Origin of the sequence: Streptomyces xiamenensis, assembly GCF_000993785.3 — a bacterium.
GTDB classification, from domain to species: domain Bacteria; phylum Actinomycetota; class Actinomycetes; order Streptomycetales; family Streptomycetaceae; genus Streptomyces; species Streptomyces xiamenensis.
In genome coordinates this window covers 1-57,671 of the sequence record NZ_CP009922.3, presented here as the reverse complement: position 1 = coordinate 57,671, position 57,671 = coordinate 1, and the positions used below count along the sequence as shown (strand labels likewise).

Below are 57,671 nucleotides of genomic sequence, written 5' to 3'. Positions count from 1 at the left end.
GACTGCTGACCCCACGGATGGGCACTGGAGCAGAGAAACCCGCCAGTGACACCCCGTGGGCCTGACCGCCCGGGTGGCCTCGGGGAGAGGCCGGGGCCACCCGGCCAGGGCCTGTTGAGAAAGCGGATCGTCTGTCAGACCTGCCTGGGATGCTCCGGGCATGGAAATGACAGTGCAGCTGACGATCGACTGCTCCGATCCGCAGCGAATGGTGACGTTCTGGGCCGAGGCCCTGGGCTACGTGCCTGAGCCTGCGCCGGGCGGGCACGCCACGTGGCGTGCTTACTGGGCGGCGGTGGGGGTGCCCGAGGCAGAGTTGCCGGCTGGCGCCGGGGACATACCGGAGTCGATCATCGATCCCGCGGGACGTGGACCGAGGGTGTGGTTCCAACAGGTTCCGGAGCCGAAGGTCGCCAAGAACCGGTGGCACTTCGACCTGAAGCCTGGTGGGGGCCGTGACGTGCCACTGGACATCCGCACACAGCGGGTCAAGGCCACAGTGGAACGGCTGGTCAAAGCTGGTGCCACCGTGCTGCGGATCAAGGATGAGCCGGGCATGGGGCTCTACGCCGCCGCCATGCAGGACCCCGAGGGAAACGAATTCGACATCGTGTGAGAGCCGCTGTGACGCTGCTGGTCACACCCATGCGTTGATGGCTGCGACCAGCACCGTCGCTTCATAGCAGGGTGCCCACGGTGCCAATAGGTGTTGGCACCCCGGTTGTCGGCAGTGCCTGCTCCGCCTACTGCTGCCTACTCGTGCCTACCGCGGTTGGCGGTCTCGCCGGCTCGGAGTGCTCGGCACTGTGGCATCCGTGGCGATTCCCGGCACTCTATTGGCGGCCGGTGACCAGCAGCAGCGGCATCGGCAAGTCCTCCTGGTGCGCCGCCCGCACGTGGAAGCTGTGGGCGAGCAGGACGGTGGAGATGGCGCTGGTCAGCACGGCTCCGGATGTCCGCAGCTGCAGAGCGGCCTTCGAGGTCTCGTAGATGCGCTTCTCCGCATCGTCGCCAGGTAGCCAGCCGACGCTGACTCCGTCCTTCACCAGCCGGAGGCCGACACCTCCTCGTCCGCCGTCTTCTTTCGTGGAGACGCTGTCGAACGGGCGTAGTCCGCAGCTTTCCAGGACGTCCCAGACCTCGACGGCGAGCTGGTGGAAGGCGTGACCAAGGGTAGCGGCGCGGTGCTTGTTCTCCAGCATGCCCGGAAGCGTAAGGGCCCCGGGGCACGAGTGTGTCTCGTTGGGGGTGTTCCTGGTCAGGGGATGATCCGGGATGTCAGGTGGTGGTCAAGGGGTGGGCCGCGACGATGACGCGGCTCTGCCACCGCCGGTGCTGTGCCAACGGGACGTCTTTCGGGTTCTTGGCCGGTGCCGGTCACATAGGGGGTCTATGCGGCCCTTTGGTGGGGTGAAAGGTCGTTGGTCCAGCAGAAGGAGGCGCATGTGTTCGTGATGATGACCGGGGTGGACCGGTGTGGTGGTCGGGTGTGGGGGGAGCCGGCCGGCCCCGTGCCGCAGCGGGCTCCGTCCTCGTCCTGCGGTTCGGCTCGTGTGCCGGCTGGTGGCGGTGGTCAAGCCTTCGGGGGTTCCTTCCGTTGTGGCTTCCGGTCCTCCCTCCGATCCCGCTTCCGTGCCCTTCCGTCTAGCTCTGCGCATCGGTGCAGGTCAGGGCCCTTGACCGGCCTGGTGAGCCGTTGTCACACCCCTCTTGTCTCTTTTGTAGAGACAGCCGGGGTGTCGCTCCGCCGCATCGGCCTTGACCTGCAACTTCTTCAGAACGCGGGCCCAGGTCCCGTCGATCTGCCAGCGCCGGAAGAGCGTGTACGCGGTCTCCCACGGCCCGTATCGCTCGGGCACATCCCGCCACGGAGAACCCGTGCGAGCCCGCCACCAGATCCCGTCGAAGCACTGCCTCCGATCCCGCGGCTTCCGCCCCATCCTCGGCAGCGGCGGCAATACCGCCTCCAGCCGAGCCCACTGTTCGTCCGTCAGATCTCCACGAGCCACTCCCTGATCGTTCCACACCCTTGATCAACATCTCAAACACGCCTTAGAGGCACTACAACGTTGTGGAACGTTGCTTCAACCGTTTGGAGCAGTGGCGCGGGCGGTGTGCCGGGTCAGTGCCAGGCGTTCAGGAGGTCTTCGGGGGTGAGGGAGCGGATGCCTTCGGCGGTGCAGCCGTTGCGGGTGACGGCGAGGAGTGGGGTGGTGTCGTCGGCTCCTGGGAGTTGGGCTCGGTGGGCGATGAGGCGGGCGAGGTCGCGGGCGTCGAAGGGCTTGCTTTCCAGCCACTTGACCGATCCGGCGAAGGTGACCTTTTTGGCGATGGGGGAGCGGTCGGCGCCGATGAGGTCGATCTCCGGGTCGTTGGTTCGGGTCCAGTAGCCGCCGACGGTGTTGGTCCCGGCCGGGAGTACGTCGTCGGCCAGCCGCCAGAGCGCTTCGCGGATGACGGGCTCGACGGCGCGGCCGCGCCAGGAGGTCCAGCTCGTGCGGATGGCGTCGAGGACGCGGTCGCCGCGGCCGCGTTCGACGGCGGGGATACCGGGGCCGATGAAAGAGAGCCAGAAGCGCAGGTACGGGTCATCGATGCGGTAGCGGGTCTCGCGACTCGGTTTGGTGGACAGCGGTAGCTCGGCGGCGACCATGCGGCGGGATGTGAGGATGTCCAGGGAACGGGTGACGGAGCCGGGGTGCAGGCCGCCCGCGGCCCGCCCGATGAGGGTGAAGGTGCGTTCGCCTTGGCCGATGGCGCCCAGGACGGTGCGGGCTTGGGCTTCGGTGGGGAACTCGGCGGCCAGGGTGCGTTCGCCGCTGACGAGCAGGGCTGAGGTCGGCCTGCGCAGCGCGGTGGCGAGGTAGTCCCACAGGGTCGCGCCCTGGGGCCATTCTTCGAGGATCAGGGGGATCTCGGTGCTGGCCTGGGACACCAGCGCGGTGCAGGCTTCGAGGTGCGTGCCCCAAAAACCAGCGGACTCTGCCGACAGGGCCTTCAGCAGGGCATTGATGTGCTCGATGCCCGCGGCCAGGAGTGCGCGGCACTCGGTCACAGGATGGCCCCACCCCATGTGGGTGATGCCGTTGCGGGACTCCCGCAGTTCCTTGAGCTTGGCAGGCTCCTTGTGCTCAGGGCCCAGGAGCTGGGCTGCCCTGCGGATGGCACCCTCACCGCCGATGGTCTTGAGCCCGGCGCGGCCCCTCTCGTCCTGCCTTCGTTCCCACTCAGGACCAGGAGGACGTCCACGCTCGGCTGCTTCCCGGACGCGAGGAGCACAGGAGCGATGGACGCCAGGTACGCCTTGGACGCGTGCTCCACAGCGACCGCCATGTGGTGCACGGCGAAGTCCTGGTCGATGGGCTCCTCCAGGAACGCGTCGACAGCCGTACGCGCCCACCTCCGGGCCGATATCAGCAGGTGCTCGTGGATCAATTCGTGCGACATGCCATCAGGTAGAGCGGTGGTGTGGGAGTGCAATGCGAATTTGGCTGCTGGCCAAGGTAGGTGGACAGGTGGAATCGTGTCCGGGCGTCGTGAGATGGGAGACCAGAGAAGGACATGGCACGGTTCTCAGAAACTGATCGGCTGAGCTGGCCGTCGTGCCGGTCCTCGCAGACCCCCTGTGCGACGGGTACCACCCGTTCCTTCCCGCCGTCTGCTGCTGCCGCGTCTTGGAAACGCTTGTTTCAGGCGAGGTCGACCTGTTTCCGGCCGGTTGCTGGGGGAGGGGTGCTTGCTCGTGCCCGGTCTTGACCGGTAGCTAGCTTCCGCTCCCTGTTCCACGGGCAGGCTGCGTGGCTGCCCCGCCTATCATGGCTACTGCGCCCTCCCGGCCGCGCCCCGGTTCTCGGTCACATCCTGTCACCGACTGCGTCCCTGTTCGGCCCTCGGGCCCTGGCCGTCAACTTCGGCCCCGCTTCTCCCCGTCCTGATGGGCTCGGCAGTCCGGCCGCGCTGCGCCGCTACAACTCCCGGCCTTTCAGAAGTGGAGCCGTTGTTGTGCCGGATCGCCCGCAGGCAGGAGAACCTGAACAGGGGAAGCCCGGACGGCTCCCTTACCGGTGACGTGTCTGTACGGTGCGCGGGGGCAGCAGGAGATCCAAACCGTGCTCGCCGCACTCCCTGCCCGCTTGACAGGGGAAGTCTTGATCAGGGCCGTTGGCCCTACCGTTCGCCGGCAGGGCGGTCGCCATGCACGACGTCGGGGGGCTGCCGCGTGGCTCGCGGCAGCCCCCCGGGATCGGGTGCGGTTGGAGTTCGGCTGCGCTACTGGTCCGTTCCGGTAGCCAGTGGTGCTCGCCGAAGTCGCCTCCACAGATCCCAGCCGAAAGTCAGACTTCCGAGCCCGAACAGCGTGGCGATGGCGTGCCCTCCGAGAGCGAGTGAGACGCACATGCCGGCCAGAGTCAGGCAGGCGATGGCTTCCGCCACAGCCATCAGCCTACTGGTAGTTGACATCAGCAATTTGCCTTTCCGCGGTTCAGCAGCGAGTTCGCCAGACTGTGGGAGGGATGTACCAGCCGAAGAGACGGCCTCTCCACCTGGCGTAACCGCCCTTCACGCTCGCACAGTCTTTCGTATTGTAGTAAATGTAACCTGCGGAGACCGCGATGGTCCAGGCGTAGAAGCGCAATCCGTTTACCACATGCTTCCAGACCCCCGGCACGTAGTCTTTCACAATGGCGAGGAGCCCACCGGCCGAAGCAGCGCTCCAAGCCAGCTTCATCGTCTCGCTACGTGTGAACTTCACGCTCACCCAGTGATACTGAAGGGGTGACCACCAGGCGTTCTTCCAGTAGCTGTACTTGAAGGTCCCCAAAAGGTCGTAGCAGTTGATCGGGTCCGCGTTGCAGTATTCGTACGCGTTCGCGCTGCCTCCGAATACCGGGTCCACCGACAAGAATCGCCCACTGGCCGGGTTGTAGAGCCGGGATCCCATGAGGCTCAGTCCAGCGGTTGGCTCCGTGGTGCGCTGTTTGGAGCCCAGCCAGCTGTAACGGGGTCGTTCTTGGTTGGCGCGGTGGTTGCCGTACTCATCGTAGTCCAGCGCGGTAGGAGCGCTCTCCGCGGCCAGAGGCAATTCGAGGGCGACGTCGCCGTGAATGTTGCTGAACATGAGAGTTGTGCCGTTTGTCTTTCCTGTCACCGCAGCCAGATCTCCAGAGAGAGATGTGACATTCCGCGTCATCTCTCCTGTGGCTGTGTTCTCGATGGTCCAGCGCGGTATATCGTCATCGCCGCCGTAGTGGTTGATGCTCTTGACCGCGCCTGTCCAGGTGCTGCCGCTGGCCGACTCTGTTGTCGTCGCCCGCCGGCGCAGATTGGGATCCACGTCCCACGTCTGGCGCTGGCCGTCAGCGATTTGCCGGTACACGAGGTCGGAAGTGTAGTAGCCGAGGGTGACACCACCAGGCAAGGAAGTCGTACGACCGAATGCATCGTAGACGTAACCGGCGTCGACAATCCGGTCACCGCTGTCGTAAACGCTGGTGACTGTTGTGCCTCCACCGGTTGGGCAATCGGATCCAGGTGTCCCGCTTGCCGACACAAGGGACACCCGGTTCGCGCGAGCGTCGAAGGTGTAGGCACGATGGGCGCAGACGGTCGCATAAGTATCGTCTACGCCCACAAGTCGGCCCACCGCGTCGTAGCGGTACGACTGGTGGGACCACCCCGCGTGCGAGGTTGCCTGTCCGTGCGCCGAGCGAGTGATGCCATCGGAGTACACCGTGACCGCGTCGCGGCTGTAGATGCGATTAGTTTCCTCGCCCAACGAATTCCGGGTGATGTTCAGGCGGAACCCACCAGGAAGCTCTTCCGTGCTTATGGCTCCGTCCGGGTTGTAGGTCGCGCGGAAGGTGCCCGCCACTGAATCGGTTATCCCGATCGGCAGCCCTCGAGGCTCGGAGTCGGTGTCGTAGGAGTAGGTCACGGTTGACGGCGAGCTGTCCGAGATCCTCACCGGGCGGTCCAGGAGGTCGTACTCAGCCCTGGTGTTGCCTCCGTCGGCGTCCGTGTAGGAGATCTGACGGCCCAGTGCGTCGTACTCCCGGGTGATGGTGCCTGCATCCGCGGAGCTGGTCGTGATCTCGCGACCGGTACTGCTGGCATATTCCGTGGTGGTCGACGGGAGCGCCTGTCCGATGCCGCCCGTCACTGTGGTGGCTGTCGGACGGCCGGCGCTGTCATGAGTAGTACTGGAAGTGCGGGTGACCCCGTTTGCCTTGGTGATCTCCGCTGTGACATTGCCCCAGAAGTCGTACTCGTACGTGGTCGTCGGCATTTGAGCCGGGTGGCTGCCGGGATCACTCACCTCGCCTGCCGGGCCTGCGGAACAGATCAAGTCCGTCCATTCCGGGCGTCCTGCGCACGGTCCGGAGCCAGTCGCCGACCAGTAGGCATTCACCTGTGTGGAGGCTGCGGCGCTGCTGGAGCCGGGGAGCTGCTCCATGATGGTGCGACCCTTGGCGTCATATTCCTTCACTGAGGTAAGAGCAAGTCCGTTCGGATCCTGGATTGTTCTGACTGGCAGGCCCTTGACCCAGTCATAGACGAACTGGCTCTCGCGTATTTCGCCCTGGACCACCAGATGCTCGCGCACTTGGGAGCCCACCGTCACTTTGGTGACTTGGTCCCTTACAGTGGCTGACCCGTTGGTGGGGCGGTCACCGTCGTACTCGAGAACCGTCCATTTCCTCGCGGCTACCGAGGTGCCGGACGGAACCCGGACGGTCGTGCCCTCTGTGAGGTCCTTGGTCAGCTCGATCCGGTGGATCGGCCCGAGCTCCTCTATGAGACGGGTGCCCGATTCGTTGTAGATGCTGCGAGTGGACAGCAATTCGGCTCGTTCGGCGCTGGGGAGGTCCCTGATGCCGAGAGCGTTCAGTGCCGTTCGGTCCTGAGCGCCGGCGCCAAGAGCCACGGAGCGGTTGGCCGCGGTGAGGTTACGGACCGAGTTGCCGAACCGGTCGTACTCGGTGGTGGTGATGTGGTCCCCTGGTTCGGCGACATTGACCTGCCGTCCCGAGACGCCCAGGTAGGCGATGGTGGCGCGCTTGTAGTCGGTTCTGGAGAGATCACCACCGGTGTGGGAAGTGGCGGCGGCGTCGGCGGGGAAGACGGCTGTGGCGTCGGTGGGCTGGTCAGTCTGCCCCCAAGCCCTGACCTCTGTGGCACCCATGGCATGGGGCGCCCTCGACCCGGTCAGTGGCACGTCGTAGACAACGGTCGTGACGGCCTGGCCTTGGACCTCCTGAGTGGTCCCTGGCTTGAGGGCGGGGCGGGTGACCTTGAGGAGCATGCCCTCGCCCGTGGTGGCGGAGTTGCCCGCCTGTCCGTAGACCAGGTTCCACGGAAGCTCTCCCGGCGGCGTCACCTGAGTGACGCGCCCGTCCTCGTCATAGGTATAGCTTGTCTTGAGCAAAGGGATGATCAATGGATTCCAGGATTCCCGCAATCTGCCTTTGCTGTCGTACGCGTAAGCGGTCACGGTTTTCGCTGTGGCGTTCGCCGCACCGTGCTCGGTGGACCACAGCCGTATCTCTTTAAGCCGCCCGCGGTAGTCACCGAGTGTGCTGTCGGTGGCGGTGGTCGCCTCGCCGTAGATGAACTCCAGGGCACGGCAGCCCTTGGTGGAGGGGGTGGCGGCGCAGATAGCGGCGTTCGCCGCCGAGTTGGGCGCGATGACTCGCTTGGGACGGGCTTCCTGCTTACCGTCCACAGTGACAGCCTCGGACACCACGGTGGTGGTGGAGCCTGTCAGGCCATCGAGGAGGGTGCTCGATACGGGCCACGTGGTGGCGTCGGGGGCCGAACGGGTGAATTCTGTGACCGTTCCCTCGGAGTCGGTCAGTGTGAAGCTACCGGTCACCGAGCCGGAGAGTGTCAGATTCTCCGACCCTGGTTCAGGTTGCCAAGCGTTCTTCGCGGCGTTGGCGGTGAAGTGGATCTCGGTGGCGTCTGCGGTGACCACCGCGACCGCCGTATCAGAGATCTCCTTCAGATGAGAGAAGTCAGAGCCAGTCAGCTCCGCTACGGTCCCTGAGACCCACTCCGGGCCGAAGACCGCGGCCTGTCCCTCTTGTTTGCCACCCGCGTCAGGCGTACGCGAAGAAGCGGTCCGGCTGACTCCCATCCCGAAGTACGAGGCGTCCATCTCGTCTATGGAGTAGTCGCCGGTCAGCAGATTCACTGAACCGGGTCCGATCTCGCGAGACGCGGCACCAGAGGCGTTGCGGTCGACAACCACCGACAGAGGGGCAGTGCTTCCCTCAGCTCCCCCTGGACCGGCGAAGACGGCCTTGATCTGCAGGGAACCGTCAGGATCGACTGTATTCGCGGCGTTCCAGACGAGAAGTGCGTTGCGGCCGTCCACCAACGGCACGGGCCACGAGGTCAGCGGCGTGTCATCGGAGATGACATGCCCGGGCGGAATCTCGCTCCAGGAGTCGGCTTCGGCTCGCCGCCACGAAAAGGTGACCTTGTTGTAGGTGTCGGCGTCCGCATCTGCGACAAGAGCCAGACGCCGGGCGGTGCGTTCACCGTCGGATGGCCGGAGGAAGCCTCCGGGGCCGACATGGAAGGTGTACTCGACGGTATCGGAGCGGTGATTCGCCCTGTCGACAGCCCGGACCTGGAGCGTATGCGTTCCGTCGCGCTCTGGAGTCACCTTGAGGTGCTGCGCACCGGAGATACCGTTGGTCTCATGTTTGGTCCAGTTGACGCCGTCCAGGGACCACTCGAGCCAGTGGTGATCGGAGCCACTGGGCGGTGTGACACTGAAGGTGCCGGACTGGCCTTTACCTTTCACCCATTGACCGGTGGGGTAGTCCGTGGAGGTGATAGCCGATGGGGCGTTGGGGGATTGGGTGTCGACGGTGAAGTATTTCCACGCCGACCATCCAAGGTTGTAGTGGGTGCCGTCGTACGGGCTGGTGCGGAACTTGTACCGTATTCCGTGGGCGAGGACGTTCGCGGGAACGGTGACTTCGGCCGGGGTTCCGGAAGCCACCCACGGGGAGACCAGGTAGTCGCCGATCCGGGCATCGGTGGCGGCGTCGCGGATCTCGAAGGTGCCGTTCACCCTGTCACCGTCGGCGTCCACGAAGGTGTCACGCAGGACGGGGGTTGTGGAGTCGACGACGTACTCGCCGCCGTAGGAGAAGTACGGAGGCCCTGCTTCCTGCTGAGTACCGGTACGCGGGCGGTAGTTGTAGGTGACGGTGAGTCGGGGCGGATTGGAGGCGGCGTTCGCGGAGCGAACCTGCTTCCATTGTGCAGTGGAGGCGCTGGGGGTGCGCAGGCCCATGTGACCGCGGGTCCTTTGGGCCGAGGCCCAGGTCTGCACGAGATCACTGACGTTGGCGGTGATCCACCCGGGACCACCGCAGTTGGGCCGGCCGGCCGTCTGGTTGGAGAGGGCATGCTGTTGGATCCACTGCGGCTGGTTGGCCCAACGGGTAGAGGTGGATGCGGCACCGGTCTCCCAGACGGCCCACTGCTCTGGGGCACAGTTGGTGTTGCCGGAGTGAGTGTTGTAAAGGCGTAGCTCAGCGTTGGTGATGAGGGCGTCGCGGATGGGCGATGTGTCCCAGGTGATGAAGGAGCGGGACCAGCGTTCGGTTCCGTCGGGGTTGGTGGTTCCGGGGTTGCCGAAGTGCAGCTCGGTATTGGTGGACCAGTCGGTGGTCTCGCCCTGCTTGACCAGGGTGTCGAAGACGTTGGCGAGAGTGCTGGTGGAGGGGTCGACCGTTACGGGGTAGCTGGTGGTGGGGTCGGTCAGGAAGTCGGGGTCGGGGGTGAGAACGAGTTCAAGGTTTTCTCCCTGGCCGTTGATCTCCATCTCGACCGGGCGGACATTGGCGTGGTCGCCTGAGACGGTGTCGGTTGTCGCGTCCCACATCACAGGTGCCGGCATCACCGCTCTCTCATCCCCGGTGTCGGGGCTGGTGAAGACGAAGCCGCCGTCCTCCTGCCGTTCGATCTCCAGGCCCTGGGTCTTCAGTGGCAGGGTGTAGGAGAAGGCACCGTCGACGGGAGGACGGGTGATTTCGAGGTACTGCTCGAAGCCCGTGCGAGTGGATTCAACGATCAGGTCGGTGCCAGGCAGAGCCTCTGGGTAGCGTGCGACGGTTTTCTCGTCGCCTTCGATGATCGGCTCGGGTAGGCCACCTTTCCACTGCAGGATGACCTTCTCGTCGCCGTCGCCCAGGTGTACCAGGTCCCGTGCGGGTGCCGCGGCTGCTGACGCCAAGGTGGTGGCCACCGCGCCTTCTTCGCCGGCGAGAGTCAGGCCGGCGGGGTGTGACTTGGCGGCGAGGGAACCGTCGTCACGCCGGACGAGTGTGACGTCGACAGGTTCCCATTCGCCGGCTTCGTTCTCGAATCGGATGGGGCCGGCCGAGAGGTCGGTGGTCAGCGAGCCATCGGGATTCACCCAGGTTGTGGAGGTCTCAGTGCGCTCGGAAAGTGCCTCAACCTGCCGGTCATAGAGCTTGGCAGCTACCTTCGCAGACTGGATGTCTGCTGCCTCGCGTACCGGATCTTGTTCCATGGGGGTCTGCGGACCGTCTGTGGACGCAGGTCGGGAGAGAGCCACGGCTTGGCCGCCGGTGGCCGTAATCAGAGCCGCCTCGGTAGTGAGCAGGAGGGCTGTGGTCATTGCAGTCCACAGCAGCACCTTGGGCTGGCGCCCTAGGGGCAGACTGACGCCGCGACGGGAAGAGGGGCGCTTCGGACCGTGGCGCCGACTGAATCGTGCGCGGCCCGAGAGGGAAGTCATCTGTGCCAACACCTCCACCTTTGTGAAGTGTTTGTGCGCTGAATCTGACGACCTTGAAACTATCCAGACAGGCAAGATCAGATTCATTGACGAGATGTGCGAAAATATGACATGGCATCAAGGGAGAGAAGTGTGATCAACAACACGGATTAGCGGAGAAGACCCTCAACGCCGCACCACAGGTCACTCGCTTCACACAGGCCACACCACGAGAGCTGCAGAAGACCACCAGCTCTGGTGAGGCCGTACCCTCCATCTGCGGCCGACACTGCCCCTCCGCACACTCACCGGATGAGATGACCCCCCGAGCGCATCCGGCGCATGCGTAACGAGCACCTGGGGACGTCAACAGACCGCCTACCCGGGCGCACGGTTCAGATGGATAGCCCCCTGCCCAGCCACAGCCCTTCGATCAGTTCTTCGGTGACGGGCTCCTGGCCGGTGAGCAGGTTTGCTGCCGGGGTTCAGCTATGTGACGCTGCTGGAGAGCATGTTCTCTACGTAGGTGCACGGGCTGACCCTTAGTACTTCTGTCAGCAATCGTTGCCTGAGCTGGCGATGTAGCCGTCGCCCGGATCAAGGCGGATGCGCAGGCAGCGCAGCGGGTGTCCTGCGGCGACGTACCGGCGGATGTCCGGGCGGTTCACGCAACCGCTCGACCAGTTGGTATCGCATCTAACTGGTCCGGTCTTCACAGGCTAAGCACTGGGCTTGGCACAGCTCGGAATCGACTGCCCGGCGCCAAGGCGCGAGTGGTGCAGGGCAGCCTGAGCTCGTTGCCTGCTGCGGGTGGTGGGTACGCTTGGAGAGCAGCAGCCCGGGGTGAGGAGCCCGGGAGCGGGACCACACAGGCATCGTGTTGCTTCCTCCGTTAGGCGGTCGGGGTCAGAGGGTCCAGGGCAGTTGGAGGGCCTCGATGTCCGTGTCGTTCAGGAGGGCGTCGATGAGCGGGGCGGGGCCGGCCACCTTGGTGGCCCAGAGGTCGTAGTCCGTGCACAGGACCCAGGTCCGTTCTTGGGCCCAGAGGTTGGACGGGGTCCAACCGTCCTCCTCCGGGTGGTCGTACAGCACCTTGGCATGGGCGAGGGTGCCGGCCCGTACGTGCAGGTTGTCGAACTCCTTGGCCCCGTGCAGGAGCGGGTTGTAGTAGGCCAGGCAGCTGGTCTGCGCGCCCTGCGGGCTGTGTTCGGTGAGGATGTCGATCAGGCGGTTCCAGTCGGTGCGGTCCAGGCTGCCCTCGGACGGTCCGGCGATGCCGACCGGCCAGCCGTTCGGCATCCGGAGCGAGGGGAAGGAGCGGTAGCAGGGCAGCTGTCCCTCGGGCGCCACGGGATCACCGGTCTGCTGCGAGAGCTCGGCCCAGCGCAGTCGGCGCCAACGGGGGCCGGGGTGCTCGCCCGGCGTCCCGCCCAAGACTTCCGAGGGGTCGAGACCGGGGATGATCTCAGGCCCACCCCCATTCAGCACAGCTCGTCGGTATGCGACGTAGGACATGCCGGTGGGCCCGAGTTCGTGTTCGTACATGGAGTGGAGCACCCAGGCGGCGTCGGGCAGTGCCGGCGGCATGAAGCCGGTGAGCCCGTCATCGCCGGCCAGACCCCGCAACCAACCAATCTCCTCAGCCGCAGCCTCGCTCGCGGTCAGCGGCCACCGGGCGGTCGCAAGAGCAGCGCATATGTCGTTCACCCGTTCAGGATCTCACCCGCCGCCGCGGCGAGCACCGGCATCACTTCCCAGCCTTCGCCATGTTCCCGGTGCCTTTGACTTGATGGGGAATCAGTCATGGCATTCAGCCACTGTGCACGGGTACGCCCGTCATCTGTCCTCGGTGTGGGGGTGGTGCCGGTCCAGGTCGGCGTGGAGCGTGCGGCAGATCTGCTGAATGTCGCGGTCGCCGAGGAGTAGGTAGCGCGGTCCGGGGCCGAGGTTGAGGCAGAGCCGGCGGCGGCCCTGGTGGCGTCGGGCGTACGGCAGCCGGTCGAAGTTGTCGACGTGCAGTCCGATCCGGGACCGGTGGCGGAGTCCTCTGTGGTGGTGGCCCGGTGGTCGGGGCTGGCCGCGCACCCCGGGAGGGTGGTGGGCCAGCGGCCGTCGAGGGGGTCGAGGCGGGCGGCCAAGTCGTCGGAGTCGAGGTCCGGCAGCGGTCGGTGGACGAGTTCGATCCGGACACCGTCCGGCACCGAGGCATCGGCACAATGCTGCTCAGCGTCGGCGGCGGTGATCGATTTCCCGTTCTCGTCGGGGGCGATTGCGCCGTCGTCGTAACCGGGCTTGCTGGCGGCCTGCCGGACCGGTGCGGTGTCGCACCGGTCGCGTATGTCGTCGAAGGTGTGGAATAAGGGCTGTGGGCCCATGGCCGTGCCTCCCCAGGGCGGGTGCGGGGCTACTTGTCGTCGAGGTCTTCACTGAAGGTGAGGTCCAGCTCGGCGGCGAGGGCCTCGGCAAGCTGGAGTGTCTGGGCCTGGTCGATGACGATCTGCTTGAGCGAGGCCAGGCCGCGGAGCTGGGAGAGGTCGTTGCCCCGGAGGTCGAGGCCGCGGTACTTCCCGCCGTCGAACTCGGTCAGCCGTAGATCGCAGTCATCGATCAGGGCGGCGCCGAGGTCAACGGCGGCGAGGGTGGTCTCGCGCAGAGAGCACTTGGAGAAGATCACGGGGCCGGTGGCTCGGACGCGGGTGCTGTAGTCGAGCTTGCAGTGCTCGAACAGGACGTTGTCGAGCGTGACGTCTTCGAAGGTGGCGCCCATGAGCTTGCAGTCGCGGAAGACGGCTCGGGAGATCCTGCTGTCGGTCCACCGTGGGGAGGACAGGTCGCATCCGGTGAACTCCACGGAGTCGACGCGGAGCTTCTCCAGGCGGGTGCGCTGGGCCTTGAGGCCGGTGATCCGCCCGTCCATCAGGTGGGTGTCGGCCAAGTCGAGGTCACGCAGGTCGGCGTCGGCGTAGTGGAACTCCGCTACCCGGCCACGCCCGCCCTCCAGTGAGGTGACGTTGGAGAGGTAGAGGCCCGGCTCGTTCAGGGCGGGGAGCGTGACGCTCGTACGGCGGATCGTGCGGGTGTCCATCAACAGCCTTTCAGCGCGGTGGCTCGGCCGCCGGTGCTGCTGGCACGCCCGGGGCGTGCCAGCAGCGGCGCGGCCTACTTCTTCTTGTTCCAGTTTGTCGCTGCTTTCTTGGCGTGTCTCACATGCCTCAACTCCCGTTGATTGGACGTGGGGTTAGCAGTTGATGAGGGTCGTGTCGCGGACGTACCGTCCCGCCTCGTGGTGGTGCACTTTTTCTCTGCCGAGGGCTGGCAGTCCTGGGGACTCGATGGCGAGCCGTTGATCCCTGAGCGGATGCCGGTGCTGCTCGACGACGACTTCCTGTTCGAGGACAAGGGCGGCCCGCGGGCGACGCGGGCCGTGAACGCCTGGCTTCGTACGCTGCCGTCGAGCGGGGCGCCGTCGCCGAATTCGTGAAGGCCCCCCGAGGAAAAGCCCAAGGTGTCGCTGGTCGAGGCGATCCGCAAGACAAGACTCATCCCGGCCCAGCTGGAGAAGTCGGTACCGCAGATGCGCAGCAAGGGCCGGTTTCAGGTCGGCGCGGACGCCGACATCGTCGATCGGCGCGCCGAACCACAGGCTGATCCACAACGCGGCGGCAGCCACGATTCAGCGGCCCGCCCCGGGGCGTCTCCCCAGTCCATCCCGTTCCTCCCCTGCACGACCCCGGCCAGGTCGGCAGACACCGGGAGGAGCGGCAGGATACCCACAGCCCACGATCCGTGTCCGTTTCCCCTTTGACCACGAGTGGTGCGCGCCCGGCCACGCCCCCGGTACGCTGCACGGCCGACACAGAATCTTCATATCCCTGGGGGACTTATGAACGCGCGCTTTCACCGCGCCGGCATAGCCGCCGCTGCGGTCGCCGGCCTCGCGTTGACCGGGTGCAGCAGCAGCGACGACAACGGGAACGCCCGGCCGCCCCTCAGCCAGAACGAGACGCCGGCCGGCGACGACGCTTCCCCGGACGGCGACGACGTCCAGGACGACGACGCCGACCCGCAGACTCAGGCCTCCGGTGACCTTGCCCCGGGCGAGTCGTACACCTGGGAGAGCTCCGGGCTGTCGGTCACGATCGACCGCATCGAGGAGCTGGACCCCTCGACCCTCGAGGAGTGGGACCGTCCGAAGGAGGGGCGCACCCCGTTCCGGGTCCACCTCACCGTCGCCAACACCGGCCAACAACCGGTAGACCTCGGCTCGCTTTCCCTGAACGTGGAAGGCGCCACCAACGGCGGAGAGGTCTTCGTCGGCATGTACTCCGGCGACGTAGAGATCACCGGCCGTCTCGCCCCCGGCGTGACGGCGGAGAAGTCACAGAGCTGGTCCCTGGACACCGAGGCGTACGGCCGGGACATCCTCGTCACCGCCTCCTACTGGGGAGACGAAGAGGACATCGACCTGTGGACCGAGGACCCGCAGTGGGTCGGCACCATGGAGTAGCCATCCCCGCGGCTGTCCGGCCCCCTTTCGTACGGTGATCATGAAGGGCTTCTGGTTTCTCATGTCGGGCGCGGTCGTCGTCATGGTGCTTCTCGCGCCCCATGTGATCCGCTTTCGCATCACTCGTGGACAGTGGGGTGGCTGGCCATCCTGCTGGGCTTCATCGCCGTGATGGCCCTGCTGGGTCTGACGGCACGCCTCACCGTTACGGATGGCCGGCCGACGCTCGGTGGCGGCCTGGAATCCTGACCCGGTACGGGCCGGGGGAAGATCCTGCTTGATCAGCTCGTCCAGGTCTTGATCTGAGCGGCGACCTCCCGCACCGGGAGCCCGTCCCGGGCCGCGCGGGCCAGGGGGACAACGGTGTCCAGACCCGGGCTTACCGGAAGGCCACACGCCGAGAGGTAGGCCGCGGTCACCGTGGCCGCGTAAAGAAGATTCCGCGCCTCGAGACTGGGATTCCTCGCCAGTTCACACAGCAGCGCGGCGGCCTTGTGATGCGGCTCGGGATAGACCTCGTGGTTCAGGATCTCCGCCCGGTGCCGTGCTTCCGCCGCGACCGGCACGCCATAGTCGACGACCTGCGGATCTCCGGGGATCTGCTGCGCCACTGCCAGGAGCCAGGCGAGATCGATTCGCAGATTCACGCGGCTTCCCTCGGCGCGCTCTGTGCTATCTCACAGTTTCCGTCCAGCGAGAACCACCCGTGACGGTGAGACCCTCCGGCAGATCTTCAGCTACGACGAACACGGCCGCCTGCTTACCGAATGCGCCACCACACCGGGCAACGACGCCTGTAACGGCAGTGAGGCAACAACCACCTACGAGTACGATCCGGTGGGGAACCGCCTCACCCGAACTGCCCCTGATGCCCAAACCGCGTACAGCCATGATGCCGCCGACCAACTGACACAGACGGTCACGGGCACCGACACCGTCACCTACACCTACGACGCCGACGGCAACCAGACCGCGGCCGGACCCGACACCTTCACCTACGACGCGGCCGGACGCCTCACCGACGTCAACGCCGGCGACAAAACCGTCACCTACACCTACGACGCCGACGGCAACCGCACCACAGCCGCAGTCGACGGGAAACACGAGCGGACCACCTGGTGGGACATCGTCAACCCGCTCCCCCAGATCGCTACCGAGTACGACGGCTCCGGCACGCTCATCGGCAACCACACCTACGACCCGCTCGGCCGTATCCAAACCCGCAACACCAGCGCCTCACGCGTCGTAGGCCCGGGAATCCAGTACTACCACCATGACGCCCAAGGCTCCGTCACCGACGTCACCGACGACACCGGAGCCAACCAATACGGCTACAACTACACCGCCTTCGGCGTCACCAACGAGACAGCACTCGTCGACGACGCCCCACCCAACCCCTTCACGTACACAGGCCAATACAACGAACCCACCACTCAAGCCGCCGGCCAAAACCTCCGCGCCCGCAACTACAACCCCGATCTTGGCCGCTTCATCAGCCAGGACCCCGCTCCCAGACCGGCTGGCCAGCCCTACACCACTGCCTACGCCTACGCGGAAAACCTTCCCACCAGCCAAAGCGACCCCTCCGGCCGCTGCCCCATGTGTATCAGCGCAGGAATCGGAGGAGTCCTCGGAGGCGTCATCGAAGGCGGCATCTACGCCTTCACCACCGACGACTTCACCTGGGGCGGACTCGCACAAGCCGCAGGCCAAGGCGCGGTCATCGGAGCTGCCGGCGGAGCCCTCATGCCCGGCGCCGGCAACGCAGTGGCCCGCGCCACCAGCCTCACCGGAGGATCCCGCCTAGCCCTTTCCACAGGCGTCAACGCAGCAGTTGGCGCGGGCTACGCCTGGACCGTCAACACGGTCCTCTGTCGGCCCACCGATCCCACTGATCTTCTTATCGGCGCACTGGGAGGCGCGGCCAGCGGCCTGGTCGTAACGGCAGGAAATGGCGGGAGAAGCTCCGGACTTCGCTATTCTTTCGACGCCCTTGATGAGCCTACTTTCGGAGGCATACCATCGGGAAGCCGGGTTACATACACGGCCACCAGCACCAGGATCGGAGATGATGCGGCAACAGTGCGCAATGCGACAAACGTGGCACCTACTGGTCGGCATGATGTAATCGCCCATGGCACCACAGACGGCTTCCTGGATTTGGCTGAAGGGCGGGTCAATGGTGGGCAGATCGTCGATGCCGTCCGGTCCAATCCAAACTATAATGGATGTGGTCTCCGCCTACTGGTGTGCCACTCAGGAGCAACTAGTTCGAGAATCGGGCAACAAATAGCCGACGAGATGGGAGTCACCGTGCAGGCGCCGACGAACCGTGTGGGGACGAACAGGTATGGTGGCACGGGCCAGACGCCCGTAATTGCAGAAGGCGGGTACTGGAGAATCTACCTGCCGATCTTGGGCCAGTGATACCTTATCCGTTACGTTGGATTTTTTCGCGAGCTGAAAACAGAAATTCCTTCCGCCTGTGATCGACAGAGTGTGCGTGATGCACTATTGGAGGGGGCAAACTACGCTGAGGATAAAGTGCTCGGATATCTGGAATCGGGGTACACGCTCATCGATATGATGGGAAGGGAATCCGACATTCTGGATGACGAGACATCAATTCCCGGCGGCTCATCTATCATGACCGACGGCGAATGGATTTGGCGACAGGATCTTATTTATTATGTAAGACGCTATTCTCTGCATTTGCCCTATGAATTCGCCTCTGTCGCGACAAGGCTGGAACGAGTCCCTGCACTGGACCTAGCCACCCTGAGCCGACTAACTCGTAAGGTGCTCCGAGAGCTAGGCTACACTACAGAGTAGTGGGTCAGTATTCTATCAGAATTTTGCCCTCTACTCTGATGTGCCGGGCGGGGGCGGCTGGATAATAGTGGGTTGTGGAGTGGTTGTTGGCGGCCTCGCAGAGGCTGCCAACAACCAAAATATTCTGGCCCGTATAGGTTTGCAACGTATTGCCGGTCGGCTCCCGACGTCAGTGCGAGCCGCGCATAAATCGCATATTCTCGTGGATCATATCTGGCCTCTATGGTCTGGCAGTAATCGTGACCCGGAAATGCGCTCCTGCTGATCTCAATCATCATCTCATTGGATGTCTGATCGGGTCGTTTCGCGGGACAACTCGTGCACGTGGAGAGTTCATCCACCACCGCACAGATCCCCTCACCTGGAGATGTCGAAGCCGTCCGCTCGCCCAAGGGCAACAGCAAGGGCTACTTCGCGGCTCGGAAGGTCTCGTGGCTTCTACCGAAGGGCTGGAAGACCGCGTTGTCTGAGCGGGGGTAGGCCGCGCGCCAGGACCACACGCCTTGCCCCAGTCCCTTCGGGCCCCAGCTGACTTGGTGAAGGGCACGATCGACCTGAGTACGGATCGGGCCAGCCGTCGCGATCCATGACGCGCGGAGTCTGGTGGGCGTTCTGGAGAGCGACGCGCTGGTGCGGACGGTGGCCCCAGAGGCGTACGGAAGTGCCGGTGCGGGCGGTGTGCCGGGTCAGTGCCAGGCGTTCAGGAGGTCTTCGGGGGTGAGGGAGCGGATGCCTTCGGCGGTGCAGCCGTTGCGGGTGACGGCGAGGAGTGGGGTGGTGTCGTCGGCTCCTGGGAGTTGGGCTCGGTGGGCGATGAGGCGGGCGAGGTCGCGGGCGTCGAAGGGCTTGCTTTCCAGCCACTTGACCGATCCGGCGAAGGTGACCTTTTTGGCGATGGGGGAGCGGTCGGCGCCGATGAGGTCGATCTCCGGGTCGTTGGTTCGGGTCCAGTAGCCGCCGACGGTGTTGGTCCCGGCCGGGAGTACGTCGTCGGCCAGCCGCCAGAGCGCTTCGCGGATGACGGGCTCGACGGCGCGGCCGCGCCAGGAGGTCCAGCTCGTGCGGATGGCGTCGAGGACGCGGTCGCCGCGGCCGCGTTCGACGGCGGGGATACCGGGGCCGATGAAAGAGAGCCAGAAGCGCAGGTACGGGTCATCGATGCGGTAGCGGGTCTCGCGACTCGGTTTGGTGGACAGCGGTAGCTCGGCGGCGACCATGCGGCGGGATGTGAGGATGTCCAGGGAACGGGTGACGGAGCCGGGGTGCAGGCCGCCCGCGGCCCGCCCGATGAGGGTGAAGGTGCGTTCGCCTTGGCCGATGGCGCCCAGGACGGTGCGGGCTTGGGCTTCGGTGGGGAACTCGGCGGCCAGGGTGCGTTCGCCGCTGACGAGCAGGGCTGAGGTCGGCCTGCGCAGCGCGGTGGCGAGGTAGTCCCACAGGGTCGCGCCCTGGGGCCATTCTTCGAGGATCAGGGGGAGTCCGCCCGAGACGAGGTGGGCGTCGAAGGCGTCGGCGGCGGGCAGGTCGAGCATGGTGGCGACATCGGAGGGGTTGAGCGGGGGGATCACCATCTCGGTGCCGCGCTGGTAGAAGGGACGTCCGTAGGTGTTCAGCTGCTCCATCATGGCGATGTCGGAGCCGATCAGGACGATCAGGACCGGCAGCTTGGACAGGGTTCGGTCGAAGACTTTCTGCAGGGCGCCTTCGAAGCCGGGGTCCTCGCGTACGAGGTAGGGCATCTCGTCGAGGACCACGACGCTGGGGGTGTCGGTGGGGAGCGCGCCCGCGAGCATGCTCAGGGCAGCGTCCCACGTCTGCGGCGTACTGAAATCCGCGAAGCGGGACGCGTGGGGGAGGCCTGAGGCGGCCACCTCGGCGGCGAAGCCGGCCAGGTCTTCGTTTTTCGAGCCGCCGACGGCTGTGAAGAAGACATGCGGCAGGTCCTCGCGTTCCAGGAACTCCTCCACCAGACGGGACTTCCCCACGCGCCGGCGGCCTCGGATCAGGACGGCCCGGCCCGGTCTACCGGTGCGTCCGCCGGTGCGTACCGGAGTGAGGAGGTCATCGAGCAGGCCGAGCTCGGTCCGGCGTCCGATGAATCCGTTCACGGTGAGATCACCTCGCGCGTGGGAAGATACTTCCATTGATGATACGCACCTCGGTGTGAGTATCCAGCCCAGGAGCTGGTCCGAGTGGCTGACCTGCGGAAACGCAGATTGCGGGGGGCACTTTTTGCGCCCATGGGTGAGCGCATCGGTGCTCACCGGCCCCGGGGGCAGCCCTTGCCTCGCAAGGGATGTGCGCTTCTTCGTCCCCTCCTGTGGTCTCCTGGGCTCCGATCGGGGAGTGTTGGTGCGGAGATCTGAGACATGAGCCGAGCCGCCGCAGGCAGCAGTAATAATCCGTGGGTTGGGTGCGCAGCTGGGGCTGACGCGGTGGGCTCGCCGTGATGCCGGGAGTGCCTTCTTCGGCGACTGAGGGCACCGGCCGCCAGGGCACCTATTAATTGATAATGGGAGTCATGTTCATATAGCCTTCCGGTGTCTCGCCCGTGCTCTCCGAGGAGGAAGCCTCATGGCCGTTCCCAAGCGGAAGATGTCCCGCAGCAACACCCGGCACCGTCGCGCCCAGTGGAAGGCCACTGTCCCGCAGCTGGTGCCGGTGACCGTGGACGGCGAGACACGGCTGGTGCCGCAGAACCTGGTCAAGGCCTATCAGCGCGGGCTCTTGTAGCCCGCCCTGACGAGGGGGAGCCATGGCGGGAGGTGTACAGGCGATCTCCCCATTGCGTGATTCCAGGCGGAGTATCCCGACAGCCGTGTTGGGGAGCGCCGCCTCGGACAAGCCCGTCATCCTGCCGATGGAAGCGATCGAGCTGGATTAGTTCCGCCGGCACCACACGGGGCCACACGTGGTGGTACGGCCTCCTACTGGGCGGCTGCGGCGCCTCGGCTGTCAATCAAGCTCTATACGGACAGAATGTGTTCTCTGTCAAGTCCTGCGTGTCGAGGTCAATGGCTGCACCTCCGGCATGGTGTCGGTGTTCAGTGTGCTGCTGTGGCTACGCGCTCGCGGAGCCGGGCGAGCTTCTGGGCCGCGCCGGTGTCCGGGGCGGCCCAGTTCAACACGATGTGCAGGTCGGCGCGTTCGATGGTCATGATGTCGCAGTCGAGGACGATCTCGCCGAGCTCGGGGTGGATGGCTTCGTTGATCTCTAGGGGTTCTGGCTCAACTTCCGTGAAGGGCCACGGTGAGTGACGGCTGACGCCAGAGTCGGGCTCCGGGATGTTGCCCGAAAATGATCAGTGGTGATTTTGGTGTGGCCGACAGTTCAGCGCCGTGGAAGAGACAATGCTCCGGCTGGAGGAACTGCTGTTTCCGTCGATCGCGGACGTTGCGGTGCTGTCGGCGGACGTGAACAACGAGACGATCCGGATCGGAGCTCGCAGGACGTCGGCCGGCTCGACCTGTCCGGACTGCGGGACCTGGTCGAGTCGGGTGCACAGCTCCTACCTGCGGTTTCCGGCCGACGTGCCAACAGGAGGGCGGCGGGTGCTGCTGAGCTTGCTCGTCCGCCGGTTCTTTTGTCCGAACACTTCCTGCGGCCGGCGGACGTTCGTTGAGCAGGTGCCGGGGCTGACACGGCGGCACAGCCGGTGGAGTGAGCGCCTACGTTCGACGATGGCCTCGGTCGGCCTGGCGCTCGCCGGCCGAGCTGGCGCCCGGATGGCCCGGGTCGTCGGGGTTTCTGTCAGCCGCAGCACCGTGTTGCGGCTGGTTGACGCGTTGCCCGAGCCGGATGTTCCGTCCCCACGGGTGGTCGGCGTCGACGAGTACGCCACGCGCAAGGGCCGCGTCTATGGAACGGTGCTGGTCGACGCTGACTCCCGCCGACCGGTGGACCTCCTGCCCGACCGCGAGGCGTCCAGTCTGGCCAGGTGGCTCGCCCAGCGACCCGGGATCGAGGTCGTCTGCCGGGACCGGGCGCCGTTCTCGCGGAAGGTGCCACGGCAGGGGCTCCCCAGGCTGTTCAGGTCGCCGACAGGTGGCACTTGTGGAACAACCTCGGCGAGGCCGCCGAGCGGGCCGTCGCCCGCCACCGCCAGTGCCTGCGCGTCCTTCTCCCCGAACCGGCTCAGGCGAAGAGCGGCGAGCTGATGCCAGCTGAGGAGGCGCCGGACCCACCCTGGCGGAGCCATCGGTTCGCCAACCGCATCCGGGCCAGGCACGCCACCGTCCACGCGATGTTGGAAGCCGGCCACAGCCGCCGGTCCATCGGCCGCCAACTTCACATGACCCATCACACCGTCAAGAGTCTCGCCGATGCGGCCAGGCCCGAAGACCTCTTCCGCGGTCAATGGCAGAACAACCGGACCTCCACTCTCGACGAGTACAAGCCCTACCTCGATGAACGCTGGGACGAGGGCTGCACGAACGCCTGGAAGCTGTGGGAGGAGATCATCTCGCTCGGCTACAACGGCAGCTACGGCATCGTCAGTGCCTACATCAGGAAGAAGCGCACCTCACCCCGGCCGGTCACCGCACGACCCCCAGCACCTCGTGTGGTCACCCGGTGGATTCTCAGCCGACCCGAAACCCTCACCGAAATCGAACAGCTCCGGCTGAAGGCTGTCCTGACCAACTGCCCCGAACTCGAAGCCCTCACCGGACACGTCCGGACCTTCGCCCAGATGCTCACCGAGCGCCATGGCGTGCGCCTGCCAGACTGGCTCCACGCCGTCCGACAGGACGACCTCCCCAGCCTCCACACCCTCGCCGCAGGTATCGACCGCGACCTCGACGCCGTCATCGCCGGGCTCACCCTGCCCTGGAACTCCGGCGTCGTCGAGGGCCATGTCAACCGGATCAAGATGCTCAAACGGCAGATGTTCGGCCGTGCTGGGTTCCGCCTCCTTCGCAAGCGAGTTCTCCTCGCATGACCACGGAGCGCTACCGCTTCACGAAAGTTGAGCCAGAACCCCTGTAGTGACGTCACCTGTCGATGAGTTCGGGAGGCACTCGGATCCACGGATGGGTGATGTTGATGAGTTTGGGAGGCGTCTTCCCTCCTGCCACGGCAGCAAGCGGAGGAGCCCGCCAAGGCCGGCTGAGCTCTGCCGCTACCTCCCTCAATGGTCCGCCGCCCTCACAGGCGACGGACCTTCCTTCGGTCAGCTCGCCAAAGTTGCCTGGTGAAAGTACATACGCCAGCCCGTTTCCGTCAGACGCCACAAGGAGCTCCGCCATGCTCGGCGCCCGCTGCTGTCGGAGAAGTACGTCAGGTGAACTATGCCCGGAGCGAGTACGACCCCGGACATCTCGCTGACCTCGACCGGAGACTCCGGGCCTACTGAACCGGCACTCGTCACGGTGAGAATCGACGTCGCATCCCAACGCCTGCCAGACGCTCCGAACTCGGTGAACTCCGGGTCCAGAAGCTCCGAGACCAAAGCCGGGGAAGTACGCACGTCAGGGTCGAGAAGCCGCATCTCCGCCGCGATGGCGGCCTGAAGGGCCAGTTCACTCTCGTCTGCCATGCATGAACCCTACGGACGGACCCCGTCCCCCTAAAACGAATAGTTGACGGGACGGGAGCGGACAGCAGTGCCGTCCTTTCTCGTCAACAACCCGGGGTGGGCTGATCACTAACTGCCGTCGGAAACCGTGCATAAGTGCTGTCACTACGCATCGACGAAGCCATGCGCACGATCGCCGGGTTCCAGGGCACCCCGGACGACGTTGAGGAGGCGGTCGCCGCGCGCCTGGCGCGTGCCCGGTACCTGTATGAGGGCCGGCACCGGTTCGTCGTGCTCCTCGAGGAGTGGGTGACCCACCCTCGCATCGGCAGCGGGGGAGGAGATGGCCGGCCAGCCCGCGCACCTGCTGACCGTGATGCTGCTGTCCTCGGTCTCGCTCGGCATCATTCCCCTGGCACCGAGCGCGGTGTGGCCGCTGGAGGCATTCTGCCTCTACGGCCACATCTTGGCTAAAGCCATTCCTGGCGATGCTTTCTGTAGTGCTTTAACTGTGATTCTGAAGCCAGGCGGTCAGCTTTCTCTATTTCTCGGCAGGCTTCATGTTTGATCTCTTTGATGAGTCGTTCGATCTTTATGTTTGTCTTTAAGTTTGTGTCTTTTCTTTCCTGCGTCATGGTGGCCAGTCGCACAGCTTCAGAGGGGTCGATCAAAGAAAGCGCAACCAGTGCATCTCTCGAATGCAGGTTTTCTCTATCGCCCTCGTTTTCCTGGCGGGCGGTATGTATAACGTGGATTGCAATTTGCTTGGCAGTGGCTGGCTTATGGGTCGCGAGGTCAAAGGCAAAGCGTGCCAAGTGATCCAAAGGGTAATCACTTTGAATGTGGAGTGCTGTCATTGCGATTCTTGCTGCTTCTTGCGGATCATTCGACAAATTAATCGCGATGATTCCACTCAATATGCGCATAAGTGGCTCTGGTTTGAGAGTTTCGCGAGCGAATCTCTCGCATTCTGTGACAAGAAGTTCCTTCTGTCGGGGAGCGTGGCTCGCGAGATTTTGAGCCAGGGCCAGTAGCGCCAAGGCCCGGTCTTTCGGGCGGCCGATGCCTTCGAGGAGCTGTTGTGCTTCCTCGATGAGCTTCTGCGTGTGCTCGGGGTTGGTCGCTGCCAGATCCTCGGCGGTGCTCGACTTCGCCAGGGCGCGCTCAATATGCATGTTCTTGGGAATGGCTCGGGCTACTTGCTGGGAGAGTTGGGGATTCAGGTCGCGCAACCTCTCGAAAATGGAGTAGAGAAATTCCCCTCGCGTCGTCTCGTCGTGAATGTTGCGGATTATCTGCAAGGCGCTGTCGGGGTCCACGAGAACCATTGATTCCGCCACTTCCGCCAGCCACCTGTCACGCATGGATTTCTTGATGGCGGCCGTTCTTGCGAACCTTTCTGCATTCTTTGGATCGGCACGCAGGAGTTCGTCAAAGACCGCTCCCAGGGCCGCTTGTCGGACTGATTTGTCAGTGATGCAGTGGGCGACTTTTTCGGCTCGACCCGGTGAGATTTTTGCCAATTCTGAGACCAGATATTTCAGTGCCCGATCCCTGTACTCCGGGTTCTTGATGCTGTGTGCCACGGCTTCTGCGTAATCCGGTTTCTTGGGGGCCAGAGCATTGGCGATGCGACTGAGCCGGAAATCGCCGTGCGGCTGCTTCCTTTCCGGAAGATCCCTAGCGATGCGGAGGGCTCGTTCCGGGTGGGTGGGCGCCATCAATTCGGCGACCTCGAGCAGAAGCTTATCCTGGTAGGATTTATCGAACTCTGATTTATCGATCTCTTGGATGAGGGTCTCTGCCTGGTCTGGAGCAACCGCTACGAGAGCCCGGAGAGTCGCACTCAGTTCTTCCGGATAATGCGGGAATGAGGTGGCCTTTTTTAGCAGGCTTACGGCCAGCTGCGCGAGTGCTCGTGCCCGCTGAGGATCCACAGTTGCCAGTGCCACGGCAACTTCTGCCAGTGGTTGTACTTGCGCGATGCACTTGGGGATCGAATGGGAATTTCGCCCCATTTTGGAACAGAAGGCATCGGCTTGTCGTTCGGCTTCCCTGGCCAAGCGGACGCCGAGGTCTTCATCGATCGGCATCATGGCCACCGCGAGCCGTGCCATCCACTGGATCCGTTTCCCGTTGTCGGAAAGATGCCGACTGACTACCTCCCCCTGCGTCAGCAACAGCCTCGCCCGACCCTTGGCCTGCGCGATCTGCTGCCGCTGAAAGTGTGCATCCCGTTCGTCTTGCTCGGCACGCACCGCGCGGGCCGCCGCGAGGTCAGGCACCGGCGCATCGTCATGAAAGTCCGATCCAGAACCCTGACTCGTCTCGCTGCGCACGGCGGCGGCCTCGGAGGATTCGGCATCCGATCGGCCCCGAGACTGACCGGAGACACGCTCAGCGTGTTGATTCTGAAGGATCCCGAGTTGGTCGGCTGTTTCGGTGCCGTTCTGCTGTGGCGAGGGCAGCCCTTCGGCCCGTAGCTGGAAGTGGAGGTGCCGGTAGATGTCACCGAGGCTGATCACGTGGCCCGCGCCGGCGATGCCGGAGCGCATCACGCGCAGCAGCCGTTCGGTGAAGGCGGTGTGTTTCTCTCCGGGGAGAATCAGCGCTGTGCGGTTAGCGGGCGCCGCGGTCATGATGTAGGTGCCGGCGACCTCCAGCTGCCCCAGCACGGCAGCGTCGTCGTCGGCCAGTGTTTCGCCGATGGCTCTGCCGCTGAAACAGCTGTCGAGAATGACCGCTTTGATTGCTGCCCTGCTGTCCAGGAACACCTCCCGCACCGCATCGAACGGCAGCGCCGTGAACGGCAACTGCTCCCGCCGTGTGGAGGACAACGCCAGATACAGCTCACGGCGCCGCACGCTGAGCAGACCGTGCCCGCTGTAGTAGAACAGCAGCAGGTCTTCCGCATCCGCCGCCGCCTGGCCCACCAATGTCCCCACCTCAGCCAGGCCAGCCGTCGGGGGCACCACCGCGCAATGAACGGGATCGAAGCCACCCAGCCCCGGATGGGTAAGGACTCTGTGCAGGTCGAAAATGTTGTTGGCGACGACCGGAACATCAGGAAGCTCTGGATCGTCATACGTCGGCACCCCGACCAGCACCACACGCGACCGGCCCGGATCCACCGCACGCACACTCACCGGCCGCCCCGCAGCACCTCACGCAGCAACGCCTCGACATCCCCAACCCGCTTCGCATCCACCTCAACCCGGTGACCCTCCGGCCCGTGCACCACGATGCGGATGTCTGAACGACGCGGCTGCGCCAGGAAGGCGCGCAGCGAGGCGGCCAGTACCGTCAGCGCACCGCCGCTGCTCACAGCGATCACCAGCGCGTCAGAAAGCCCACCCAACTCACCCGGTGAGGGAACTGCGGTCGACAGGGCGACCATCCCGCGCAGTTCGGGCTCTGCCCGCAGCCAATCCGACAGGTCTATCAGCCCGTCGACGGGCTCTTCGCCCTCCACTAGAAGCCGCACAGTACTCATGTGATCCCCCTCCGTGACGTCGCCCCAGTATGCCGAATCCCAGCACACCGGAGAACAGAAAGGCGCTTCAGACCCCCCAAGGAAAGCCGAAGCGACAACACCGGCCTCTCTCATTCAACGATTCCCCCCATCACCTCCATCGGCAGCTACCTCCGCATCGCGAAGAAGGGCAACGCCCCGGTGACGGGGCCGCGGGGGGGCGTTCTGGCTCCGGGCTGAGGTCGGCGTATGGGCAGAGCAGAGGTGGAGGCCTCGCCGTGGCGTGCTGACATGCGGGTGGCGGAGCCGGAGATCACGGTGTGTACGCCGGGCCGCCAGTCGCTGCTGCGCGTCTCCTGGGAAGGCACCCAGCTGGTGTGCCCTGTCCTCGCACGCCAGGACTGGGCTGATGGGCGGGTCGCGTACCAGGTCGTGATGCCGACCCCGGTCGGGTGCGGTGCGATCCGGCTGCTGTGGTGGGACTCGTCCACGATGCGCGCGGTCCCTTCAACGGAAGGCTGATCTGCTCGGTGCCCCCGACGGTCAATGGGTGGCAGGGGGCCACCCCGTGGCACTCGCCGGGGCCGTCGAGGACGCTGGCCTGCTGAGCAGCCGCCCGGGGCCGGGCCTGCCGCGAGATGGTCAGGTGTTGGCGGGTTCGGAGATCTCCAGGGCTTCGGCCACCCGGCGGGCCATGGCGGCGACGCGGGGCGGGAGACAGCTGTCGAGTGAGTCGACGTCGTCGCAGATCTTGGCGCGCAGGCCGTGCAGGCACGCCTCGGTGAACAGCTTCTGCGGGTCTTCCTCGGGGCGCTGTGCTTCTTCGGCATGCCGCTGGCCGCGGCCGTATGCCATCTGCAGGGCCGGGCGTCCGCTGGTGCCCTTGGGAGCCGGCTGGCCCAGGAGGCCCGCCAGCTGGGTGTGGTCGCTGTCCCGGGTGCCGGCGGCCCGGCTGTGCTGCTGGCTGGTCTGCAGGTAGGAGCGGAGCGTGTTGGGGTCGATGCCGTCCTGCTGGCAGAACGCGGCGATGAGCATGGACGCCAGGTCCATGGTGTCGGCGGCGTCCCCGGCCCGGTACAGGGTCATCCGCTGCCAGTCGTGCGCCATGTTCGGCTCGGTGTAGCGCAGGACTTCCTGGCAGTTGAGAACGGCTTCGCTCACGAGCTCGTGGACCGCGCGGCGCAGCGGCTCGGGCATGGGGATGGATTCCAGCGCCGGGACGCTATGCCTCCGGCAGGTGGGGCGGGACGCGACAAGCCGGTCGTTCCGCCGGATTGGCGAGCCGCAGCGTCGACCCGGCCGATGATTGCCACCTGCAGGGGGAGTGGACGGTGTGGGTGGCAATGACTGCCACCCGGTGCCAACAGTGCCAACGGTGCCAATAAGTGTTGGCACTGGTGGCAACCCGATTGCCACTTGCCACCTCGGGGTGGCAATCGGGGTCGGCATCCCTGATGCCGGCAACGCTTACCCGTGCCTACCGCGGTTGCCAGTCTCACCGGCCCTGTCGAGTGCCGAAGCGTCAGAAGAGCACCGGGCCAGTCCCGTTCGTTGGCCGGCCCTATCACAGCGGGTCGTGCGGGCGGACGAGGCGGAAGGGCTGCCCCTTCAGGTCAGCGATGGTGATTCCCACTTGTCCGTTGCAAAGCCAGTGAACTCTTATGCGCCAGGTGATATCCCCGGGTGAACTGAGACTCGTGTGAAGTTCGAAGTACTCGGGGTCCAGATGCGAGACCTTGTACGGGAATTTGTTTCCCCTGCCGATCGGATCCAATTCGGGCGCTGCGTTGTCGAGATCTACTCGGCCGAAGTGCACGTCGAACGTGCGTGGATCCATGGGGGCGGGTGAGGGCTTACGCTCGATGCACACGATTTCGGGAGGAGTATCCCGCGACTCGACTTGGATCTCCATCTTGCGCAGGACCACAGCGCGCTCAACGTTGGCTTCGACCGTCAGGTACACGGCGGTGTCCCAGAGATCCACCCAGTTAGGTGAGTCCTGTAGCTCTGCAAGGTCCATCGGTGGAGTGCCGATGTGTCCGCGAGCGCTGGCATCACTGGAAGCCGCCACAATGATGGGGGCCGACGATGAGGAAACCAGCACAGCGTCGCGGCCTCGAGCCATGACCTTGTCCGCCACACGGGTCACGAGTCCGCTGATGGCGGAGGCGACCCCCGCGAGGACCGCTGCCAAGATCCATTTGCTGATCCCGGGTACAACGACAGCGACAGCCACGGCAGCAACAAGTAAGGCAACTGCGCCGATGCGCAGGGCTAATCGACGAGACCACATGGCGTCCTCCCGAGTACATATGGTGTCCGACCTGGCCAGGCAAGCAAGTCGTTCGCCTGGTCGCCGGTGACCTCCAACTCGAACATAGACCTGGCACTGGGCGGTGCTGAGTGCGTACTCAGACCCAGCAAGTCACCGGCTGAAGGCTCGCTGGTGAGCAACCCGCTCGGAACGCTTGTGCCGGCTACCTCACCGACGCACGAACCGAGCCCGCACAGCGACCAGCACGGGCTCCTGGCCCGGGCACGCACCTACCTGGGCGCCGTCATCGCCAAGGCCAACCTGATCCCCCGGCCCTGACGCCACCGTGCGCCGCCCGCCCTCCCAGCCAGGCGGTGTTCCGGTTCCCCCCGTCCCTCAACTGTGCCGGAGGGACGTTTGAGTCAGTGCGTGGTGGAAGCGCGGAATCGCTGTAGCAGTTCAAGGGCTGGGGGACTGTCTGGGTCGAAGCCGTGGATCCCATCCAACTCGGCGGGTACGTCTGGCCCCCACAGGCGGGCGCCGTGGCACTGGAAGCAGAAGGCGATCTGGAAGAGCAGGCGCGTGGCGCTGTGAGCGCGTATGCCCCAGCCCGGGTTGAAGCAACGGTGCAGCTCACTGTCGGGCACCGAACTGATCAGTGTCAGGGTGCTGCTGATCTGAGTGGCCTCCCAGATCGCGACATCGTCACCCACCAGGTCCGGCGCGCTGAGATGCCTCATGCCATCGGTGATCCGGACGACCTCAATCAATTCGGTCTGGTCTTGAACGGGTGGAAGCAGCATGCACGAAGGATCACAGCGCAACGTGCCGAGTGCCAGAGGCGCAGACCCGGCGGCGTCAGGATCTGCGTCGTGCGGAAAAGTGCTGGCACCAAAGGGACGGTCCTTGCCGCCACCCTGGCCGGCGACCAGGACCGCTCGCCGGCCCGACCGGCAAGCTGTACGCCGCCGGCGCCTGGGGGCCAAGCCCGACCGTACGTACGCACCTGAGGGCCGCTGGGGCGATGGAGACGTGAGTTGAACTTCAGCTCTTCGAGGACGGCGGTCTGCGGGTGTTCATGACCCGCCTCTCCGACGGTCTCAGGGAGTGTTGTGTGGAGGACAGCGAGGCGGAACAGGTCCTCTTCGACGCGGCCGCTGTCATCCTCACCCGGCACATGTGGAGCTGATCCGTCCGGTCCCCGACGAGGTGGGTTACCACGGGAACTGGGCAGTGGCGGTGGGAGCCAACCGGTTCCGCGGCCGCCGCAGGCACAGCGGGAAGTCGTATTTCCCCAGGAACCGCAGATACGGCGCCGACACGTATGAGGAGGGCACCGGCGCGCCACTCTGGCCGGTCTGCGAGGCGGATAGGGCACGGTGACGCGAAGGTTTCTCGGCCACTTGCTCCGTTCGCTGGACTCCGGAGAGGTACGCGCGAGGGCTTGAGCGACGAAGGATGAGTCTTGTCCTGTGGGGCGGCACGGGGCCCGGGGGACCTCATTGGCCGGCGGGATACCCTTGGGGCCTTCCCAGGACACCGATGCCTCCACGGGTGGGTGTCCTCTCATTCAGCCCGTCTGTGGCAAGCATCTGCCGGCGCTGTCGCCTCATCGTGTGGGGTTGTCGTTGAGCCAGGTGGTGGGGATGAGTTTTTCGCCGTTGCGCCAGTTGTAGCGGACGGAGTCCTGGAACCAGGGGTGGGGCAGGTCCGCGTGGTCACTGACGATCATCTGGAAGTTCGGGGAGAGCTCTGTGGTGACTTCATGCATGAGTTCGAAGAGGCGGGTGACGGTCACTCGGTCTTCGTCCAGGGCGATGTCTTCCAGTCGTCCTCGCTGTTTGGCCATGTCGGAGGGATAGTAGGGCTGAGTCGGCTGGTCGAGCATGAGGAAGCGGGGGACGGGCCGGCTGTTGGCGACGAAGTACTGGTGGAGGGCGAGGTGGGCGGCCACGTGGTAGCCGACGTGGTTCTTGCCGCTGCCGATGCGGAGCAGTTCGGTGATGCCTTCGAGGGTGTCGGCGACGACGGTGAGCTTTTTGAGGTCCAGGCGGACCAAGCGGTCACCGTGTTCGAGTCGCAGGGTTCGGGCGTGGCCGGTCATCTTGCCGCTGAGGTAGCTGATGCTGTGGGTGAGTCGGTCGTCGATGGCCTCGGCATCGAGCTGCTCCTCGAGGCCTTGGACGAGCCGTTGGGCGACGGCGACGTCCGATTCGAGGTTTTGGAGGTGTGCTCTGTTCGACGCGGTGCTGATCTGGCTCAGGTAGGCGCTGATCCTGCCTCGGGTGAAGGCCTGGGCTTCGGCTTGTCCGAGGAGGCCTGCCTGCTGGTTGCGCTGTTCGGCGATGATGCTGAGGGCACCTTCGATGCCTTGGAGCTGTTCGCGCAGGCGCGCCGCCGTCTGCTCGATCTCCCGCAGAGCCTGCTCGCGGCGGGGGTTGACGGTTTGGACGCTGTCGAGCTGCCCGCGCAGGTCTGAGAGGGTGGTGTGCATATCGGCGACAGTGGGGTCGGGTTCGGGGAGGTCGTGCCCGCACAGGGGACAGCTGTGTTCGCCGGCAACACTGTCGGGTACGAGATCGAGCGCGGACAGACGTGATATGCCGCGGGCGACGGCGCCGGTGTAGCCGGCGGCCTGTGTCTCCAGATCGTTCAGCAGCTGGCGTTCTTCTGCGAGTGAGCGCAGTTGCCGCCGGAGAGCCGATGTCTGCTCGGTGAGGCGAAGTTCCTGCCGCCGTTGGTCCTCGTCCGCGCTGCCCCGGGTGGACTGGAAGGAGACTGCCTGCTGCAGCGCAGCGACGGCGGCTGCCCTGTCCGAGGTGACGCTGTTGTCGGTGAGTAGCCCATGGACGCGGGCCTCCCCAAGGAGGGACTCAAGGCGCGCTTCGATCCCCTGGTGTGTTTCCTGGGCCGCTTTGAGAGTGTGCTCGGCACGGCGGAGGGCTCGCTTGGCCTGAGTGAGCTGGTGTTGAAGCACTGCCTGGTCTTCTGGGACCGCTCCGAGAAAGTAGGGGATCGTGGCCTTGAGGCTTTCTGGAATACCCCGCTCATTTTGCCGGTGGAACAGGGATCGCTTGGAAGCGACCTCGTCCTGGTTCTGCAGACAGAGCAGGACGGCGTGCCCGAGGTTGGCGCTGAGCGCGGGGAGCAGGCTTCCCGACGGTGACTCGCTGCGAGTAGCTCCGATGCCTATGCGGCGTCCGAGCTGCTGGCGCAGCTGCGTGGAGTCGGTGTTGACGCGGAGGTCGGCCAGCTCCGGGACGCCGAGGCTATTGCCGACCTCGAGCATGGCGTTGGTGACTGACTTGGCGCCGGGGCGAGGTGCCGGCCGTGCGGCCAGGACGCGGGTGTCGGGCAGCTGCAGGATGACCGCATACCACGAGACGGTGTTGAAGATAGGGCTGATCGGGAGTGTGGCTTCGTCTCTGCCGAGGCAGAAGTCGACGATGTCGAGCAGCGCGCTCTTGCCCGTCTGGGAGGTGCCGGTGACGATGTTGAGCTCGCCGAGCCGGAAGTCCAGGACGCGCTTTTCGCCGCTCTTGCTGTAGAGGATGATCGACCGGATCTGCACCGGTTCAGGGTCTCACGCCGAGCAGCGCAAACACGGTGGAAGGCTCAGACTTGGAAGTCCAACGGCCCATCAACGAAGCTGCCTTGATCAGGTCGGCGAGTTCGCCCCGCGGGTGGGACTTTGCCGGAATACTGCTCTTGAGGAAGCCGTGCTCGATGGTGAGCATCTGGTGGCGGAGGCCGAAGCGCAGGCCTTCCCGGACGGGGCTCGCCAGTGAGGTGCAGCGGGCGCCCATGCCAGCGACGAGCACCGGGTGGGCCGCTACCCAGTTCGCGAGGTGAGTGCGCGTCGAGATGGGCAGCACTCGCCGGGTGGGCCGGTGCAGGACCAGCGGGGCCACGACGAACGCCATCGGCCACGGCATCAGCGCGCCGGAGGAAGCCCGCTCGTAGTCACGTGCCGCCGTGGCAGTGACCGCGGCCACGAGGGCTGGATTCAGGAAGGCGGCGCTGGCCTGCGGCCGCTGTGTCCAGCTAGGCACGTGCCCTGATCAAGTTCGCCACCCGTTCCCTGAAGTCAGGATGCCATCCCACCCGTCCGCGGTCGGCCAGTTCGTGATGCTTGCCCCGAGAGAAGAACGCCTCGTCGTACGCCTCACGGATCTGGTACCTGGTCTGTTCCAGGGTCTTGCGCAGTAATGCCTTTCCGGCCTGCTCCTGCTCCCGGTCCGTGGCGTCATCGCCCAGGTCGTCGAGCATCCAATCGAACTCCCGATCCCATTCGTCCACGAGATTGTGTTCGAACCGTGCCAGTTCCTCGAGATCGACCAGGTCATCCTCGATCCAGGCCACGGTCTGAGTGTAGGCGCGGTAGTAGTCCACCATGGCCTTGTTCAGCTGGCGGCTGGCACCCACCCAGTGCAGCTGGTGGACGAAGCAGGCATCGGCCAGCTCGGTCTCCGCCTCTGGGGTGAAGTCCTCGCGCTCCACCAGTGTGGGCAGCCTGTCAGAGGTGTAGTCGTCGCGGATGCGGCTGATGCGCTGCATCAGCCGGGTCACAGAGACACTGGTGTGCCGCTTCTGAAGCATGTGTACGGTCTGCTCGTACCACCACGCCCACAGCTGCCGCATGAAGGAATCGGCGTGCCCGTCGGGAAGAACGGCCCTCAGCTTCATCCTTACCTGAGCATCGAGGTCGTCAATGGACGGCGTGCCATCGATGACCCGCATCCGCTTGACGAAGACGGCGCGCTGAGCCGGCGGAAGGGCCAAAAAGGCCACCCGTGCGTCCTTCGTCCCCCTGGCCTCCGACTCCTGAGCAGCAGCGGTGAGTAGGTCTAGAGCCTGAGCGGGCAATGGACCGGATGCCTTGAGCGCAGCCATGGCCGTGCCCGGACGGGCCACCTGCGTGGTAACCAGAGTCAGCACGGGGCCGTACTCGTCGCCAGGGGCATGCGTGTCCATCCACGACTGGATGGTCCGCCACACATCGTCGTCCTTGTCACCAAGCGACCGCACACCGCGGACGTGATGCTTAACCTGCAGCAGCTCAACTGGCCGGCCCCCCTCATCCCACGCGACATCATCGTGGAGCTCCAAGCTGATCGCCCCATCAGGGCGCTCTTCTTGCCCCCGCAGCAGCTCAAGAAGGGCGAGCTGCGCCTGGAAGATATAGCCCAAGGCAGACGCGGATGCCTCATGTGCGGAGGACGCCATACCCACAGTCTCCCGATTCCGCTATCGCCATGTCTAGCTCAACATCAATCGAACGCCCGTACGATGATAGCCGTGCTGTCGGCCTCAAAGTACTCCCCCTCCAGACCGAGTTGGACGAGACGTGTCAGCCCTGGTGACTTGACATAAGTCCGTGCAGGAGCTCATGAAGAACGGGTATCTGCCCACCGACGCCCGTATCAACGCATGCGCCGCTGGTTCCGGCGGGACCAAGGAGGGTCACGCGCGTTGCGTTGCGGGGCTCGTGAAGAGCGGTGTCCGCCAGGACCTCTTGAACAGGGTCTGTGATCTGGCCGCCAAGTAATCACCTGCTCCGGTCCGGCGCACCCGGAAAGGGATCGCGCCGGACCGGAGCTTTGCTTCAGAGCGGCAATGCAGGCAGCGCTCTCGATCACCGGGGTGGCCGTGGACGGATTCGGCGAGGCCTGCGGCGTGATGCGATCGTGGCTGCGCGATGTCGAGCTGACGGCATGCCGCGTCATCCACGCCGACCGTGTCCCCTCGATCAGGGAAGCTGAGGGGAGCTTCCGCGACGCATGGAAGCGGGTATGAACCCATCAACGGAGGGCTGCCTCCGTCGCTGCCGGCAGCCTTTGTTCACCGTGCGGTCGGTTTCGCGGACGTGCAGCAGAGTCTTGTTAGTTTCCGGAAAGTGCCAAGATCATGTGCCCTGTCATCCCAGCCATCCGCATGCTTACGTGAGTCAGGTAGCACAGGTCGAAGGCTTAAGAAGTGGGCTGGATTTCCCCTTCGTCGCCTGCCGCTGCGGCGAGGGGTTCGATGCTGGGGCCGCGGTATTCGGGGTGTGCGCGGTCCATGGCGGCGGCGATGTGGAGGGGGACGGGGTGGCGGGTGCGTGCGTCCCAGGCCAGGGACTGGTGACACAACTGGGCTGCGACCCCGGCGAGCTGCTCCGGATCCCAGGTTCCCGGGTGGGGGACGGAGATCTGGGTGGCGGTGAAGCTGTGCCAGTCCTTGCGCTGGAGGGCCCAGTCGTCCTGGGGGAGGGTGAAGCGGGTGTGGAGGCCGCCGATGCTGCCTTCCTGGCCGTAGCCTTCGTAGGTGCGTGAGGCCTGGGCGATGTACCAGCTGGTGGTGCCGGTGCTGGTGGTGCGCCGGTAGAGGAGGTCCTTGGGTTTGGGGGGGCGCTTGGGGTTCTTGCGGGGGCTGGCGGTGTTTTCTACCGGGGTGGGGACTTCGCCGTAGGAGGTGTTGATGGCGACCACGGCGACGGGTCGGGTGGGGGAGCGCAGGTCATCTCCGGGCAGGGGTCCGTTGCCGAGGCGGACGTTCTGGAGGCCGGGCCAGATGGTGCGGCAGGCTTCTGTGTCCACGAGGATGATCAGTGGTCGGTCGCAGGGCAGGACCTTGAGTGCCGACTCGATGTGCTGACGGGCGAGGAGGGCGCCCTCTTCGTGGCGGGCGTGGCCGTTGCGGCCGATGGTGCCCCGGCCGAAGGCCGCTTCCGCTGCCGCTTGGGGGAGCCAGTCGTGCCTGTTGTGGTCGTAGGAGGTCAGGTGCCAGGGCACGGCGGGGTCGTCGCTCGTGTGGAGGGCGGTGAGGACTTCGACCATCTGGGTGCGGTCGGCGGCGCCGGGGCGGCGATTGCTGATGCGCTGTTGTCGTAGGTGGATGCCGACCAGGATGGGTTCGTCCGACAGGTTGGTGACGTGGCGGAGACGGTCGTCGACGCAGCCGAGCCGGAACAGGAGATCGCGCAGGGCATTGACTGCCTTGTAGTCCTTGGGGGTGTCGGCTTCGGTTTCGGCTTCTTCTCCGACGATCGCTTCGGTGACAGGTTCTGGCTCGTCGTCCGGTTCGGGCTCTGGCTGGCGGGCGAGGAACTGGGAGACCATATTGCGCTCATACAGGGCGCGGCGCAGATCGCGTTTGTGGTCGTGGCGGTGCTGGCCTGCTTCTCGTTCACGTTTGGTGGGCTTGGGGTTCCAGATGGTCTCGACCCAGGCGCCGTTGAGGGCTTCGTCGTCGAACTGGTCGAGGAATTCGAGCTCGCTCTCCCAGTCGACCTGGTCGGGGCGGTCGATGGCGCGCAGGCGGTGGAAGCGGACCAGGAGACGTCCGCTCACGCGGTGGTCGGTGTAGTCGCTGCAGTCGAGCGGCTGGTGGGGGGTGTCGGTGTAGGGGGCGAGGGCGTCGGCCATTCTGCGCCGGGTGGTTCCATCGTTGTAGAAGGCGATGATGCGGACGGTGTCATGGCCGGTCGCGGTGAGCGCGTGGTCGAGTTCCTCGCGGGTGATGGAGCCTTTGGTCGGGCGGGTGAGCGCGGTCGGTGTGGGGTCGAAGGTGACCTGGGTGATCGTGGGCCGTTTGATGGTCTCCTTGATGTGGTCGGCGAGGATCTTGTTGAAGCGGGTGCCGACGCCTTTGCCGAGCACGTGGGTGGTGGGGGCTGGGACGAGAGTGCGCATCTGGCCGCGGAGCGCCGCCAGATCTTCGTTGGTGGGCCAGGTTGCGAACTCCATGCCGCAGGCTTCGAGGACTTCGGCGGCGTAGTTGCGGGCGTAGGGCACCCATTGGCCGTCTCCGTTCTTGGTGTGGCCGATGGGCATTCGCAGCAGCGTGTCCTTGTTCGAGGCGTGCTCGACGAAGGCGGTGCGGGTGCTGGCCCAGTGGGTGGCCAGGCGGCTGAAGGTGGGCAGCACATGAAGGGCGAAATGCGGTTCGCCGGGCTGGGTGACGACGCGGAAGTCCAGTTTGTGGAGGGCGTATCCGGTTCGCCTGGGACTTTTGGTCGACCGTACGGTGACGTCGTCCCAGCTGATGAGGCTGCCCTGGGTGTCCATCCGCCAGCGGATGTGGCGTCTGCGGGAACCGCCTGGGAGGGGCAGGGTGTTGCGGGCCAGGCGCGCTGCGAAGTTCCAGGCCGCGACGCGGTAGAACCAGCCGGGTGCGTGCGGGGTGCCGTCCTCGGAGCCGCGGACGTAGGAGGAGAGAGCGGGGCGCTCGACCTCGGCCTCGGCCAGGAGCGGTGCGAGGGTGTTGACGTTGTCACCCTTGCGTACGCAGCGCTCCCATGCGCTGACCGCTGTGGTGAGGGTCCACTGGTCGAACGGTTGGGTGGTGACGGCGACGGCGGGGTGGGCGAGGTCGTCGTCGACGGGTTCATAGCTGTGGGGCATGAGGACGACGGGCTGGCCCGAGGCTGCGCTCAGCGCGGAAGCCAGTCCTGCGTAGGGGGGCCGGCGCTGTTTGCCGTTCTTGGCGTCCCCGTAGGTGGGCAGGCGGCTCCACGCCTCGCCGAACTCGCGGCTGAGGGGGTAGAGCGTGATCTTGCCGAGAGCGGTGTGCGGGAAGAGGAAGGCCAGGGTGCTGATCATCGGGTGGTCTTTCGGGTGTGGCGGTCGGCAAACTGGAAGAAGGCGGCCAGGGTCGTCCCGTAGTAGTGACGCATGCGTGACAGTTCCCCGGTCCTTGCCCACTGATCGCGCAGTTCGCGGATGAGGTGGGGCAGGTCGGAGTTGCCGCTGGCGTCGAGGAAGGCGGCATCGACGAGCTTGATGCGGCCTGGTGTGCCTCCGCGCCGGGCTCGCCCGACGAGCTGGACGAGGCTGATGATGAGTTCGGCGGCGATGGCTCGTTTCGCCCGGGGTGGGAGGGTGCGGAAGTAGCGTTCGCTGGTGACCAGCGTCTCGAAGTAGCCGCCGGCGACGCTGCCGCGGCGCTCCAGCTCCATCCAGGGCTCGTCGCTGGCTTCCTTCTCGTCCAGGGCGCGGGAGCCGACGTGGGCGAGGAGTTCGGCCGGTTCGTCGATCAGCGGGACGGGCCGGATGGCGAGCCAGATCGAGCCGATCGCGGACTTGTTGGACTGCGGGGCGAGGATGTTCAGGCCGCGCTCTGCCCGGCCCAGCGGCGCGATCAGGATCCGAGCCTTGGGCAGCCGGGTGAACGACTCCAACTGGTCACCTGGGATTTCGTGCCAGAGCGCCTCTCCGGTCTCGTCACAGCGAGCGGTCGGCTCGTCGTCCGGTCGCGGGCGGACGGCGACCGCGATCAGCCCCGGTTCCGCGCCCGCGGCCAGGAGCCCGTCACGCAGGTGCAGGCAGCTGGCGTACGAGGTGGTGACGAGCAGGACCGAGTCCTGGACGCGACGCTTGCCCGGACGCCCGAGATCCTGGAGCTCTCCGCGCAGCCGGGGCCACATGCGACGCCCCAGGAGCTCGGTCGCCTCGGCACGGTTCTTTCCCGTCAGCCCGGAGATCCGCAACATCTCCTCGCCCAGTCCGGGGAAGAGCTCCGCCTCGACACTCACCCCGTGATCCACATCGTCGGGCACCCACCAGGTGGGCACCGTATGGATGTGATGGCGATGCGCACCGGGCGCGTACGCCGTGGCGGACAGCCCCAGTAGGACGCGCTGATGGCCGCTGTGGGCCAGGGCGGTGATCTGCCCGAGTGTGGTGACGTAGGTGTGCGGGTCGCCGCCGAACGCCGCGACGCTCAGCCGAGTGTCCTCCGGAGCCCCGGGCCTGACGTCCTCGGTGAAGGCGAACATCAACCTGCCTTGTGGGCCGTGCGGGATGGCTCGCCACGCGCTGAACGGCCCCAGTACGTCAGCGATGTCGCGGGCGGCTTCCACGCCGGCCAGCTTGAGCTGCTGCGCGTTGTGCACGAAGCGGTACAGCCGGACCCGCAGTGGCTCGAGGAAGGCCCGGCGCAGCATCCGGTCCAGGACGTCGGCCCGTACCTGCTGGTTGGGCACCCATGGGGCGAGTTGCTGCTCCAGCGTCCGGCGGACGTGTGCCAGGGACCCGGTGTCCGCGTCTTGGTCAATCACCTCGCGCATGAGTTCGGCGACCGGGTGCAGATGCTCGGGCAGCGCCGTCAATTTGATCTTGCGTTCGTACAGGTCGGCGAACAGCTTGCGCTCGTTGGGGTCCGGGGAGTAGTCGCGTTCCTGGGAGGTGATCTGTTGGGTGTCGTTGGCGAGGAGGGCGCGCAGCTGGGTGCTGATCCAGCCGTCCCAGCGCTGCGGGAGGACCCATCGCCTCTCCTGTGCCGGGCGCCCCGAGGTCTGGGGACCGCGTGTGCGTCTCTTCTTATCCGGCGGCCGGTCGCTGGGGCCGAGGGTTCCGTGGGCCAGGTGGCTGGTGTAGGTCTCGGCGAGCCAGCGGGTGCGCGCCAGGGTGTTGCGCATGCTCTCGTCCAGCGCCGGACGGACTCGCCCGAACGCCTGGATGAACTGGCCGTCGAGGGTGAGCAGCGGACGCTGGTCCTGACGGTTGCCCCAGGCCAGAGTGAACCCCCGCCCGGATCTCCCCAGTACAAAGGATTGGAAGGCGTCGACCTCGTCGATGGCAGTGAACTGGCATCGACGCAGGATGAGCTCCTCCACGGTCATCCGTTCGATTACCGCGCCGGAATCCACCTGGACCGGGATGTGCAGATGCCCCTGGTAGAGGTTCGCATGCGTGGTGACGATGATCTGCGCCGTGCACGCCTGCCGCACCAGACGGTACTTCCCACACACCTCGCGGAACGGGCATGCACAGGTTCCCGGTGTGTGGGACTTGGCACCCCTGCCCTGGCCGGGCGTGCTCGCCGGCCGGTACGGGACCAGCGACACGCAGTCCTCATGACCGGGGACCCACGCGTCCACCTCACCGTCGACGGTGGCCAGGGACGGCAACGCACAGCCGTACCCGAGGCGTTCCTCCGCCCACTTGATGAAGGCCCGGTCAGGGCGGGATTCGGCGGCGGCCTGGTCCAGGGCCGCCATCATGCTGTGTGGCGACATCAGCGGAACGACGAGCCGCTCGGGCTGGGCGACTCGGCGTGACCGCAGGTCCTTCTCGATGCCGTAAGCCAGTTTCAGCGCCGCCGCGGTGGTGGGAACGGCAAGGCCCAGCGTCACGCCCTCCTCCTGTGCCCAGGACCCCAGACTGCGCATCAGCACGCTCTTGCCGAACCCGGTCGGAGCTTGTAACACCCGCAGGTTTCCGGCGCACAGACTCAGCACGTCATCGACGTGCTCACCGTCACCGGTCCGCAACTGGTCGAAGAGCGGCTCGAGTGACTCCATGCGGAACGTCTCGCCCGCACGCTCGTCCAGGTCCTTGTTGAGTGCGAGGAACTCCTTCTTCTTGAGGCCAAGCTGCACGGCTGCCGGCGAAGTGCGCACGAGGACCGGGTCCGGCTCCGGCGCTTTGTGCCGCTCCTCCAGCGTGTAGTGAGCCTGGACCGCCCAGGTGTGGTCCTGGCCGGCCATCGGCACCCGCAGCGTGGTCACGTACTCGCCTGGTCCAGCTACGGGAAGCGCACGGCTGTTCTCAGCCCGGATCCGGCTGATCTCCTCCAGCAGAATGTCGGCCAGCTCCTGCGGCGGCAGACCGTGCCGGGCCGCGAGCACGCCGCCGTCCTGCAGCACAAACTCACTCACCGCGCCTGTGGCCAGGAACCGCTCGGCATCCGTGCGAAAGGACTCCGTGTTGCTCAGCCGGTTGGGGCGCTGGCGCAGCATGAGGCTGATCCGCCGCTGTTCGCCGACTGTCAGGAGCGGGTATTCGGACCAGGCGTCGTACTGGCCGGTGAGCAGGAAAGCGACCCGCTTCAGATCAGTGCCTGCGCTGCCGTCCGTGGCCCGAACCGGAAAGTGCAGCTGCGAGACCGCCGCCGCGCAGACGATGACCTTCGGCAAGATCCGCCGGTCCAGCTCCGTCTCGCCGTCCCGCGAACGCTCCATCATCGGCGCGCCGCCTTCCGCAACTGCTTCTTGACCGCATCGCGGACGTCACTCACCCGCAGAACCTCAAGGTTCGGCAGCAACTCCTCAAGTTCACCCCGCTGGGCCTCGCCCCGGTAGTCGGGGATCACGATGGTCCGAGCAGCGGGTGGCTTTCGGCGCAGCTTGTCGGCCAGGGACACCGCGGATCCGTAGTCCTTCACGTCGATCCGCATCTCCCAGCCCGTGGCCGGAACACGGATCAGCAGGTCATAGCGGTCCTTGCCCGGATACAGCTCGACCTCGACCCCCCGCTTCTTCAAGGACTCCATGCGCTCGAACAGATAGATCTCGGACACTCCGGAGATGACGATGTGCCGCCACACCGCAGTCTCCACACACACGCTGCGCTGTGGTCCCTCACTCAGGAACGGGCGGGCCGCAGGCTGACGTGGCACGCTTCCGTCCCGCGGCTGGAGCAGGGGGCGCCCTTTGCCGGAGTCGGCGCGCACGAAGTACGCGGCGTTGTGCAGTGGGAACCGGCACCGCACCTCCGTCCCCTCGACGTGCATGGGCCACCGGCACACCGGACACGGCCACCAGAACTTCCCCCGGAACACCTGGTCGGCCGGGATCGGCAGGTAGCGCACCGTCTTGCGCATGCCGACCGCCTTGCCGAACAGCTCAGCCAGCTGCCGTTCGCTGCCGGCAGGGTGCTTCACAACGAAGTACCGATGCGCGGTGTACTCCGCCTCATTGGCACCCTCGTTGATCGTCCGGAATGCCTCCTGCTCCACGACCTCTGCGTGCATCCAGGCCCATGTGGGCAGCCAGTGGCGGGCCGGATCCACGCCCCCGCTGAGCAGATCGGCGATGTCCTCGCAGCCGTCCGCGTACACGTCATCGGTCAGCTCGCCGTCGTCGAGAACGGTCAGACCGCCCGTCCCGCTGTCCGCGAACAGTTCCGGGGCGATGTGCGCGAGCGGCTGGTGCAGCGCCTCGATCAGGGTCATCGGGGTATCGGGGCCCCGGCCGGGCCCACAAACCGACATCACCACCCCGGTCATGCGGGCGACCTCCCGGCGGGCGGCCGGTTCCTCGTACCGGCGAGTGTGCGCGTAAGCCGCGCGCACCGCGGCACTGATCAACACACGGCGGTGATACTGCGCCACGTCAGACGACAGCGTCATCTGGCTCTCCATCTCACATCATCAAGTGACCACGACAGAGCTCTCTGCGATGGCGGAAATGATGGCAGTCGCTCGCGATACCCACCGACCGCAGAGATACGGTCGCCAACCCCGATGAGCTGCGGAAACCGCCTCGCATGAGGAGGGTCGACTGCTACGGAGATTCGTTATGAAGAATGAACTCGCGTCGCAGTGTTGACAGCTCTATGCCGAGTCCTTGGAGCTGACCCCGAAGCCATACCGCCGGTGATAGGGCAAGGCGCGTCATCGCTCACGCCGGTGCACAGCGTGCGGAGGTCACCGGCGCAGTAGGGAGGGCCGGGACTGTGAGGAGTTCAGACGCATCGGCGGGCGGGCCCCTGTCGGGTGTGGCTTCTGCGCCCCGTTCGGCTGTCAGGTCCCGGCACGGCGGCTAACTCCGGGCCCGGCGTCCCTCCGTGCTGGTAGGCCCGGCCGTCCGGCCGCGCTGTCCCGGCTCTGTCTGTCTGCCGTTGCTGGCGGTTGTCTGTTCCAGTTTCACTCTTCCTCGTTACAACCTTGCGATGTGTGGCGTGTGCTGCTGTGGCTAGACTGACCCCCGCGTTACACTTTCTGCGGGTGAGGGTAGGTCGTTGCCCTGTCCAGTTCGCCGTGTGCGGGCTGGTGCCTGGGTTGTGCTTTCAACGGGCCGGGTAACTGCCCCGGGCGCGGGTTCCCGTTCCCGGCGGGGGTGTTCGGTCTGCTCCAGCCCTCTCGGCCTCTGCCTTGGCCTTTGCGGGTGGTCCGTTGTCCTTCTCTGGCTTTCTGGAGTGTCTGGTGTCTTCTCGTTCGCGCTCCTCCCGTGCTTCTGCTGGCGGCTCTACGGGTAACGGCCGTACGCGCAGTGGTGCGGGTGGTGGTGTTTCTGCGGGGGAACGCGGTGAGGGCTCCGTTCCCGGCACTTCGTCCGGGCCGGGGCCGGGGGTGGCTGGGGGCCTGGTTCTTCCCGGGCCGGAGGACCTGCTGTGGGGGGTGGTTCCGCTCCCGTTGCGTCAGAATCTGATGGTGCCGGCGCATGAGTTGGTGAATCCGCCGCGTGGTCATCTGGCTACCACGGCCGGACGGTCGTTGAAGTCTGCGTTGGCGGCTGCGGCCCGGGGTCGGGTCTCGGGGAAACACTGGCTCGTGCTCCTGACCACCGAACGGCCGGCGTTCGGCGGGCCGGGTAGTGCCCGTGCCGACCGGGCGTACGCGGCCCTCCAGCGGGTGGTCGAGGACTACCTGCGGCCCGCACTGGCCACCACCACCACGGAAGGCGAGGCCGTCCAGGCTCCCGCCCTCCTGGCCGCCGGCCGGGACACCCACACACACGCCGCGCCAATCCCCGCGCCCGACACCGGCGTCGGCTCCGCCCCGGCCACCGCCGGCTCCGCTCTGCTTGCTGCTGCGGACGCTGTCGGCCCGGAGCCTGTCCCGGCGAGCACGACCCCGGCCCCGGCTACCGGTCTGGCCGAGTTCCTGCGCGGAACTGTCGAGGACCCCGGGATGATCCTGGTGGTCACCAGCGCGCGCATGAAGACCGCGCAGACGGCTCTCGCTCAATGCCTCGCGCTCCCAGACCTCGACTTTCGTTTGCCGGTGGTGCAGGTGAGCGGCGACGACCGCTCCTCCCTGATCCGTTCCCTGTTCACCCAGCTTGGTCTCGGCCGGCGCCAGAGCCTGCCGTCACGTCTGGGCGAGGCCGAGGACCTCATCGTCGCTGAACTGCAGCACGCCCCCCGCCTGGTCATCGCGACCACCAGCCCCGGACTGCGCCCCGCCGCGCTCCAGCTGCTGCACCGGTTGTGGGAGCCGAAGCCGTTCCCGCTGGTGCTGGCCGGCGACACCACCCTCGATGGTCTCCTCCAGCGCCAGGATCTAGCGGGCCTGCACCACCATGTCACCCGGCACCCGGTCGACGCTCCTGCTGCTCCCGCTGCTCCCGCCGCCGGCCTGGACATCGGCTCGGTCTCGGGCTCCGGTCCCGACGCTCGGGCCGCTGCGCCCGGCGCCGACACGCTCCCGGTGGACCCTGACACCCCTGCTGCGCTTGTCCACGGCCTGGACACCGCCGCCGCTGCTCCCGGCCTGGACACCGCTGCTGCTGCGTCCTCCCGGGGTGCCTCCTGGCCCGCCTTCGTGCCCGGCGCCGGTTCGGGGCCTGCTTCGGTGGGCGCGGTCTCTGGCTCCGGCTCCGATGCGGCCGTACCAACCCCGGAGCCCGGCCCCGGCCCTGGCCCTGACGCCGTGCGAGCCGCTGGGCTCCCCGGCCCGGCGCCTGCTGCTCCCGTTCCCGCTCCGTCCGCTGTGCCCGGCTCCGGCCCGGGCTCCGGCCCGGGCTCCGGCCCGGGCTCCGGCTCCGGCTCCGGCCCGGACGTTGTGCGGGCTTCCGCGTCTGGCCCTGCTGCTGCGTGGGGTGCTGGGCCTGGTCCTGCTGCTGCGCCGGGTGTTGTGCCGGTACGGCAGTCGGCTGTCCCGGCGGGCTCATCCTCCCGGCCCGGGCCTGGGTCCGGGCCCGCGCCCGCGCCCGCGTCCGGGTCTGGGTCTGGGGTGGGTGGTTTGGTGGGGTGTTTGCGTGTGGTGGTCGAGGGCCGGGGGCTGTTGTGTGTGACCGGCCCCGCCACCGCCTCCGTCTCTGCCTCTGCTGTGGTCACCGCTTCTGCTTCCGTTTCCGCTGCTGGGATGGTTGCGGAGGCGGTCACCCAGGCCGGGTTGTCGTTGAGCGCGGTGTGGGTCCGTCCCCGCCCGCGTACCAATGAAGCCGGTCTGATCCGGGCTCTGTTCACCGCTCTTGGCCTTGAGCGTCACCAGCCCCAGCCGAGCGAGGTGTCCGCTGTGCTGGAAGCGGTCACCGACCGCCTCGCTCGTTCCCCTCGGCTGTTGATCGTGCCCGACGCCCACTATCTGTCCACCACCGCACTCCAGACCCTCTACGGCCTGTGGGCAGGGGCGGGGCGGGAGCGTTCTCCTGTGGTCCTGGCGGGCGATGACCACCTCGAAGCGGTCCTTCAGCGCCGCAGGCTGGCGAGCCTCAACTCCGCGGCCAGCCGCTACCGCCTTACCCCCGCACCCGGCGGCCCGGACCCCGCTGCTGCGCCCGGCGGCCCGGACCCAGCGCCCGCACCGGCGCCTGCCCCTGCCATGGCGGGGGAGCCGGTTGTCACGTCTGCGCCCGCCGTCTCCGCGCCCGGCGCCGGCCTTGCCGCCCCCGGCCCTACCATCGCCGCGTCCGCGTCTGATGATTCCGGCCCGGTCTCCGCCTCCGCGCCGGACACCGCCGCTGCGCCTGCCTCCGTTCCGGGGCCGGTTCCTGCCGTCCAGGACAACGCCCCCGCCCCAGTGCCCGCTGCGGCGGGTACGGGACCGGCTGTCACGGCGGCGCTGGCTGTCTCCGCGCCCGGCCCTACCGCCATGCCGGCTCCGGGGCCGGTAGCTGAACCGGCGTCCGCGTCCGCGTCCGCGTCCGGTGAACACCCGGCTGCTCCCCACTCGGTGAACCCCGTGCCTGTCGCGGTGCCCGCTCCGGTGGGTGGGGGAGCGGCTGTCACGGCTGCGCCCGATGTCTCCGTGCCCGGCGCCGCGCCCGCAGCCGTGTCCGCGCCGGTTCCGGCCGCCCAGGGCGACACTCCCGCGCCCGGCACCGCCCCTGCCGGCCCCCCGCAGGCAGCGCCTGCGGGTGAACCGTCGATGGCTGCGTTCGGTCCGCTGCCGCCGGCTCCGCCTGTGGTCCTGGCCCCCACCCCGGCGACGTTGCATCATGCCCGCAGCACTCTTCCGCAGTTGATCCGTGCTGCCGGTGCCGGTACGTCGACTCCGCTGTCCCGTGGTTCCCACCACGCTGTGCTGACCGCTCCCGCTATGGCGGGGGCGTTGGGCTGGGACCTGACCACCGCTACGACACACGGGACCGCGGATGCCCGTAAGAAGCTCGGTGATCTCATCCAGGCGGCGGCCACCGGCCACCCCCAGGTCCTGCGCCGCCACACCACCCCCCTGGCCGTGCTGCTGCCCGCCTCCCCTGACGGCACCCCCCTCCCGGCCCCCACCGCACCCCTCCACCAGGCCCCCGCCCCCGCCGCTGCGGTTGCTCCCGGCACCGGAACCACGGCGGCAACAGCCCCACCCACCAACGGTGTTGTAACGCCCCCGGCGGCCCCGGCCCCGCCCGTCGCCCCCGCCCCGCCAGCCCCCACCGACCCCGGCACGGCGGCAACAGCTCCACCCGCCAATGGTGTTGTAACGCCCCCGCCGGCCGTCGCCCCGGCCGCTGCGCCGGCGCCTGCCACCGCGGCCACGGCACCCGCGCCCGGCACCGCCACTGCGGAAACGGCTGCCGCCGAGGCCACCACGGCCGCTCCCAGCACCGCGGCGACGGCCCCGCACCCCGCTGCTGCGCCTGGCCGGCCCGCCTCCCCGGCCCCGGGCGCCGCCCCCGAGCCCGCCACCCCGGCCGCTGCTGCGCCCCAGCCCGTCCCAGCCGGTACCACCGCGATCTCGGCCGGCACCGTCACCCCGGGGGAGGAGCCCGACCCCGCCCTGCACACCCCGGCCGCCCCGGCCGCTTCGGCCGTGGTGTCGGGCGGGCCGGCCCCACAAGGCCGCCCCGACCCGGCTGTCACCAACACGACGGCGTCAACCACAGCACCCGGCACCGGTGTTGACGCGCCGGCCGGTGTCCTGTTCCCGGCCCCGGGCACATCCACCGTGCAACCCGGCACCGAGGCCGGCGCCGTCCGGCCGGGGGAGGGCTCCGGCCCCGCCCTGCAGGCCCAGTCCGGCGGCGAGTCGGCCAGCGCCTCGCCGGCCGCCGCCGGGACTACCGCGCACCCAGCCACTGCAGCCGCTGCCGCGCCCGCTGCTTCCGCGGCCTCGGCTCCCGCTGCTGCGCCTCAGCCCGCGGCCGAGGCCGCTCCATCCGCCGCCCCGTCGGCCGCCGCCTGGCCGGCCACTCCCGGCGGCGCCCCGGCCGCCCCGGCCGTCGCCCCCGAGCCCGCCCCCGCCACTGCGGCAACTGCCGCTCCCACCGGGACCGCCCCCACCGGGCAACGCCCGCTGCTGCGCCCCAGTCCGTCCCAGCCGGCACCACGGCGGTCTCGACCGGCACCGCCCGGCCGGGGGAGGGCTCCGCCCCCGCCCCGCAGCCCCCGGCCGCCGGCGAGCCGGCCACCCCCGCAGCCACGGCGCCCGCTGCTGCGCCTGGGCCCGATCAGCCGCCTGTTCCACGGGCCCGCCGTCGTCTTGTCCGGTTCGGTGAGGCTCTCACCACGGTCCTGACCCCCAACCCCACCACCACCGACCACGACCCCGGCACGGCCGCCGACCCCGGCACCCCCGCCGCCGTTGGTCTGCCCACCGGTATCCGCACCCTCGACGACGTCCTCGGGGGCCTGCAGCCCGGCCGTTTCTACCTCACCGCCGCTGCTCCCGGTACCGGAGCGAGTCTCCTGCCGATCGCCGCGGCCCGCACGACCGCTCTCGAACACGGCCTGCCCGTCCTGTACGCGGCTTCGGGCCTGACCCGCGGCGATGTCACGGCCCGGATCCTCGCGTCCCACCTGCCCCTCGATTACCGCCGCCTGCGCGCCGGCCGCCTCACTGCCACCGAACAAGCCGACGTCACCGCTCTCCACGCCGAACTCGCCGCCGCCCCCCTCTACATCGACGACGGCACCGACCTCACACCGCAGGCCATCGCCGAGACCGCCGCCGAACTCGCCGCCGCCCCCCTCACCCCCGACCTCACCGCTGGCACCGCCGCCGCGGGGATGCCCGGCGCGCCCAGCGGGTCCGGCCCTGGAGCCGTCCCCGAAAGCGCCGGCGCCACGACCACCAGCGCGTCCGGCGCGTCCGGCCCTGACTTCTCCGGCGAGACCGCTGGCACCGCCGGCACCGCCGGCACTGCTGGCTCCGCGGCGTCAGGGATGCCCGGTGCCTCCGGTCCGTCCGCCCCTGACTTCCCCGCCGGCACTGGCGGTATCGCGGCTGCAGAGACGCCCGTCCCCGAAGGCGCCGGCGTCACGACCACCGGCCCGTCTGGCGCGCCCAGTGGGCCCGGTCCCTCCGGTCCGTCCGGCGCGCCCGGGGCGTCTGGCCTCGCCCTCGTCGTCGTTGACCGCCTGCAGACCGCGGATGACCCGCGTCTGCCGCTGTCGGGGCCGCGGCTGACTGACGCCGTTCAGGCTCTGGCTCACCTGGCCCGTACTCACCATGTCCCGGTTCTGGCCGTGGTGGACACCGACCAGCCCGGCCTGATCGCCTCCCTGGGCCTGGACACCACCCTCACCCTCCACCCCCACCAACCCACCCACCGCCACCCCGCCGACCCCACCACCCAGGTCCATCTCACCATCGCCGAACGCGACCTCGGCCCCCAGCACACCCTCACCCTCACCACCGACCCCGCCCACGCCCGCCTCACCGACTACACCCCCTTCGACCCCTACGCCAACATCCCCGCCCGCCGCCCCACCCCGGCCACCGGCGCCGGCACCGGCTCGGCCACCCCCAACTCCGCAGGCACTGCCAGCCCCGGCCAGCCCGGCCCGGGCGCTGCGCCCTGGGTCACGACCACAACGCCGGAAACGGCCACCACCAACGCCCCGGCGCTGGAAGGCCACACCGCGCCCGGCGCGGCCTCCGCCGCAGGCCCGGCCTCGGCGTGGCCACCCATCCCCGCCCTCGGCGCGGCCCCGGGCACGGCCTCCGCCTCGGGCCCGGTCGTTGTGTGGCCGCCCGTCCCCGGCCCTGACTCCGGCCCCGTTCCTGCTGCTGCGCCCCAGCCCGGCACGGCATGGCCGCCGGTCCCCGCCCCCGGCCAGCCCGATCCGGGCGCTGCGCCCCAGGCCGCGACCACGACGCCGGAAACGACCTCCGGCGCGGCCCCCAGCGCGGGCCCGGCTGCGGTTTGGCCTCCTGTCGTGGTCCCTGGTCAGCCTGCTGACTCCGGCTCCGGCGCGGAGGCTGTCCCGGGCGTTGTGACGCCTGATCAGCCGTCCGCCCGCCCGCAGCCCTCGCAGCGCCCGACCCGGCCGTCCACTGCCCGTGAGGCCACGCCCCGCCCTGCCCGCCCCGCTCGCCCTGGTCGGTCTGGTGGTGGGGAGTATGCGGGCCGGGACTACGGCCACTACCTCGGCATGATCACCTCGGCTGTCGAGAAAGCCCTGGAAGAGCACGGCGGTGACACCGACGCCGCGATCACGGACCTGGAGAACAAGGCGATCCCCAACGGAATGGCCCTGTTCGAAGCGACCCGGGTCGGCGGGAACTACGAACACACCGTCTACCCCGAACGCCTGGAGTTCCTCAGCAAGAAGTCCCAGACCGGAGCGGACGACGTCTGGGAAGGCCGCCACAAGTGGGAGAACGGCCCGCTCATGGACCGGCTCAAGGACGGCACCGAAGGCCGTATCGATGTCGATGTCCTGGACACCAACGCCGCGTTCTGCTCCGCACTGAAGGCGTGGCTGCCCATCGGGGCCCTGCAGCACCAGCCCGACGGCGGTTTCGATCCCAAGCGCTCCGGCATCTACCTGTTGCCCAAGCGCCCCGTCTGGGGCCACGCGCATCTGCCCGACCCGATCGGCAACCGCCGCGAGCCCGGCCCCGTTCTTCTGGACGACGCCACCATCCGTCTACTGATCCGCTGCCACCAGCTCGGCCTCGCCGACGCCCCCCACATCACCCAGGCCTGGACCTCGGGGGCGACCGAGAACCTCGCCGAGAAGTTCCGCCGGATCCTCACCGTCGCCCGCGAAAAAGCCATCACCGAAAACGACGACATCACCGAAAAATACGTCAAAGCGATCTACTCGAAATTCGTCTCCACCATCGGCGAATCCACCTTCAACCGCGACCTGCGCCGACCCGACTGGACACACATCATCCGCTCCCAGGCCTTCGCGAACCTGTGGCGCAAGGCCCACCGCGCCCACACACACGGCCTCACCATCGTCAGACTCCGCGGCACCGACGAACTCCACATCACCGGCGACACCCCCTGGCGAACCGTATTCACCGAAGGCCGCCTCGCCACCCAGATGAAACTCAAAAACCAGTACACCCTCCCCGCAAAGGCCGCCTAACACATGTCGACCGACGGATGGAAAAACTTCGGCGAATACGGCGCCGACATCGACCCCGGAAACATCCACGGGAAAACCGCCCTCGGCCGCGCCCTCGAAGACGCCCTGGAACGGATGATCATCGAAGGCGGCATCAAATCACCGGCCTCCACACGCCGCGGCCTCAAAGCCCGCATGGCCTACCTCACCACCACCCAAGGCGGCCCCCAGGCCCTCACAGACGCCGGCATCACCGCCACCCCCAAGACCATCCGCGCCTGGACCAAGGGAAAGCAACGCCCCCGCCCCGCCAACCTCGAAGCCATCGACACCGCCTACTGGAACCTGCGCGCGGCCAACATCCTCAACAACCCGGGCGTCTTCAAGCAGCACCTCAACAACCAGGGCCAGGGCACCCGGGTCGAGATCCACCCCATCAACCAGCATGTCGTCGAAGAAAAACGCCGCCGTGACAACCTCCGCACCCGCACCCTGCAGATCCGCTACATCTGGGACGAAGCCGTCGACGCCATGGCCACCAACGACCTCGCCGCCCTCGAAGACATCTGGGACGACATCATCGCCGAACTCGACTCCGACTGGGGCGCCTACACCTACGTCCGCCACATCGGCCTCGGCGCCTAACCCCCTGCAGGGCCTCAAACTTCGTGTCGGAATCTCACAGCCAATGTCGGATCACTGTCGGATGCGACACCGGCCGTGAGATTGCCCAGGCCGCACAGCCAGCGATTCGAGCCGCCCGACACGGAACGTCTGAGGAGACGACGCCGGCGCGAGACTCCAACGTCCGACACGTCATGAGACACCAGACGAAGCCACAGGCCACGAGGGCGGCCTCCGACACGAGCGGCGAGACCCTACACCCCTGTGTGGGATGTCTGCCCGGCAGCTGGCCCGGCGACCGGGCAGATCATCTCGTCTCCCCCTCCTCGTGCTGCGCGGGCGGTCCGCTGCCGGTAGCCGAGCCACAGGACCGTCGCCGCCATCCCCGCCAGCAGAACCGGCAGCGCGTGGAAGACGTCCAGCAGCGAGTTCCGCCCGGCGAGACCGACCAGCAGCGGCGCCAGGGTGAACGTCACGTAGCCCGCCGCCGTCAGCCGGGCGATCGCGCGTTCCTGCCCGAAGGGCCGGGAGCGCCCGACGAGGGAGTAGGCGATCGGCACCGCGGGCGACATGCCGACGCCGATCAGCAGCATCCCCGCGGCGATCCCCCAGGTCGAGCCGTCGACCACCAAGGCGAGCAGCCCGGTCATCGCGGTCGCCTGCCCGGCCAGCAGCGTCTTCCAGTCCCCGAGCCTGCGCAGCACCGGGGACGACAGCGCCCTGCCGACCGCCCCGGCGAGGTAGAGCACGGTCAGGCCCACCGCGCTCTGGGCCGCGCCCTGGAGCGGCAACTGCTCGATGAACAGGGCGGAGTAGCCCTCCAGCGTCGAATCGAGCGCGAACCCGCCGCACACCACGACGAACGCCACCACGGTAACCGGCACCACCAGCCCGGACAGCCCCCCGCCTGCGTTCTGCCCGCCCCCGCCGCTCTGCGTTCCGTCGCCGCTCCGCGTCCCGCCGTCGTCCTCATCCGTCGGCGCCGCAGCCGCAGCCAGGCGCGCGGCCCCGGGCAGCGCGCCGGCCGCCAGCGCCCCGGCCAGGCAGGCCACCCCGGCCAGCAGCAGTGCCGAGGTGTACCCATCGCCGCCCTCGACCGCGTAGGACGCCAGAACGGCGAGGGCCGCGGTGAGACTGAACGCGGCGTGCAGCCGGGGCAGCAGGCGCCGCCCGGAGCCGACCTCCTCCTGGCTGCCGGCCGCGTTCGCCGCCGCGTCGAGCACGCCGAGCCCGACGCCCGTGAGCGCCGCGGCCACGGTGAACTGGGTGGCGGTCTGGCAGGCGGCCAGGGAGAGGTAGCCGACTCCGCTCGCCGCCGCGGCTGCGACGACGGACGATCTGATGGTCACCCGGGCCGCCACCTGGCCGGTCACCAGCGCCCCCACGATGCCGCCCGCGGCCATCAGCGCGAGCGTGAGCCCCAGCCGGCCGACCCCCATGTCCAGGTCACGCACCACGGCCGGCAGGGACACCGCCCAGGCGCCCGTCTGATAACCCGTCACGGCGAAGACCGTGAACAGGACCGCCGACGCGCGACGACGGCGCGCGCTCTCGTTCACCGGCCACCCCGCCCCGGCCGGCCGCTCCGCCGCTGCGGCCATACGTACGCCATCATGTTCTCCTTCCTCTCACCGCCCCGCGCTCCGGGAGAGCGGGCCGTCACCGGCCTTGGCCCCCAAGAAAGCGGGTCAGTCTCTCGACGTGCGTATCGAAGGCGAAGTCCCACCGCCCGCCCCGCATACGGTCCCGCAGTTCCGTCAGCCGCGCCCGGTCCCACAGCGCCGCGACCGGCCCAGGGACGTCGTCGAACTCCACCCCCACGCCGTACCGGTGCGCCAGGGAGTGCAGGGCACTCCGCGCGCCGGTTGCGCGCGGCAGGAGCCACGCATCCGTCGGTCGACATGTGTTAGGCGGCCTTTGCAGGTGAGGATGTCCGGGTCGATCAGCGGCGAAAGGGCCACCTCGGTGGCCATAGTGCGGGACCGCAGCACATCGACGACGTCCGCGAGCCGGTTGCCCGCCCAGGCCGGTGGAGGCGAGCGAACGCATGCCGCGGGCGAGGCCACCGAGCGGCCGACACCCCGAAGTGGCTCAACTTCTACGCCTCCTGCGTACACCGGCTCCGCGGCGCCGAGCCGGTGACCGCACCTCTCGTAACGGCTGCCGGCGCGGAGATGCCGGCCTTGCGGACACCCCCGGGGGAACGCCCCGTTCCGTACCGCGGAGGCGGGCACGGGACTGGCGTAGAAGCTGAACGTATCGGGCCTTCGACGTGGGAGTATGCGCGTGTGAACGAAGAGTGGGGGCCGCAGGAGGAAGAGCCGGAGGAGCACGAAGACGAGGCTGCCGAGGGAGAGAACATCCCTTGGATCGACATGCCTGACCTGTCAGATTTCTACTCCGCCAGCCTGCCCAGTGTCCACGAATCCCTGGTCAACCCACTCACGTCGTACTACGAGCAGTACAACGATCTTTCCAGGATTCTCACCGAGGCCATACGCACGTGGCCTGTCCCACGTGTGGTCATCCCGGACCTGGGACTCACAGCTGCGATGGAGTCCATACACTCCCAATTCGCTGACCTGACCCGCTTCAACGACGCGATCAGGCAGGCTCTCCAGCCCTATACAGCCGCAGCTTTCCAGGCCGCGCGGTGGCAGAACCTCTTCTCCTCTATCACCGAAGCAGCCCGGAGCATATATCCGGAGAATCTCAGGGAGCTGGCTCCCAGCCTCGACGAACTGGAACCCCTCCTCGTCGATGAGGGGATCCCGCTCATGTGGGTGCCCGGACCGGGCACAGCCCGGGACCTGTTGGCGGCGCCCGACGCCGCCGCCCGCCGGCGCCTCATTGGACAGCGCTGGAAGGGGGTGACCAACGACTGTGAAGGCATTCTCGACGAGATCAGGCACCCGGCCCTAAAGGATGCCCGCGGCTTTGCCCTGGACGTCGTGAGCGCGCTGAGGGACGGTCACACCAGCGCAGCCCAGGCCTTGGCCGCCAACTTGCTCGATTCCCTTCTCCAACGGCACTTCAGCAAGGCCCTACGTATCAAGCTCACCAAGAACGACTTCAAGGAGAAGGGCATACGGTTCGAGCTGGACGCTTACAAGTTCAAGGTGGCCTGCACGTTCGCGCCCGTGTGGTACGCGCATGCTCGGTACTACCCGGCGGACGGGGACCCGATCCCTCGCACGTTCGGCAGGCATCCCAGTGCTCACGGAGTCTCCAGACTCCAGTACTCGCGCATCAACACCATCTACGCCCTGATGCTCGTCACCACGGTGATCAAGTTCTTCGACACGGAGCTGCCTCGCTGATCCGGAGCAGCGAAGGACCGCAGGATGCCAGCGCTCGCCGCGCCGCCCATGACACCGGCCGGTGGCCGGGCGGCAGGTGGTGTGTTTACCAGTCGTCGGGTGCGCTGCCGACCCAGGCGATGGGGTGGCCGTCGCTGGTGTGGCCCCAGTGGGGCTCTTCGATCGAGGCATGGTGGCCATCTGGCAGGACGCAGATCCGTCCCCAGCGGCGTGTTTGCCGGGGCAGACCCCGGTGAGTGCGGCTGTGTCGCCTTCGCGCACGGCTTGCTCGTAGCGGTCCTGGAACGGCTGGAGACGGGCACGCAACTCGGCGCCCAGCTCGGTTTCCGCCGCCTCGATCCGCTCCCTCACCTGCCGCACCTGCGGGTCGGCCAGCACGAACGAGATGCCCGTTCTTCGCTCTGGCCCCCCGGGCTGCTCCCCAGCGACTGGTGCCGCATCACCCCCTTGTGGGGTGCCCTCGTTCTGGGCGGTGCCGAGTAACTGCTGCGCCTGGTTGGCGCTCGCCCCCGGGCCGCGTTTTGGAGGCCCCTGGTGCTCTGGTTGCCGGCCTGCGTCCACGTCCTGCCACGTCCTGCGGCGCCTTGGATATCAGGGTCTGGGGCTGTGCGGCTGCCAGCGGGCGGTGCCCCTCCGCTGTGAGCGGCCGTCACGTCCCCGACAGGGGGCTGCGCCCCCCCGATCTCACCGGGACGCCAGCCGCGCCCCCTTTCCCGGCTGGGGCCGGTACCGCTGGTGCGGCTGCCCGGCCCCGCCCCGCTGCGCTGCGCCCGCACTGGCCGTGCCGCGGTGTGGTGTTTCTGGTGGTGTTCCAGCGGGTCTGGGGTCCCGTTGGGGTCTCGTTGGGTGGTGGTGTCGTTGCCGGGTGAGCAGCAGGCGTCCGCCGTGGTGTGCCGGCGTCGTCACATTCCGGCCCCCGGCCCCACCGTTCGTCTCGACCGCGGGCACGCCCTGCGTCTGGAGCGCTGGGAGGGGCTCTGGGGGCCGCGTGTGGGCCTGAACCCGGCCCGGTGCTGTCCCGGGCACCGCCGATGTGTGCGGGCCGCTGCCCGGCGAGGAGCACGGCGACGTCATCTCCGGTGGTGCGGGTGCCCCGGGTGACGAGCCGGACGAGCTTGCCGTCGCGGTGGTGCGCCGCGACGGCAAGGCCGTCCATCTTCGGGCTGGCGTGCAGACCTCGCGTTGACGTCCTTAAGTTCCAGCTGGATCGGGTCAGAACCGCCAAGAACCTTTACCTGACCCAGGTATGGGTCACCTCGCCAGCCCCGCGTCGGGCGCTTGGGCGTTCACCGCGGTGGCTGCCCTGCCGCTGTTCCACGGCCTGCCGGTCCTCCCGGCCGATCGGCGCCCGGGGATGAAGGCACCGCCACTCACCGGCGGGTATCGGTGGCGGCGGCCTGTCGTCGGCGGCGCATTTCGCTGACGCTGTGCCGGAACTGCGGGTCTATGCTTGCCCCTGATGCCAGTGGTGCCGGCAGGCGGAGCAGCGAGTTGTCGGTCAGCTCGAGCTGGACCTCATAGTGTTCGGATCCCACGACGGTGATGGCCACGATGTCTGTCCAGGGGTGGAATTGCTGCCGAAGAGGCCGCTGGATCCGGAGGCCGCCGGCTTCGAGCACGGTCCGGGTCAACGCCAGGTCGAAAGAGATGAGCGCCGGGTAGATGGTGCAGGCCGCGAAGAGCACCGAGAGGATGATCGCCCCCAAGGGCGGCCAGTCGGGGTGGCCCCAGGCCGCCAGTTGCCCCAGCACCGTGAAGAGGGAGCAGAACGCGCCCGTGGCCAGCCACAGCCGACGGTCCGGCCGACGGTACTCGATGTCCTCCACGGACACGGAGTGTACGCAGGCCGCCTCGCACCACCATGTGCCGAGGTGCCTGCCCGACCGATGGCCGTGAGGGCGGCACCGAGCACACCGCCGGTTCGACCACGGCAACCGACGGCATCGGCCGCCATCCGCCGCTGTTTTCCCGCTGCCCCAGGTCCGCAGGCACACGAAACCTCACTGTTCATTGTTCTACCGGCTTGCCCGGCACGGACAGCACAAGCGACATGCGGATGTCGCCCGCACGGGTGACGCCGGCGTCCTTGGCCGCTGTCGCACTCCGCCCTGCCCCCGGCCATGCCCCACCGCACGGTCCTCGCATCACCCCGCTCGGCACCAACGACCTGACCGGCATCGACCAACTACGCCCCCGGCCCGCTGTCCGTCTCGACTGGCGGGCGCGCGCCCTGCGCTGGGGCGCTGGGAGGGGCGCTGAGGGCCGGCGTGTGGGCCTGAATCCGGCCCCGGGTGCTGTCCCCGGGTGCCGGCCGGGACGTACGCCCCGCTGCCGTGCGTGGAGCACGGCGATGTCGAGCGTCTGGGTGTTCACCGCGGTGACTGCCCGGCCCTGGCCGCCCTGGCCGCCCCGGCCGGCACGGCTGGCACGGTCCGCCCGGCCGCGCCGACAGCCGCCCACCCCTCTTATGTCGGCTGCTGGTGTGCATGTTCTTGGGCTGTCGCCATCCTGGCCGCCGAGCTCGGGCTCGAACTCGCGTGTCGCACCGTGCCCTTCATCTTGGTCAAGAGGGGCCGCAGCCTTGGCCAGGCGCCGGCTGACTGCCTGCGTGCCGCCTCCTGCGGGCGTCTTGCCATGCTCGACCAGGACGTGGCCGGTGTCGCTCGCCATGAGCGTGAGCCCGCTGGGACCTCCACGAGCGGCTGCGGGCCCCATCCACGGCGCCCGGTTCTCTCGCTCGCACCCAACAAGCCCCCCGGGGCCGGGATGTACCGGTACAAGTTGACTGCCGTTCAGCCGGGTTACAGAACCCGGGACTTCCCACGGCTACAAGTGGTATAGACCGTAATCGACGAGAGTTGTAACCTACCTAGCGTCACAGATCCCCAGCCGACTACTTGTAACGAAGTGGGGATCGTGACATACTGAAGTCCGGTACACAACAGGGCGGGGGCCCGGAGGGCACCCAGCCCAGGCCCCGGAGATCGACACCGGACGAAGCAGCCAAACCCCGAACACACCATAAAACACCAGGTCAAAGCCCCATAGTGATGCCGATCGCAGAACCCGGACACGAAGACTTGCAACCCCCAACCAAGCCGCAAGAGTTGTACCGGCCCCGCCTCTTCTCCTAGCCAGCCATGAGCCACGGAGTGGCGATACAACATTCCGTCACGCAGTGACGGCGCGTCATGTGTCCGGAGGACACGGCGCG

At 67.3% G+C, this 57,671-nt stretch carries 37 protein-coding genes and 2 pseudogenes; 16 read left to right on the top strand and 23 right to left on the bottom strand.

Annotated elements, in window-relative coordinates:
- Nucleotides 1–160: 160 nt before the first annotated feature.
- Nucleotides 161–616, top strand: a complete 456-nt coding sequence (locus tag SXIM_RS00210) for a VOC family protein (RefSeq protein ID WP_030738754.1) — start codon at nt 161–163, stop codon at nt 614–616.
- A gap of 217 nt (nt 617–833) precedes the next feature.
- Here the strand turns inward: SXIM_RS00210 and SXIM_RS00205 are convergent, their stop codons facing one another.
- The 7 genes and pseudogenes from SXIM_RS00205 to SXIM_RS00175 all read right to left on the bottom strand — a co-directional run bounded on the left by SXIM_RS00205 (nt 834) and on the right by SXIM_RS00175 (nt 13,847).
- Nucleotides 834–1,202, bottom strand: a complete 369-nt coding sequence (locus tag SXIM_RS00205; RefSeq protein WP_148236044.1) for a hypothetical protein — start codon at nt 1,200–1,202, stop codon at nt 834–836.
- 465 nt (nt 1,203–1,667) lie between these two features.
- Nucleotides 1,668–2,009: a transposase gene (locus tag SXIM_RS00200; protein ID WP_168222731.1), complete on the bottom strand. Its 342-nt coding sequence runs from the start codon at nt 2,007–2,009 to the stop codon at nt 1,668–1,670.
- 113 nt (nt 2,010–2,122) lie between these two features.
- A pseudogene (locus tag SXIM_RS00195) lies at nt 2,123–2,914 on the bottom strand (DUF234 domain-containing protein); the annotation flags it as partial.
- Between the two features lie 1,569 nt (nt 2,915–4,483).
- Nucleotides 4,484–10,555, bottom strand: coding sequence for a DNRLRE domain-containing protein (locus SXIM_RS00190; RefSeq protein ID WP_246156794.1), 6,072 nt, complete (start codon nt 10,553–10,555; stop codon nt 4,484–4,486).
- Between the two features lie 1,113 nt (nt 10,556–11,668).
- On the bottom strand, nt 11,669–12,388 hold the full coding sequence (locus SXIM_RS00185) for a hypothetical protein (RefSeq protein WP_246156792.1): 720 nt from the start codon (nt 12,386–12,388) through the stop codon (nt 11,669–11,671).
- Between the two features lie 77 nt (nt 12,389–12,465).
- Entirely contained in the window at nt 12,466–13,137 is a 672-nt protein-coding gene (locus SXIM_RS00180) for a hypothetical protein (protein ID WP_046722568.1), read from the bottom strand.
- 29 nt (nt 13,138–13,166) lie between these two features.
- On the bottom strand, nt 13,167–13,847 hold the full coding sequence (locus SXIM_RS00175) for a pentapeptide repeat-containing protein (protein WP_053116043.1): 681 nt from the start codon (nt 13,845–13,847) through the stop codon (nt 13,167–13,169).
- A gap of 198 nt (nt 13,848–14,045) precedes the next feature.
- Between SXIM_RS00175 and SXIM_RS00170 the strand changes: the two genes are divergently transcribed.
- Both SXIM_RS00170 and SXIM_RS00160 read left to right on the top strand, forming a co-directional pair.
- The gene (locus SXIM_RS00170; protein ID WP_046722567.1) at nt 14,046–14,243 is read left to right on the top strand and encodes a hypothetical protein; all 198 of its coding nucleotides are present in this window, start codon (nt 14,046–14,048) and stop codon (nt 14,241–14,243) included.
- A 402-nt stretch (nt 14,244–14,645) separates the two neighbouring features.
- Nucleotides 14,646–15,269 (top strand): hypothetical protein, encoded by a 624-nt coding sequence (locus SXIM_RS00160; protein WP_046722566.1) that lies wholly within the window; start codon nt 14,646–14,648, stop codon nt 15,267–15,269.
- Between the two features lie 281 nt (nt 15,270–15,550).
- Here the strand turns inward: SXIM_RS00160 and SXIM_RS00155 are convergent, their stop codons facing one another.
- Nucleotides 15,551–15,916 (bottom strand): hypothetical protein, encoded by a 366-nt coding sequence (locus tag SXIM_RS00155; protein ID WP_046722565.1) that lies wholly within the window; start codon nt 15,914–15,916, stop codon nt 15,551–15,553.
- Nucleotides 15,917–15,938: 22 nt separating this feature from the next.
- Between SXIM_RS00155 and SXIM_RS00150 the strand changes: the two genes are divergently transcribed.
- Complete coding sequence (locus SXIM_RS00150) at nt 15,939–17,696, top strand: RHS repeat-associated core domain-containing protein (protein WP_078846789.1); 1,758 nt, start codon at nt 15,939–15,941, stop codon at nt 17,694–17,696.
- A 1,091-nt stretch (nt 17,697–18,787) separates the two neighbouring features.
- Here SXIM_RS00150 and SXIM_RS00145 read toward each other — a convergent pair.
- Entirely contained in the window at nt 18,788–20,209 is a 1,422-nt protein-coding gene (locus SXIM_RS00145; RefSeq protein WP_046722563.1) for an ATP-binding protein, read from the bottom strand.
- Between the two features lie 466 nt (nt 20,210–20,675).
- Here SXIM_RS00145 and rpmF point away from each other — a divergent pair, with 466 nt between their 5' ends.
- The 3 genes from rpmF to SXIM_RS27765 all read left to right on the top strand — a co-directional run bounded on the left by rpmF (nt 20,676) and on the right by SXIM_RS27765 (nt 23,041).
- A complete protein-coding gene (gene rpmF, locus SXIM_RS00140; protein ID WP_046722562.1) occupies nt 20,676–20,834 on the top strand; it encodes a 50S ribosomal protein L32 in 159 nt (52 codons plus the stop codon).
- Between the two features lie 618 nt (nt 20,835–21,452).
- Nucleotides 21,453–22,259 carry an ISL3 family transposase gene (locus tag SXIM_RS27770; RefSeq protein WP_246156947.1) on the top strand — a complete coding sequence of 269 codons (807 nt, stop codon included), beginning with the start codon at nt 21,453–21,455 and terminating at the stop codon, nt 22,257–22,259.
- Nucleotides 22,259–23,041: a transposase gene (locus SXIM_RS27765; protein ID WP_425473479.1), complete on the top strand. Its 783-nt coding sequence runs from the start codon at nt 22,259–22,261 to the stop codon at nt 23,039–23,041. The genes SXIM_RS27770 and SXIM_RS27765 overlap by 1 nt, the downstream gene beginning before the upstream one ends.
- Before the next feature lie 231 nt (nt 23,042–23,272).
- On the opposite strand, the gene SXIM_RS00125 is transcribed toward SXIM_RS27765, so the two are convergent.
- From SXIM_RS00125 to SXIM_RS00115, 3 genes are all read right to left on the bottom strand, one after another.
- A complete protein-coding gene (locus SXIM_RS00125) occupies nt 23,273–23,638 on the bottom strand; it encodes a nuclear transport factor 2 family protein (protein ID WP_046722560.1) in 366 nt (121 codons plus the stop codon).
- Between the two features lie 449 nt (nt 23,639–24,087).
- Complete coding sequence (locus tag SXIM_RS00120) at nt 24,088–26,763, bottom strand: caspase family protein (RefSeq protein ID WP_148236043.1); 2,676 nt, start codon at nt 26,761–26,763, stop codon at nt 24,088–24,090.
- On the bottom strand, nt 26,760–27,110 hold the full coding sequence (locus tag SXIM_RS00115) for an effector-associated constant component EACC1 (protein ID WP_046722558.1): 351 nt from the start codon (nt 27,108–27,110) through the stop codon (nt 26,760–26,762). Before SXIM_RS00115 ends, SXIM_RS00120 begins: the two co-directional genes overlap by 4 nt.
- Before the next feature lie 228 nt (nt 27,111–27,338).
- On the opposite strand from SXIM_RS00115, the gene SXIM_RS00110 reads away from it, so the two are divergent.
- Nucleotides 27,339–27,611, top strand: coding sequence for a hypothetical protein (locus SXIM_RS00110; protein WP_046722557.1), 273 nt, complete (start codon nt 27,339–27,341; stop codon nt 27,609–27,611).
- Nucleotides 27,612–27,731: 120 nt separating this feature from the next.
- Here the strand turns inward: SXIM_RS00110 and SXIM_RS00105 are convergent, their stop codons facing one another.
- The gene (locus tag SXIM_RS00105; protein ID WP_046722556.1) at nt 27,732–28,286 is read right to left on the bottom strand and encodes a hypothetical protein; all 555 of its coding nucleotides are present in this window, start codon (nt 28,284–28,286) and stop codon (nt 27,732–27,734) included.
- A gap of 367 nt (nt 28,287–28,653) precedes the next feature.
- Nucleotides 28,654–29,325, bottom strand: coding sequence for a hypothetical protein (locus SXIM_RS00100; protein ID WP_148236042.1), 672 nt, complete (start codon nt 29,323–29,325; stop codon nt 28,654–28,656).
- 210 nt (nt 29,326–29,535) lie between these two features.
- Between SXIM_RS00100 and SXIM_RS27145 the strand changes: the two genes are divergently transcribed.
- On the top strand, nt 29,536–29,682 hold the full coding sequence (locus SXIM_RS27145) for a hypothetical protein (RefSeq protein WP_168222730.1): 147 nt from the start codon (nt 29,536–29,538) through the stop codon (nt 29,680–29,682).
- Nucleotides 29,683–29,765: 83 nt separating this feature from the next.
- On the opposite strand, the gene SXIM_RS00095 is transcribed toward SXIM_RS27145, so the two are convergent.
- The 4 genes from SXIM_RS00095 to SXIM_RS00080 form a co-directional block, all read right to left on the bottom strand.
- Nucleotides 29,766–30,146, bottom strand: coding sequence for a hypothetical protein (locus tag SXIM_RS00095; RefSeq protein WP_046722554.1), 381 nt, complete (start codon nt 30,144–30,146; stop codon nt 29,766–29,768).
- A gap of 806 nt (nt 30,147–30,952) precedes the next feature.
- Complete coding sequence (locus SXIM_RS27825) at nt 30,953–32,914, bottom strand: DUF3732 domain-containing protein (RefSeq protein ID WP_046722553.1); 1,962 nt, start codon at nt 32,912–32,914, stop codon at nt 30,953–30,955.
- Nucleotides 32,915–32,918: 4 nt separating this feature from the next.
- The gene (locus SXIM_RS00085; protein WP_046722552.1) at nt 32,919–33,395 is read right to left on the bottom strand and encodes a three component ABC system middle component; all 477 of its coding nucleotides are present in this window, start codon (nt 33,393–33,395) and stop codon (nt 32,919–32,921) included.
- A complete protein-coding gene (locus SXIM_RS00080; protein WP_046722551.1) occupies nt 33,388–34,569 on the bottom strand; it encodes an ABC-three component system protein in 1,182 nt (393 codons plus the stop codon). The genes SXIM_RS00085 and SXIM_RS00080 overlap by 8 nt, the downstream gene beginning before the upstream one ends.
- Before the next feature lie 390 nt (nt 34,570–34,959).
- On the opposite strand from SXIM_RS00080, the gene SXIM_RS00075 reads away from it, so the two are divergent.
- Nucleotides 34,960–35,139 carry a hypothetical protein gene (locus SXIM_RS00075; RefSeq protein WP_046722550.1) on the top strand — a complete coding sequence of 60 codons (180 nt, stop codon included), beginning with the start codon at nt 34,960–34,962 and terminating at the stop codon, nt 35,137–35,139.
- Nucleotides 35,140–35,312: 173 nt separating this feature from the next.
- On the opposite strand, the gene SXIM_RS27140 is transcribed toward SXIM_RS00075, so the two are convergent.
- The 3 genes from SXIM_RS27140 to SXIM_RS00055 are packed head-to-tail and all read right to left on the bottom strand — an operon-like array spanning nt 35,313 to nt 42,468.
- Entirely contained in the window at nt 35,313–37,925 is a 2,613-nt protein-coding gene (locus SXIM_RS27140) for an RNaseH domain-containing protein (protein ID WP_168222729.1), read from the bottom strand.
- The gene (locus tag SXIM_RS00060) at nt 37,922–41,242 is read right to left on the bottom strand and encodes a hypothetical protein (protein WP_148236040.1); all 3,321 of its coding nucleotides are present in this window, start codon (nt 41,240–41,242) and stop codon (nt 37,922–37,924) included. Before SXIM_RS00060 ends, SXIM_RS27140 begins: the two co-directional genes overlap by 4 nt.
- Before the next feature lie 44 nt (nt 41,243–41,286).
- Nucleotides 41,287–42,468 (bottom strand): restriction endonuclease-related protein, encoded by a 1,182-nt coding sequence (locus tag SXIM_RS00055; RefSeq protein WP_053116038.1) that lies wholly within the window; start codon nt 42,466–42,468, stop codon nt 41,287–41,289.
- 1,008 nt (nt 42,469–43,476) lie between these two features.
- Between SXIM_RS00055 and SXIM_RS28755 the strand changes: the two genes are divergently transcribed.
- The 4 genes and pseudogenes from SXIM_RS28755 (at nt 43,477) to SXIM_RS00030 (ending at nt 51,158) form a co-directional block, all read left to right on the top strand.
- A complete protein-coding gene (locus SXIM_RS28755; protein ID WP_425473478.1) occupies nt 43,477–47,727 on the top strand; it encodes a type II toxin-antitoxin system prevent-host-death family antitoxin in 4,251 nt (1,416 codons plus the stop codon).
- Nucleotides 47,724–48,155, top strand: a pseudogene (locus SXIM_RS28750) (DnaB-like helicase C-terminal domain-containing protein); the annotation flags it as partial. The gene SXIM_RS28755 and the pseudogene SXIM_RS28750, both read left to right, overlap by 4 nt.
- 219 nt (nt 48,156–48,374) lie before the next feature.
- Complete coding sequence (locus SXIM_RS27755) at nt 48,375–50,534, top strand: hypothetical protein (protein ID WP_218941149.1); 2,160 nt, start codon at nt 48,375–48,377, stop codon at nt 50,532–50,534.
- A 3-nt stretch (nt 50,535–50,537) separates the two neighbouring features.
- The gene (locus SXIM_RS00030; protein WP_053116033.1) at nt 50,538–51,158 is read left to right on the top strand and encodes a hypothetical protein; all 621 of its coding nucleotides are present in this window, start codon (nt 50,538–50,540) and stop codon (nt 51,156–51,158) included.
- A gap of 233 nt (nt 51,159–51,391) precedes the next feature.
- Here SXIM_RS00030 and SXIM_RS00025 read toward each other — a convergent pair whose 3' ends face one another.
- A complete protein-coding gene (locus SXIM_RS00025) occupies nt 51,392–52,738 on the bottom strand; it encodes an MFS transporter (RefSeq protein ID WP_053116032.1) in 1,347 nt (448 codons plus the stop codon).
- 687 nt (nt 52,739–53,425) lie between these two features.
- Here SXIM_RS00025 and SXIM_RS00020 point away from each other — a divergent pair.
- Both SXIM_RS00020 and SXIM_RS27130 read left to right on the top strand, forming a co-directional pair.
- Entirely contained in the window at nt 53,426–54,457 is a 1,032-nt protein-coding gene (locus SXIM_RS00020; RefSeq protein WP_053116031.1) for a hypothetical protein, read from the top strand.
- Nucleotides 54,458–54,721: 264 nt separating this feature from the next.
- Nucleotides 54,722–54,940, top strand: coding sequence for a hypothetical protein (locus SXIM_RS27130; protein WP_168222727.1), 219 nt, complete (start codon nt 54,722–54,724; stop codon nt 54,938–54,940).
- Between the two features lie 887 nt (nt 54,941–55,827).
- On the opposite strand, the gene SXIM_RS00005 is transcribed toward SXIM_RS27130, so the two are convergent.
- Entirely contained in the window at nt 55,828–56,283 is a 456-nt protein-coding gene (locus SXIM_RS00005; protein ID WP_168222726.1) for a PH domain-containing protein, read from the bottom strand.
- Between the last annotated feature and the right edge of the window lie 1,388 nt (nt 56,284–57,671).

Bases quoted from the DNA above. Each gene is read 5' to 3' on its own strand.
- SXIM_RS00125 (WP_046722560.1), bottom strand. From the start codon at position 23,638: ATGGCAGACGAGAGTGAACTGGCCCTTCAGGCCGCCATCGCGGCGGAG.
- SXIM_RS00175 (WP_053116043.1), bottom strand. From the start codon at position 13,847: ATGGACACCCGCACGATCCGCCGTACGAGCGTCACGCTCCCCGCCCTG.
- SXIM_RS00110 (WP_046722557.1), top strand. From the start codon at position 27,339: ATGGGCAGAGCAGAGGTGGAGGCCTCGCCGTGGCGTGCTGACATGCGG.
- SXIM_RS00030 (WP_053116033.1), top strand. From the start codon at position 50,538: ATGTCGACCGACGGATGGAAAAACTTCGGCGAATACGGCGCCGACATC.
- SXIM_RS00075 (WP_046722550.1), top strand. From the start codon at position 34,960: ATGCAGGCAGCGCTCTCGATCACCGGGGTGGCCGTGGACGGATTCGGC.
- rpmF (WP_046722562.1), top strand. From the start codon at position 20,676: ATGGCCGTTCCCAAGCGGAAGATGTCCCGCAGCAACACCCGGCACCGT.
- SXIM_RS27140 (WP_168222729.1), bottom strand. From the start codon at position 37,925: ATGATCAGCACCCTGGCCTTCCTCTTCCCGCACACCGCTCTCGGCAAG.
- SXIM_RS00115 (WP_046722558.1), bottom strand. From the start codon at position 27,110: ATGAGTACTGTGCGGCTTCTAGTGGAGGGCGAAGAGCCCGTCGACGGG.
- SXIM_RS00210 (WP_030738754.1), top strand. From the start codon at position 161: ATGGAAATGACAGTGCAGCTGACGATCGACTGCTCCGATCCGCAGCGA.
- SXIM_RS00080 (WP_046722551.1), bottom strand. From the start codon at position 34,569: ATGGCGTCCTCCGCACATGAGGCATCCGCGTCTGCCTTGGGCTATATC.
- SXIM_RS00205 (WP_148236044.1), bottom strand. From the start codon at position 1,202: ATGCTGGAGAACAAGCACCGCGCCGCTACCCTTGGTCACGCCTTCCAC.
- SXIM_RS27770 (WP_246156947.1), top strand. From the start codon at position 21,453: ATGCTCCGGCTGGAGGAACTGCTGTTTCCGTCGATCGCGGACGTTGCG.
- SXIM_RS00190 (WP_246156794.1), bottom strand. From the start codon at position 10,555: ATGGAACAAGATCCGGTACGCGAGGCAGCAGACATCCAGTCTGCGAAG.
- SXIM_RS00055 (WP_053116038.1), bottom strand. From the start codon at position 42,468: ATGGAGAGCCAGATGACGCTGTCGTCTGACGTGGCGCAGTATCACCGC.
- SXIM_RS00160 (WP_046722566.1), top strand. From the start codon at position 14,646: ATGAACGCGCGCTTTCACCGCGCCGGCATAGCCGCCGCTGCGGTCGCC.
- SXIM_RS00105 (WP_046722556.1), bottom strand. From the start codon at position 28,286: ATGCCCGAGCCGCTGCGCCGCGCGGTCCACGAGCTCGTGAGCGAAGCC.
- SXIM_RS27765 (WP_425473479.1), top strand. From the start codon at position 22,259: ATGCCAGCTGAGGAGGCGCCGGACCCACCCTGGCGGAGCCATCGGTTC.
- SXIM_RS00095 (WP_046722554.1), bottom strand. From the start codon at position 30,146: ATGCTGCTTCCACCCGTTCAAGACCAGACCGAATTGATTGAGGTCGTC.
- SXIM_RS00180 (WP_046722568.1), bottom strand. From the start codon at position 13,137: ATGGGCCCACAGCCCTTATTCCACACCTTCGACGACATACGCGACCGG.
- SXIM_RS27755 (WP_218941149.1), top strand. From the start codon at position 48,375: ATGCCCGGTGCCTCCGGTCCGTCCGCCCCTGACTTCCCCGCCGGCACT.
- SXIM_RS00025 (WP_053116032.1), bottom strand. From the start codon at position 52,738: ATGGCCGCAGCGGCGGAGCGGCCGGCCGGGGCGGGGTGGCCGGTGAAC.
- SXIM_RS28755 (WP_425473478.1), top strand. From the start codon at position 43,477: ATGGTGCCGGCGCATGAGTTGGTGAATCCGCCGCGTGGTCATCTGGCT.